Origin of the sequence: Nitrososphaera sp. (genome assembly GCA_039938515.1) — an archaeon.
GTDB lineage: Archaea > Thermoproteota > Nitrososphaeria > Nitrososphaerales > Nitrososphaeraceae > Nitrososphaera.
On the sequence record JBDUUL010000012.1, the window covers coordinates 57,672 to 107,528 of the forward strand.

General features: G+C 48.9%; 53 protein-coding genes and 3 tRNA genes (1 of these 56 cut by a window edge). 28 read left to right on the forward strand and 28 right to left on the reverse strand.

Translation table 11 applies throughout. The annotated features are described in order from the left end of the window. Positions 1–542, forward strand: partial view of an ABC transporter permease gene (locus ABI361_07365; protein ID MEO9320476.1) — the final stretch only. 874 nt of this gene lie to the left of the window's left edge; 542 of the gene's 1,416 nt are visible here — the last part of the coding sequence; its start codon lies off the left edge, out of view; it ends in the stop codon at positions 540–542. Between the two features lie 118 nt (positions 543–660). Here ABI361_07365 and ABI361_07370 read toward each other — a convergent pair whose 3' ends face one another. The 3 genes from ABI361_07370 to ABI361_07380 all read right to left on the reverse strand — a co-directional run bounded on the left by ABI361_07370 (position 661) and on the right by ABI361_07380 (position 3,332). Next, entirely contained in the window at positions 661–1,062 is a 402-nt protein-coding gene (locus ABI361_07370; GenBank protein ID MEO9320477.1) for a translation initiation factor IF-5A, read from the reverse strand. Positions 1,063–1,332: 270 nt separating this feature from the next. Continuing rightward, the gene (locus tag ABI361_07375) at positions 1,333–1,938 is read right to left on the reverse strand and encodes a hypothetical protein (GenBank protein ID MEO9320478.1); all 606 of its coding nucleotides are present in this window, start codon (positions 1,936–1,938) and stop codon (positions 1,333–1,335) included. A gap of 446 nt (positions 1,939–2,384) precedes the next feature. Then, positions 2,385–3,332, reverse strand: coding sequence for a glycosyltransferase family 2 protein (locus tag ABI361_07380; GenBank protein ID MEO9320479.1), 948 nt, complete (start codon positions 3,330–3,332; stop codon positions 2,385–2,387). A 123-nt stretch (positions 3,333–3,455) separates the two neighbouring features. Between ABI361_07380 and hemB the strand changes: the two genes are divergently transcribed. The 3 genes from hemB (at position 3,456) to ABI361_07395 (ending at position 6,148) form a co-directional block, all read left to right on the forward strand. Then, positions 3,456–4,493 carry a porphobilinogen synthase gene (gene hemB, locus ABI361_07385; GenBank protein MEO9320480.1) on the forward strand — a complete coding sequence of 346 codons (1,038 nt, stop codon included), beginning with the start codon at positions 3,456–3,458 and terminating at the stop codon, positions 4,491–4,493. Positions 4,494–4,534: 41 nt separating this feature from the next. Then, positions 4,535–4,699, forward strand: a tRNA-Tyr gene (locus ABI361_07390). A gap of 54 nt (positions 4,700–4,753) precedes the next feature. After that, positions 4,754–6,148 carry an NAD-dependent succinate-semialdehyde dehydrogenase gene (locus tag ABI361_07395; GenBank protein ID MEO9320481.1) on the forward strand — a complete coding sequence of 465 codons (1,395 nt, stop codon included), beginning with the start codon at positions 4,754–4,756 and terminating at the stop codon, positions 6,146–6,148. A 58-nt stretch (positions 6,149–6,206) separates the two neighbouring features. Here ABI361_07395 and ABI361_07400 read toward each other — a convergent pair whose 3' ends face one another. Continuing rightward, complete coding sequence (locus ABI361_07400; protein MEO9320482.1) at positions 6,207–6,788, reverse strand: hypothetical protein; 582 nt, start codon at positions 6,786–6,788, stop codon at positions 6,207–6,209. Between the two features lie 123 nt (positions 6,789–6,911). Between ABI361_07400 and ABI361_07405 the strand changes: the two genes are divergently transcribed. Beyond that, positions 6,912–7,334: a hypothetical protein gene (locus ABI361_07405; GenBank protein ID MEO9320483.1), complete on the forward strand. Its 423-nt coding sequence runs from the start codon at positions 6,912–6,914 to the stop codon at positions 7,332–7,334. On the opposite strand, the gene ABI361_07410 is transcribed toward ABI361_07405, so the two are convergent. Genes ABI361_07410 through ABI361_07430 form a run of 5 tightly spaced genes read right to left on the reverse strand, consistent with a single transcriptional unit; the run spans position 7,331 to position 13,002 of the window. Then, a complete protein-coding gene (locus ABI361_07410; protein ID MEO9320484.1) occupies positions 7,331–8,386 on the reverse strand; it encodes an alcohol dehydrogenase in 1,056 nt (351 codons plus the stop codon). The genes ABI361_07405 and ABI361_07410 overlap by 4 nt on opposite strands. Before the next feature lie 43 nt (positions 8,387–8,429). Beyond that, the gene (locus ABI361_07415) at positions 8,430–9,827 is read right to left on the reverse strand and encodes an aspartate ammonia-lyase (protein MEO9320485.1); all 1,398 of its coding nucleotides are present in this window, start codon (positions 9,825–9,827) and stop codon (positions 8,430–8,432) included. A 51-nt stretch (positions 9,828–9,878) separates the two neighbouring features. Beyond that, complete coding sequence (locus ABI361_07420) at positions 9,879–10,334, reverse strand: hypothetical protein (GenBank protein MEO9320486.1); 456 nt, start codon at positions 10,332–10,334, stop codon at positions 9,879–9,881. Between the two features lie 51 nt (positions 10,335–10,385). After that, positions 10,386–12,728: a DNA polymerase domain-containing protein gene (locus tag ABI361_07425; protein ID MEO9320487.1), complete on the reverse strand. Its 2,343-nt coding sequence runs from the start codon at positions 12,726–12,728 to the stop codon at positions 10,386–10,388. 28 nt (positions 12,729–12,756) lie between these two features. Further along, a complete protein-coding gene (locus ABI361_07430) occupies positions 12,757–13,002 on the reverse strand; it encodes a hypothetical protein (GenBank protein ID MEO9320488.1) in 246 nt (81 codons plus the stop codon). A gap of 116 nt (positions 13,003–13,118) precedes the next feature. Between ABI361_07430 and ABI361_07435 the strand changes: the two genes are divergently transcribed. After that, complete coding sequence (locus ABI361_07435) at positions 13,119–14,036, forward strand: hypothetical protein (GenBank protein MEO9320489.1); 918 nt, start codon at positions 13,119–13,121, stop codon at positions 14,034–14,036. A 66-nt stretch (positions 14,037–14,102) separates the two neighbouring features. Here the strand turns inward: ABI361_07435 and ABI361_07440 are convergent, their stop codons facing one another. Continuing rightward, positions 14,103–14,282, reverse strand: coding sequence for a DUF1059 domain-containing protein (locus tag ABI361_07440; GenBank protein ID MEO9320490.1), 180 nt, complete (start codon positions 14,280–14,282; stop codon positions 14,103–14,105). 47 nt (positions 14,283–14,329) lie between these two features. Here ABI361_07440 and ABI361_07445 point away from each other — a divergent pair, with 47 nt between their 5' ends. Then, positions 14,330–14,653: a TRAM domain-containing protein gene (locus tag ABI361_07445; protein MEO9320491.1), complete on the forward strand. Its 324-nt coding sequence runs from the start codon at positions 14,330–14,332 to the stop codon at positions 14,651–14,653. A 116-nt stretch (positions 14,654–14,769) separates the two neighbouring features. Here ABI361_07445 and ABI361_07450 read toward each other — a convergent pair whose 3' ends face one another. From ABI361_07450 to ABI361_07465, 4 genes are all read right to left on the reverse strand, one after another. Then, positions 14,770–15,996: an MBL fold metallo-hydrolase gene (locus ABI361_07450; GenBank protein MEO9320492.1), complete on the reverse strand. Its 1,227-nt coding sequence runs from the start codon at positions 15,994–15,996 to the stop codon at positions 14,770–14,772. 90 nt (positions 15,997–16,086) lie between these two features. Further along, positions 16,087–16,455 carry a VOC family protein gene (locus ABI361_07455; GenBank protein MEO9320493.1) on the reverse strand — a complete coding sequence of 123 codons (369 nt, stop codon included), beginning with the start codon at positions 16,453–16,455 and terminating at the stop codon, positions 16,087–16,089. Positions 16,456–16,562: 107 nt separating this feature from the next. After that, on the reverse strand, positions 16,563–16,790 hold the full coding sequence (locus tag ABI361_07460) for a hypothetical protein (protein MEO9320494.1): 228 nt from the start codon (positions 16,788–16,790) through the stop codon (positions 16,563–16,565). A gap of 175 nt (positions 16,791–16,965) precedes the next feature. Then, positions 16,966–17,217 carry a hypothetical protein gene (locus ABI361_07465; protein MEO9320495.1) on the reverse strand — a complete coding sequence of 84 codons (252 nt, stop codon included), beginning with the start codon at positions 17,215–17,217 and terminating at the stop codon, positions 16,966–16,968. 184 nt (positions 17,218–17,401) lie between these two features. Between ABI361_07465 and ABI361_07470 the strand changes: the two genes are divergently transcribed. Continuing rightward, positions 17,402–17,713 (forward strand): hypothetical protein, encoded by a 312-nt coding sequence (locus tag ABI361_07470; protein ID MEO9320496.1) that lies wholly within the window; start codon positions 17,402–17,404, stop codon positions 17,711–17,713. 3 nt (positions 17,714–17,716) lie between these two features. On the opposite strand, the gene ABI361_07475 is transcribed toward ABI361_07470, so the two are convergent. Next, positions 17,717–18,631: a helix-turn-helix domain-containing protein gene (locus tag ABI361_07475; protein MEO9320497.1), complete on the reverse strand. Its 915-nt coding sequence runs from the start codon at positions 18,629–18,631 to the stop codon at positions 17,717–17,719. A gap of 185 nt (positions 18,632–18,816) precedes the next feature. Between ABI361_07475 and ABI361_07480 the strand changes: the two genes are divergently transcribed. From ABI361_07480 to ABI361_07510, 7 genes are all read left to right on the forward strand, one after another. Next, the gene (locus ABI361_07480) at positions 18,817–19,515 is read left to right on the forward strand and encodes an archaellin/type IV pilin N-terminal domain-containing protein (protein MEO9320498.1); all 699 of its coding nucleotides are present in this window, start codon (positions 18,817–18,819) and stop codon (positions 19,513–19,515) included. 226 nt (positions 19,516–19,741) lie between these two features. Continuing rightward, a complete protein-coding gene (locus tag ABI361_07485; GenBank protein MEO9320499.1) occupies positions 19,742–21,091 on the forward strand; it encodes a hypothetical protein in 1,350 nt (449 codons plus the stop codon). Then, entirely contained in the window at positions 21,092–21,562 is a 471-nt protein-coding gene (locus tag ABI361_07490; protein MEO9320500.1) for a hypothetical protein, read from the forward strand. Between the two features lie 15 nt (positions 21,563–21,577). Continuing rightward, positions 21,578–22,111 carry a hypothetical protein gene (locus tag ABI361_07495; protein MEO9320501.1) on the forward strand — a complete coding sequence of 178 codons (534 nt, stop codon included), beginning with the start codon at positions 21,578–21,580 and terminating at the stop codon, positions 22,109–22,111. A gap of 1 nt (position 22,112) precedes the next feature. Beyond that, positions 22,113–22,820, forward strand: coding sequence for an ATPase domain-containing protein (locus tag ABI361_07500; protein ID MEO9320502.1), 708 nt, complete (start codon positions 22,113–22,115; stop codon positions 22,818–22,820). A gap of 155 nt (positions 22,821–22,975) precedes the next feature. Further along, the gene (locus ABI361_07505; GenBank protein MEO9320503.1) at positions 22,976–24,532 is read left to right on the forward strand and encodes a hypothetical protein; all 1,557 of its coding nucleotides are present in this window, start codon (positions 22,976–22,978) and stop codon (positions 24,530–24,532) included. 34 nt (positions 24,533–24,566) lie between these two features. Beyond that, complete coding sequence (locus ABI361_07510; GenBank protein ID MEO9320504.1) at positions 24,567–26,270, forward strand: type II/IV secretion system ATPase subunit; 1,704 nt, start codon at positions 24,567–24,569, stop codon at positions 26,268–26,270. A gap of 37 nt (positions 26,271–26,307) precedes the next feature. Here ABI361_07510 and ABI361_07515 read toward each other — a convergent pair whose 3' ends face one another. Next, complete coding sequence (locus ABI361_07515; protein MEO9320505.1) at positions 26,308–26,613, reverse strand: hypothetical protein; 306 nt, start codon at positions 26,611–26,613, stop codon at positions 26,308–26,310. 330 nt (positions 26,614–26,943) lie between these two features. On the opposite strand from ABI361_07515, the gene ABI361_07520 reads away from it, so the two are divergent. Then, a complete protein-coding gene (locus tag ABI361_07520; protein ID MEO9320506.1) occupies positions 26,944–27,270 on the forward strand; it encodes a hypothetical protein in 327 nt (108 codons plus the stop codon). Positions 27,271–27,314: 44 nt separating this feature from the next. On the opposite strand, the gene ABI361_07525 is transcribed toward ABI361_07520, so the two are convergent. The 4 genes from ABI361_07525 to ABI361_07540 form a co-directional block, all read right to left on the reverse strand. After that, positions 27,315–28,091 carry an SDR family NAD(P)-dependent oxidoreductase gene (locus ABI361_07525; protein MEO9320507.1) on the reverse strand — a complete coding sequence of 259 codons (777 nt, stop codon included), beginning with the start codon at positions 28,089–28,091 and terminating at the stop codon, positions 27,315–27,317. A gap of 102 nt (positions 28,092–28,193) precedes the next feature. Continuing rightward, a complete protein-coding gene (locus tag ABI361_07530; protein MEO9320508.1) occupies positions 28,194–29,114 on the reverse strand; it encodes a hypothetical protein in 921 nt (306 codons plus the stop codon). A gap of 178 nt (positions 29,115–29,292) precedes the next feature. Then, positions 29,293–29,817 (reverse strand): LURP-one-related family protein, encoded by a 525-nt coding sequence (locus ABI361_07535; protein MEO9320509.1) that lies wholly within the window; start codon positions 29,815–29,817, stop codon positions 29,293–29,295. Continuing rightward, the gene (locus tag ABI361_07540) at positions 29,814–31,430 is read right to left on the reverse strand and encodes a SagB/ThcOx family dehydrogenase (protein MEO9320510.1); all 1,617 of its coding nucleotides are present in this window, start codon (positions 31,428–31,430) and stop codon (positions 29,814–29,816) included. Before ABI361_07540 ends, ABI361_07535 begins: the two co-directional genes overlap by 4 nt. Before the next feature lie 221 nt (positions 31,431–31,651). Here ABI361_07540 and ABI361_07545 point away from each other — a divergent pair, with 221 nt between their 5' ends. Both ABI361_07545 and ABI361_07550 read left to right on the forward strand, forming a co-directional pair. Beyond that, positions 31,652–32,446, forward strand: a complete 795-nt coding sequence (locus ABI361_07545) for a hypothetical protein (GenBank protein ID MEO9320511.1) — start codon at positions 31,652–31,654, stop codon at positions 32,444–32,446. 81 nt (positions 32,447–32,527) lie between these two features. After that, entirely contained in the window at positions 32,528–32,896 is a 369-nt protein-coding gene (locus ABI361_07550; GenBank protein MEO9320512.1) for a TfoX/Sxy family protein, read from the forward strand. A 547-nt stretch (positions 32,897–33,443) separates the two neighbouring features. On the opposite strand, the gene ABI361_07555 is transcribed toward ABI361_07550, so the two are convergent. Continuing rightward, on the reverse strand, positions 33,444–34,949 hold the full coding sequence (locus tag ABI361_07555) for a hypothetical protein (protein MEO9320513.1): 1,506 nt from the start codon (positions 34,947–34,949) through the stop codon (positions 33,444–33,446). A gap of 1,020 nt (positions 34,950–35,969) precedes the next feature. Here ABI361_07555 and ABI361_07560 point away from each other — a divergent pair. Then, positions 35,970–36,074 (forward strand) — tRNA-Pro (locus ABI361_07560). Between the two features lie 570 nt (positions 36,075–36,644). Further along, entirely contained in the window at positions 36,645–37,874 is a 1,230-nt protein-coding gene (locus ABI361_07565; protein MEO9320514.1) for a sialidase family protein, read from the forward strand. 620 nt (positions 37,875–38,494) lie between these two features. Here ABI361_07565 and ABI361_07570 read toward each other — a convergent pair. Together ABI361_07570 and ABI361_07575 are read right to left on the reverse strand one after the other, a co-directional pair. Beyond that, on the reverse strand, positions 38,495–38,932 hold the full coding sequence (locus ABI361_07570; protein MEO9320515.1) for a hypothetical protein: 438 nt from the start codon (positions 38,930–38,932) through the stop codon (positions 38,495–38,497). Between the two features lie 137 nt (positions 38,933–39,069). Beyond that, positions 39,070–39,288 (reverse strand): hypothetical protein, encoded by a 219-nt coding sequence (locus tag ABI361_07575; GenBank protein MEO9320516.1) that lies wholly within the window; start codon positions 39,286–39,288, stop codon positions 39,070–39,072. A gap of 201 nt (positions 39,289–39,489) precedes the next feature. Here ABI361_07575 and ABI361_07580 point away from each other — a divergent pair, with 201 nt between their 5' ends. Both ABI361_07580 and ABI361_07585 read left to right on the forward strand, forming a co-directional pair. Then, positions 39,490–39,756: a winged helix-turn-helix domain-containing protein gene (locus ABI361_07580; GenBank protein ID MEO9320517.1), complete on the forward strand. Its 267-nt coding sequence runs from the start codon at positions 39,490–39,492 to the stop codon at positions 39,754–39,756. Between the two features lie 202 nt (positions 39,757–39,958). Further along, positions 39,959–40,342: a response regulator gene (locus ABI361_07585; GenBank protein ID MEO9320518.1), complete on the forward strand. Its 384-nt coding sequence runs from the start codon at positions 39,959–39,961 to the stop codon at positions 40,340–40,342. 191 nt (positions 40,343–40,533) lie between these two features. On the opposite strand, the gene ABI361_07590 is transcribed toward ABI361_07585, so the two are convergent. The 3 genes from ABI361_07590 to ABI361_07600 all read right to left on the reverse strand — a co-directional run bounded on the left by ABI361_07590 (position 40,534) and on the right by ABI361_07600 (position 41,920). Next, positions 40,534–40,791, reverse strand: coding sequence for a hypothetical protein (locus ABI361_07590; protein MEO9320519.1), 258 nt, complete (start codon positions 40,789–40,791; stop codon positions 40,534–40,536). Between the two features lie 711 nt (positions 40,792–41,502). Then, the gene (locus ABI361_07595) at positions 41,503–41,709 is read right to left on the reverse strand and encodes a hypothetical protein (GenBank protein ID MEO9320520.1); all 207 of its coding nucleotides are present in this window, start codon (positions 41,707–41,709) and stop codon (positions 41,503–41,505) included. Positions 41,710–41,764: 55 nt separating this feature from the next. Continuing rightward, positions 41,765–41,920 (reverse strand): hypothetical protein, encoded by a 156-nt coding sequence (locus ABI361_07600; protein ID MEO9320521.1) that lies wholly within the window; start codon positions 41,918–41,920, stop codon positions 41,765–41,767. An 899-nt stretch (positions 41,921–42,819) separates the two neighbouring features. Between ABI361_07600 and ABI361_07605 the strand changes: the two genes are divergently transcribed. Both ABI361_07605 and ABI361_07610 read left to right on the forward strand, forming a co-directional pair. Continuing rightward, positions 42,820–42,969 carry a hypothetical protein gene (locus ABI361_07605; GenBank protein MEO9320522.1) on the forward strand — a complete coding sequence of 50 codons (150 nt, stop codon included), beginning with the start codon at positions 42,820–42,822 and terminating at the stop codon, positions 42,967–42,969. A 103-nt stretch (positions 42,970–43,072) separates the two neighbouring features. After that, positions 43,073–43,186: transfer RNA gene (locus tag ABI361_07610), tRNA-Phe, on the forward strand. A gap of 3 nt (positions 43,187–43,189) precedes the next feature. On the opposite strand, the gene ABI361_07615 is transcribed toward ABI361_07610, so the two are convergent. Together ABI361_07615 and ABI361_07620 are read right to left on the reverse strand one after the other, a co-directional pair. Then, positions 43,190–43,564 (reverse strand): nuclear transport factor 2 family protein, encoded by a 375-nt coding sequence (locus tag ABI361_07615; protein MEO9320523.1) that lies wholly within the window; start codon positions 43,562–43,564, stop codon positions 43,190–43,192. A gap of 191 nt (positions 43,565–43,755) precedes the next feature. After that, positions 43,756–44,646, reverse strand: coding sequence for a hypothetical protein (locus tag ABI361_07620; protein ID MEO9320524.1), 891 nt, complete (start codon positions 44,644–44,646; stop codon positions 43,756–43,758). Positions 44,647–44,650: 4 nt separating this feature from the next. Between ABI361_07620 and ABI361_07625 the strand changes: the two genes are divergently transcribed. From ABI361_07625 to ABI361_07640, 4 genes are all read left to right on the forward strand, one after another. After that, positions 44,651–44,842 (forward strand): hypothetical protein, encoded by a 192-nt coding sequence (locus tag ABI361_07625; GenBank protein MEO9320525.1) that lies wholly within the window; start codon positions 44,651–44,653, stop codon positions 44,840–44,842. 506 nt (positions 44,843–45,348) lie between these two features. Next, positions 45,349–46,572: a right-handed parallel beta-helix repeat-containing protein gene (locus tag ABI361_07630; protein ID MEO9320526.1), complete on the forward strand. Its 1,224-nt coding sequence runs from the start codon at positions 45,349–45,351 to the stop codon at positions 46,570–46,572. A 2,273-nt stretch (positions 46,573–48,845) separates the two neighbouring features. Next, the gene (locus ABI361_07635) at positions 48,846–49,226 is read left to right on the forward strand and encodes a response regulator (protein MEO9320527.1); all 381 of its coding nucleotides are present in this window, start codon (positions 48,846–48,848) and stop codon (positions 49,224–49,226) included. Between the two features lie 152 nt (positions 49,227–49,378). After that, complete coding sequence (locus ABI361_07640) at positions 49,379–49,654, forward strand: hypothetical protein (GenBank protein ID MEO9320528.1); 276 nt, start codon at positions 49,379–49,381, stop codon at positions 49,652–49,654. The last annotated feature ends 203 nt before the right edge of the window (positions 49,655–49,857 follow it).

A 49,857-nucleotide genomic window follows, 5' to 3' on the forward strand; every position in this document is an offset into this window, starting at 1 on the left:
GGTATGCGGACGAGGGCATGATGCGTATGAACGATATCTTTTACTCCCTTCCAGCGCTTCCGCTCCTGATTATCCTTTCAGTCACAGTCGGAAGAAGCATCTTTCTATTTGTCGGGTTTTTCATACTGTTTGGCTGGGTTCCAATTGCGAAAATAGCCCGCAGCCTGGCACTTCAGATAACCAAGCTCCAGTACGTCGAGGCAGCAAAACTGATGGGTGAAACTGACCTGAGAATAATTAGAAGGCATGTAATACCGCAATTGATTCCGATTGCTTTTGCGACCATCGCTGTCGCCGTTCCAAGCGCGATACTCGCAGAGGCTGCCCTCAGCTTTTTGGGCCTTGGCGATCCGTCAATCCCCACTTGGGGCCGCATACTGCACGATGCAAACTCTGCGGCGGCAGTCCAGCGCGGGATCTGGTGGTGGGCCCTCATCCCAGGCTTTATGATTGCGCTAACAGGTACTGCCTTTGTGCTAATTGGAAATACTCTGAACTCGATCGTGAACCCGCGCTCGAGGCGGCAGACAAAGGTCGTATGAATTTTCGGATGCCTCAGTTCTCATAATCTTCATCACACTTGAGTTGATGATATCAGCCGGCTCTTCCTACACTTCATCAGCATCCGGCGCGACAAATATTGTGGCGCTTGTATAACCTTTAGCCCTTGACCCGGACTATCTTTATCCTGTCAAGGACCTTCCAGTACTCGACTTCTCGGCCGTTGACATCCCCTTGAAGTTTCTCCTTTATCTCATCGTCAACCGCGGTGGTTTCAAACGTGTCAAACGTTTCGAGGTCCTGAATCATAAGCACTTCGCCCTGCTTTGAAATAATCTGCCCATTGCGCTTGTCGATCAGGGGGACATCGACCTTGGTGGAGACAGGACCGACAAACGGGTGGGGCCTTCCATCGAAAACACCTACTGCAGTAATTCGTGCCTTGGCTGACCCGTGTTTTCCCGGCTTGCTGTGATCGTACGACACTATCCTGCACGGCTCGCCATCCACAATTATGTAGGAACCGATTTTGAGAGCGCCCAAGTCCATCGGCTTGCTCATAAGTTCAAAGGGCTAAAGAATAAGGAGTACTAATAACCATTTCGCCGTCTCGGCGTGGATTGTTTTCCGCAGGTTCCTAATGGTAATTGCAATAGCCGGGTCAGAATTTTTTTTCTTGAAACTCAGCAATAGGCTTCCGGAAAGGAAGCCAGCTGACTTCAACTCTAACTCTTCATCATTCCCTTCGACTTGTGTAATTCTCCAAGTATAAAGGCTCAGACGCTGATTCGGCAGCATGTCTACATAATTGACCGGTCCGGCAGGCTGGAGTTACTTGAGTTTCTCCAGGATTGAAAAGCTCACGAGGTTTGTGAGAGCGATTCCCTTCCTTGCAACCTCGCGCCGGGTGCGCTCACAGTACTTCTGGTCGGTTTGGTGGCTGCTGGCCCCCTCAACCTCTAGCATGACCAGGTTGCGTGAATAGGGGAACGTGAACCTCGGTTTTTCGGCCGAAACCAGCTGCATCTGGGCAAGGCTTGCCCTCTTGACCCTGTCCCTCCTAGCGATAATGTTCGCGAGCTCGCTTACTTCCGAGTCCGCACCCGTGTACTTTGTAAAGTAGAGAGAAACATAGTTCAAGTGTATGCCGCTACGCTCGAATAACGGAGTGTCCAAGCTGAACATGAATGAAAGCCTATCCATTTCATTTGTTGCAATGTCGTCTAGTACCCCTGACATGTCCCTGAAGGAAGCAACGATGTAATTGTTCGCCCTGTTCGGAAAGTAGGGCGTGCTCTCATCCGCAAAGGTGGCCGCAGCAAAGTATGCATCTACTATATTGTCGCTCTTTTTCCAGCCTTCGACAAGGGCGCCGGATTGCTTTCCATGAGGCGTACAGGCATAGCCCTGAATATCCGCCTGCTGTCCCGCATCCACTACAGACAATGCATAATGGTGGGTAAATATATACTGTTTGCCCGCAACGTTATCTAAAAATCAACAATAAACTTTATTTTATGTAAGATTTAGAGAATAAATTACCCACTTTTTAGAGTGATTTTGCCGGCCCGGAGAGAGGCTTGGTGTCCGCCTGGGGAAAGGGAGAGCATGCGCTCGGCGTAAAGCGGGAGCCATTGGAAATCGCTACAGCCTCTCGAACACATTCGACCGAATCGCACCGGAGCCTGTCTATTCGATCTCCAAAAATAATGCGTCTGCCCCTGTGCGGAAACCCGGCCGGGTGCTGGTTCGGTGATATCCATACGCGATGCCATTGTTGCTGACCGAATCTATGCTTGTGGCCGGGTGCTCCATCTCGCTATCCGCCCCACTTCCATCCAATTCACTCGAAAAAGGAGGTGCTCTGGCTGGAGCGTTAAGCGCTATTCCTCGAACACTGGTGCAGTATCCACAGACTTGGACGACATAGCAATATCCCAAAGTGCAGAACTTGCGGCCCCGGCGAGCTTGGCTCGGTAGTAGGGCATCAGGCTGTATCCGACCATGGCCGACACAAGACCAACGGGGTCGGCCAGCCCTGCCTTGACCGCCGCGCGTACGGCGTCAAGGGCGGTGAGATTGAGATCAAGCCTGGCCGTGTGCTCTCTTAGCTGCTGATGGCCTCTAAAGGAACGCAGAACCTGCGACGCGAAATCCCTTATTGTTGATGCGGGACTAAAGTACACGACCGCCTCGTCGTTGTACTCAAGCGCCATCCCAAGCTCGATTGCCTTGCACTGCAGGTAGAGGTCTATCGCAATCAGGTTCTCTGGAATTCGAATTCGTTCTGCCGCTTCCGTGGAAATTGCAAGCGCCCTGCCCATAACGGTGTACTTTGAGATCTCATTAGATCTTCGGACATGGCGAAGCCAGTCTGAAATAAAGGCCGATGCCCTGGCTGCAATCGAGTCCACCTGAACAGGCTCCGGCCGGGATGCACAAATGTGGACAACACGCCCGTCAGCCCGGTGCCTCTTGCCAACTCTCGATGCAAGTTGAGCCGTACAATCACGGCTCGGTATAACGTCGGCGTCGTAAAGTACCAAAGCTTCTGTTCCAGAAGTGGATTCTGCGGCAATCCTGCATGCGCCATCAAATATCTCGTTCCATGCTGCAGCAGCGCCCCTTCTCTCACAATGATGAAGGAAAATTACGTCCAAGCTCGAGACTCTGGCAAATTTCTCAACCAGATTTGGCGTATTGTCAGTCGAGTCGTCGGATATGATGACAGCCGATATGCAAGACGATTGTTTTTCAAGAGATCGCAGAAAGTGAAGTATGTTCTTCTCCTCGTTAAAGCATGGTACGCCTACGATCACAGGGGTTTGCATTACTGTCTCTTCGGTTCCGAGAAGCTACTGAATGATCGTTATTTTATGAATTTTGTGCCTCTATATCAGATTAACAAACCGGAACAACATATTCATAGTGCAAATGCTGTAGAGTTCAGGTTGATGCAGGGAGCCGCGGGGCCTCGCGCCGGTTCTGAAAGTGATTCTAGAGCGATCCTTGCATCTGCAGGTCTTATGCCGCAGCACCTCATCGCTCCGGTGTTTGTAGCCGGGGCGAAGGCAACGGCCTTTGGCGCTAATTCCATGCCCGGGGTCAAGATTTGCAGCCTCGATGAAGTTGCAAGTCATGCAGGCTCGCTGCTCGACGCCGGGATATCATCGATAATTCTGTTTGGGATCCCTTTAATGCGGACACCGACTGGGAGCAATGCAAGTCAGTCAGATGGAGTCGTACAGACAGCAATCCGGCTGATTCGCTCTTTGCTGGGTCGGTCAATCGAAATAATTACCGATGTCTGCGTTTGCCAGTACAGCGATTGCGGCCACTGCGGGCTAGAAATGCATCAACCGTCTTCAAATCCATCTGGCAATATGAGAGCCGCGCTGCGCAGGGATAACCTTCCGAGAATTGACAACGACGCCACCCTCCGGGTTCTCTCTGAAATCGCCCTTAGCCATGCAGTTGCTGGTGCCGATGTCGTGGCACCATCCTCGATGATGGACGGGCAGGTATGGGCCATACGTGAAAAATTAAGGGAAAACGGCCTGAAGACCAAGATACTGTCATACTCGGCAAAGCACGCATCATCGCTCTATGCGCCCTTCCGGTCAGCGACCTTTGCACCCAAGGCAGGCTCGCTGAGCACGGGACTCGACAAGGCCTCGTACCAGGTTTCATACGCAACTCCTCGGCAGGTGGTCCGCGAGGTCCTTACCGATATCGAGGAAGGTGCGGACATGGTCATGATAAAGCCCGCACTCTGCTATCTCGATCTAGTTGCCCGGGCTAAGGAAATCTCCAGCGTGCCTCTGGTCGTGCAAAACGTCAGCGGGGAGTACTCGATGATAATGGCGGCAGCCGACGCTGAGCTGATTGACGAAGAGGAATGGAAGGTTATTTCTATAGCATCAATGAAGCGGGCGGGAGCTGATCGGATAATTTCTTACTTTTCAGAAGATATCGTGCGGTACTTGCATTGAGGCATCACGATTATATTAGAATTGCCTAGGAGACGACATGTCCCGCGGTAGCTCAGCCTGGTAGAGCTTTCGGCTGTAGATGTCGGCTAATAAGTAGCTGACCGCGTGAGCAGCCTATCGGGCGTACACTTGCAGTTACCGAAGAGTCGCAGGCTCAAACGAAAACGGCTTATGCCTTTTTGGAGCAAATCCTGCCCGCGGGACCAATGATTCACTCAATTTTTACTATTTATTAGTATGAGGTTCTCTAGTTCTCAGCGATGTCAGCTAAAATTCAGACAATCAACCCGGCAACCGGCAAAGTCATCCAGAACTATGAAAACGCACAACCAGACGCCGTCAGCAGGATGGTAAAAGACGGGCGCGAGGCGTTTGCGAAGTGGAAAAAGCTCGACATTCTGGAAAGAGCCGAGTACATGCGAAAACTCGGCAGGGTAATGCGCAAGAACAGAGAAGATTACGGCAGGACCGTCACAGAAGAGATGGGCAAGCCGATCAAGCAGTCAATGGCTGAGATAGAAAAATGCGCCTGGGTTTGCGACTATTATGCCGAACATGCCGAGGTGTTTCTCCGAGACGAGATTATTCCTACCGAGTTTCGCAAGTCGTTTGTGTCATTTGAACCGCTCGGTGTAATCGCAAGCATCATGCCATGGAACTTTCCATTCTGGCAGGTAATGCGCTTTGCCGTCCCAGCCCTGACCGCAGGAAACGTGGGAATCCTAAAGCATTCAAGCGTGTGCCTCGGATCAGCTCTAAAGATCGCCAGTGCTTTTGCAGACGCCGGGTTTCCTGACAATGTCTTTCAGGCAGTTATCGGGGACTACAGGGCAGGCGAAGCGCTTGTGCAAGCAGACATTGACGGCGTTTCAGTGACCGGTAGCGTGGGCACCGGCCAGCGGGTTGCCGAGCTCGCGTCAAAAGATCTAAAGAAGTATGTGCTCGAGCTTGGGGGAAGTGACCCCTTCATAGTGCTAGAGGACGCTGATCTTAGCCAAACAGCATACATGGCAACGCAATCACGCCTGCTAAACACCGGCCAGAGCTGCATCTCTGCCAAGAGGTTTATCGTGCTCGAGTCAGTTGCCGACAAGTTTGCGAAGCTCTTTGTAGAAGACACAGAGGCGGAGGTGGTAGGCGACCCGCTTGACCCCAAGACCACCGTTGGCCCGCTTGTCAGGGACAGCCAGAGAAAAGCCCTCTCAGCTCAGGTTGAGGACGCTCGCCACAAGGGAGGAACAATACTAACAGGCGGCCGCCAGCTTGACGGTGACGGGTTCTTTTACCAGCCAACCATCATCTCAAACGTCAACCACGACATGGAAGTGGTGAAGGAAGAGGTGTTCGGTCCGGCTGCGCCGGTAATAGTTGTCAAGAGCGAGGAAGAAGCGGTGATGGAGGCGAATAATTCTGAGTTCGGGCTAGGGGCCAGCATCTGGACCACGAACATCGAACGTGGGGTCGAAATAGCCCGGCAAATTCAGAGCGGCCTCGTTTCGATAAACGAGATGGTCAAGTCCGACCCGCGTTTGCCGTTTGGAGGCGTCAAGAAATCCGGAATCGGCAGGGAGCTTTCAGAATATGGAATCAAAGAATTTGTAAACATAAAGTCCATTGTAGTCAAGGATATTACAAGCAAGCTGCTAGTCGAATAGCGGTCATAGCTAAACCGCTGGTCAGTCATGAGGCATTTTTTTACTGCCGCATGACAACCTAGGCAGCCTTTAACCGTCTCGCTAATTCCAGCCTGGCATCAATTACGTTGATTTGCTCTTCGAGAAGCTTATGGTATCCAGTTAGCATTCTCTCCCGCTCTGAATACGGCTCCTTTCCTATCCCTAGCATCGTGTCTTCAAAGAGCTGCACCTGGGTGTCAACGTGCTCGCCCAAATCGCGAATGTCATTGGCATCCGCGGCCGTGCCGGATTCAACTGACTCTGCTTTCAGTTCGGCTGTCTTCTGCCTGGCGACCCTCTTGGTCTTCTCTGCTACCGAACGCGCCAGATCCTTAAACGATCGTCCAGCTTCCCGCGCACTTGCAGAAACGGACTCATCGACAGGCTCGCCAGTGGATTGAACAGTATGTACTTCGAATTCTGCACTCTCGGGTCTTGAAGGCTGAGCCGAATCATCAGGAATGCTGGCACCATTTACGGACTTGGTTTCAACTACGCTAGTCCGAACAATCCTTTTTGACGGGGCCAGGTCTCTCTCGGTTTCAGGCGTCTCGACCTCTGCCGAGGTCCGCGATAGAGTCTCATCGTAGACTGAAGATTCTTCGTCTTCGGCTGACACGGACTAGCTTCCTCTACAAGCCTTATAACCAATTGCACAGAATCAAGAAAACTCCACCCAAGCGAACTTTGTTGCGGTAAAATTATGCGAGCCGGTTAATACCTGATAAGCGGCTGCACAATCATGACTACACCCCCCGCGCAAGAGGCGCTCGAAACCTACAAGAAGGTCCGCAGGAAATTCTTTGACGCCGGCGACTTCATTTTCGGGCCGGGGGTGATGAGTATGGCAGAACACTACTTTACAAATAAAACTGGCAAGAATCCGTTTTCCTTGATGTTCTCCGAGCCGGCTGCAGTCTACGAAGAATGGGTTATCCAATTCAAGGGGGACAAGACCGTCGAGGCTCTGATCGAGCGCGCGATAGGACCCGACTATGAACGCTTCATGAGCGACATGAAGCGAAACGACGCCCTGAAGGTCTGGTCTGCACTTGACCGGCTTGTCTCCTCGAAAGCGATTGCTTCTTCGAGCGAGCCTCTCCCCGTGAATCTCAGCCCGCCCGACAGACTTGGAAATAATGTAAAGGTCGGCGGAACTGCCTAGGGATTGATTACAGCCCTACCAATGATCTTGCCTGCCTTGAGTTCTTCAAGGGCCTCATTTGCCTGATCGAGCGAGAACTTTTTCGATACGACCGACTGGATTGCGCCGCTGCCTGCAAGGGCGACAAGTTCTACCAAGTCTGCAAACTTGCCTGTATATGCGCCGGTCAGAGTGAAAGCCCTGAGCGGTATCAGCGGCAGGTTGAGTTCAAGCGATCCTCCAAACAGCCCGACCATGACCAGCCGTCCTCGCTTGCGAAGCATGTTTATTGAGTTCGGAGCGGTTTTTGTGTTGTTTACAAAATCTATTACAGCCTCGGCGCCGAGACCGGAAGTTAGGTTCTTTACAGATGTCACCACGTCGCCGGCTCCTGAATTTATTAAATCATCCGCTCCCAGCCTTTTTGCTTCTGCTAGTTTCTTGTCATCAATGTCAACGACAGCAATGCGTGCGTTGGTTACCGCTTTGGCCAGCTGCACCGCCATCAGTCCCAGTCCGCCAGCCCCGACGATAACTACCATCTCGCCGGGAAGCATGTCTGCCTTTTTTATGGCGGTATAGGCGGTCAGTCCAGAACAGGCAAGCGATGCTGCAGCGTCTAGATCCATGTTCTCCTGAAGTTTCACAAGGTACTTGTGGCTTGGAACAAGGACGTCTTCGGAGTAGCCTCCGTCACGGTAAATGCCGATTGTCCGCGGCGAGTCGCAAATGTTTTCCTCCCCAATTCTGCAGGCCGGACAAGTGCCTTCTCCTATCCATGGATATACAAGGACCTTGTCGCCGCTCTTAAAGCCTGTTACAGAGTCGCCGACCTCCTTGACGGTCCCAGCGATTTCATGACCCGGAGTCAGTGGAAACTTGACTCCTCTATCCTCGACTTTCATAAAGACGCCTTGCGGCCCAGCGTAGCCTCCTTCCCAGAGGTGAAGGTCGCTGTGGCAAACACCGGCGCTCTGCACCGAAACGAGAACCTGGTCTCCCCGGGGGCTGGGTGTACCTACGTCCATTATCTCAAGTGGCTGTTTTGTCTGCAGTATTCTCGCGGACTTCATGGCTTTCGGTAAGGGAATTCTCAATATAACCTAAGCTAGTTGGTTATGTCTTGGCCGGCCTTCGCCCCAGTATGTTGTCCTTGGAAAGTGCACTTTCGAGCGCCTCGGGGGACATCAGCTTTTGCGCAAGTACCAGCTCCCGTACGCTCTTTCCTGTCTTGAGCGATTCTTTGTAAATCTCGGCGGCCTTGAGATATCCTATGCTTGAATTTAGTAACGTCACGAGAATCGGGCTCTTGTCAATGTACGACGCCAACCTGTCCAGGTTTGCCTTGAGCCCGTCTATCATGTTGGCGGCAAAAATCGGCAGGAAATTCTTGAGCATGTCAGTCGAGTCCAGAATACATTTGAGCATGCCGGGGAGCATCACGTTTAATTCAAACTGGCCGGACTGAGCCGCCATCGCGACCGAAACGTCGTTGCCTATTATGTTAAAGCACACCATGTTGAGACACTCTGCAAGCGACGGATTTACCTTGCCGGGCATAATTGACGAGCCCGCATGCACGGCCGGAATCAGGATTTCTGCCATTCCCGCGATTGGCCCTGACGCCATTAGGCGCAGATCGTTGGCCAATTTTGAAAGCTCTAGGGCCAGATTCCTGAGCGACGACGAATATGAGGCTACATCCAGTTTGCTCTGAAGCGAATAGAACATGTTCTCTGAAGGCCTAAGACTGAGACCGGAAATTTCGGAAAGCTTGGCTATGGCTATTTCGCGGTACCCTTCTGGGGCATTTGCTCCGGTGCCCACTGCCGTTCCGCCTAGCGCAACGGGTTCAAGGTTCTTCATGGCCACAAGGATGTTTTCCCGGGCTCTCCTCAGCGAGAAAGCATACTCGCCGAACTCGTCGCCCAGTGTTACGGGTATCGCATCCATAAGGTGAGTCCTCCCTATCTTGATGGCGTCGGAAAACTCGGCAGCCTTTCTTTCAAGAGAATCTATGAGTTTGTCAAGCGATGAAACGACCTGCACTGCGTTTAGCAAAATTGCAACATGCATCGCTGTGGGAAACGTGTCGTTGCTTGACTGCGACATGTTCACGTGATCGTTCGGGCTCAGGCTTTCGTAATCCCCTTTCTTCTTGCCCAAAAGTTCCAGCCCGCGGTTTGCGATGACCTCATTTGTATTCATGTTAAACGCTGTGCCCGCGCCTGAATTTATCGACTCGACTACGAACTGGTCGAGAAACTTGCCAGCAAGAATCTCGTCGCATGCCCTGACAATCGCGTTAGCTTTCTGCGCGTCCAGGGATCCGACCTGTCTGTTGGCAAGAGCTGCTGAGCGCTTTATCATGACAAACGCCTTTATCAGGTTCTGGTGTGCCGGCTGTCCTGTTACTTTGTACTGGATCATTGCACGGGCGGCAAAGGGGCCATAGTACGCGTCTGCCGGAACCTTGACATCTCCAAGCGAATCTCTATCGACGCGGAAAGACATTGCACTTATGCACACCTTTTCTGGCTGTAATAAATTGTTCGAGCGTTTGTCCTACGAGATTATCCGAACACTGGCGAGCTGTTCTATTTGGTCAATGTCTGACAGTTCAAGAGCGTCCCCTGTCTGCAATGGCAGCTGCGGCTCTTCACCTGCTTCTAATTTTTTCGTCCGCGATGGGATGCTGCTTTCCGCAATGGGTGGGATAAATCGCACAAGTATCCCGAAGGTAATTTTTCCATAGCAGTTGTTTTCCATGCATTTCTGGCGTTCGGATGCGGAAAGCTCCGTGAATGGAACCAGGCTTTTGACAATGCCAAATCCGATGAAATAATCTTGCAAGTCCGAGACGTTATCAGACAAGGCCTCCTGCCTCCTGACAAAAATCGCCTTGCTTCCGGCTGCCCAGTTTCTCCTTACTCCGATCAAGATCGTCCTCTGGAGGAATAGCTGCCTCTCAACTCTCGTCTGGGTCAGCCTTATCACGTGCCCTGCTGAAGGCGCCGTCATGTGCTTGCTCGCGCATTGTGCCCTCGATTTTAAAAAGCATTGTTCTTGCTCCTATGCCAGAGTGCAGCTGTCCAAATCGTAAATGTCGATTCCAAACGGGCCAGTGATAGAATCGCAGGTCTTCTTCAAGAGTTCTACATAGCGCTTGGCATCATAGGGTGTGCTGCCATTTGCAAATTCCACAGGCACCGCTCGTACCTCTGCACCGGCGTGGTCGCGGCCCTGCCTGCGGTTTTGCGTGATTATGTAACTCAGAGCCTCTCCTGCCCTCAGTGACCTTCCTTCCCGGACAAGTTGCATGACAGCATCGTGCTCAACGGTATTTCTCTCCGCATACCTGTCCCAGTCTTTGGATAGACGCTTTGTAAAGACGAGTTGTTCTACAGGCACATTTCCCTGCACAAGTTGCTCGGCGTACTTGGCAAAAGCTTTCTTTACTTCCGGCATCAATGCCCTGACCTCTGCAGCGCTACGGCCTCTTGAGACTATGTCAATTATTTCGGCCTGAAATCTTGCCAGAAACTCTGGAGTGTCGTGTCTTCTTGCCTCTATGCCCCGCACTTTTACGTTATGCTCTGAAAATGCTCCAAAATACCTGTTGGGCACGGGAAGCATTTCGTTTCCGCTCGAATGCACAAAAACAATCCACTTGTATTCTCCCTCGAAGTTGATTTCAAAGCCCGTGGTCTTTTCTATCGCTTCCTTTAGCCGCAGATATTCGTCTATGGTGGCGTCTGACTTGTGAAGCCATAGCGAATCTACGATTCCGTGTATGAAGCGGAACCCTCTCCCATACACAACATCCAGCGCATCTTTCAGTATCTTTCGGTCATAGGCGCATACGGCCTGGTGCGAGTCTATCCTGCCGAATTTAGCATTGTTAAATCCAAGATATCCAAAGCTTGTTACGTTTATCCATTTCAGTGCGTTCTGCCGCGCATCAAATGCCTTTTTTTCTGCTGCAAAATGATCCGCTGCGTTCTTGTTGCAGCGCCTCATCAGCGCTTTGTACTGGGATCGTTTTCTTATCACGATCTTGAGCGCCGTAGGGACGATGCCTATCATCCTGCAAATATTGCAGCCAAGCTCCGGCACCCTGTTGTGTTCGGGCGATTGCCTGCAGCATCTGCATCTGACAGTCTCCGCCGAGATGTTGCACTTGCGCATTATGTTTGGATAGAGGGAGACAAAATCAAATTCGGCGACCTTCTCGTGCACGCCTACTTCTGGATCAAAAACCATCCCGCCGCGGTCTGCCACCATTAATTCGGCAAGGCTTTTTGGATGCTCTATTATGTACGGCTTCCAAGGAACCAGCATTCCTCTCTTTGTGGCGTGGTAAAACTGCAGGCTGCTCAGGCACTTTCCTATGGATGCCCTGAAAGCCGTATGGAGCGGCATCCTGCAAATCCGCGCCAGCTCGTACAGGCCCTGCATGCCTGACTCGTTCCACACAAAGGAGTTCTCGCTATCGCAGTGAACCCTGCCAAGCAGCTTTATTGCGGAGGGCTTGAAGTAAATCCTGCCGTAACTAAAATAGGAAACGCCCTTTTTGTTCGGCCTCCGCAGCGAGGCGCCTTTCTCTCTATTCAGGGATAGGCTCATACCGTTCTGCTCTGCCCTGTAGATAAGATACGGGAGCACAAAAGAATCGCCGTCAGATGTAAAGATAAAGTCCGGATCGATCGAGCTTACTGTATCTGCAAGCCCCCGGATGACACCAGCCTCCCCGTCCGGTGTGCCTCTGACTCGCAGAGTAATCGTTGCAGCCACACGCCCGCTATTTCCGCTTGTCAGTTTTTTGATTGTGATGCAGTCCAGGGGGTCTGTAAACTTGGGAAGCTTGCCCTGTTTTTTAATCGCCACTTCAAGACGGATTGAATTGAAATTGGGGAGCCTGTAGCTTGTTTCCCAAACGCTGTCATGAACCTGCCATTTGAGTCTGGCAGTCTCGCCTTCTGCTGATTGACTGACAGTGCAGTTTGCAAGGGGGAACAGGTCGTGCTGGTAAAAATAGCACTGGGCGGGCAATAGGTCGACGTTGTACAGCCTGTATCTTCCAAAGCGGCCGAGTTTTTCGACAAGCCTTGCAAGTTTGACTGCCTGTCTTGAATCACGCAGCGCGAGTTCAAGCACTGCCGATGTCTTGTTATCGGTTATGCGTTCCCGCTTTGTTACAATCCTGTACGACTTGATCAGCCTGCAGATATCGGGATCTTGGGTTACCAGTCCAAGCCCGCTGGCATTGTCCTGGTCTGTCGCAACATAAATTGAATGGGTCCACGAGTCTTCTACTCTTGCCACGCGGCCGTCTTTCTGCTTTATCCAAAACACCATTCTGTCTCCGGCGGTGTGGGCGTCAAACAACCAGCCTGACACCGTGCCAGTTTCCAATTCTGCCGCCCTGCTTTGGATTGGCTTTTTATCCTGCAAGTTTCAGCTTCAAATCCTCGATTACCCTCTGCTGGACCAATATTAGCGACATCAAAAGCAGCTCCGCAGGAAAAGACTCCGAGCTAGCGGCCGCCGGTGCATATTCCAGGCACCTATCAAGCAGCTTCCTAAAATTCTTCAAATCCTGCACATCTAGCGAGTCAATAAACCCCGCCCAAGACAAAATCTCGTTCGTAAGCACGGCATTAGTCTTGCTGGCTGGAGTCAGGCTCATACCTTCGCTGGCGCGTTATGAGTTCACATAAAGCTTGGAACGCCCGAGGGGGAGGGGCAGCTCCGCGGGCCCGGCAGGGGTTATTACACACCTCCTGTCAAAACGCATGCTCTACAATGAGCGCTCCAAATGAACACAACGGCATCCCTCTCTTCAAATACTGTTGCTCCGGGTGCGGCCATGTCCTCAAAGAAGCCAATGATTATTTCATGCAGCTATTGTCATCGCGCTCTCGCGCCTATTCTTCTATTATGGAAGAGGAATGTCCCGAGTGCAGGCGTTCTCTTTGCAGGACGCTGGAGCTGAAACTGTCCAAGTCAATGCAGAAAATGGAAACCTTGTTTCAAACAGCGTTTGAGATGCGTGGGATGCTGTCTGACATACGGGAAATAGACGATTCACTGGTGCAAGCACAAAGCGGCGTTCTGTGCATAATTGGCAATCCAAAGCACGCAAATGCGTTATTTACACGACTGTGCGTCAAGTCGCTGATGCCTAAAATGCACGGCGGACTTGGATCGGACAGCGCACTTGTCGTCGATGCGGGTAACTGCTCTGACACATACCTTGCCGTAAATTTTGCCCGGCAGTATGGCTTTGACGTTGAAACCATGCTTCAGAGCATTGTAGTTACCCGGCCGTTTACCATACATCAACTGGCCTTTTCAATTACAAGCGAGCTGCCACGCACGGTCACAAGGCATTCTGGCACCAGCGGTAATGTCCGGCTGGCGGCTGTTTCAAACCTCTTTGCGCTATTCGAACAGGAGCCGCAAATAGATGCGTCGGAGGCAGAAAAACTCGCTGGAGAAATTATAGACTGCATAATCGAAATGGGCAACAAGATATTGGTGATTGTGACAATGCACTCCGAATCAATCTACAGTGCGTTGGCCGTCAGGAAATTTACGCGGCGAATCTATCTGTCCAAAAGAGCTGGCAGCCCGTGGCTATCTGTCAATGTCTGCAGCGCAGAGCAAAGCACCGAGTTCGCTCTTTTAGAAAGAGAACTGTTTACCGTACGGAATCGCTGAACGGCCGAAAAAAATCAAAAGATGTTACGGGCGCCAGCCAAAAAGCAGACGCACTAGAACCCCCAGCTAGGACTGGTGGATGTTGGCGCGAATCTTGCTCTTCAATGCCTCATTAATGTCCGACGGCTTCATGCCGTGATCCTCTTGCGCGTGAACCGCACAGGCCCGCAAAATATCGTCCTCGGTTATGCCCTTTGTTTCAAAGCCACAATCAAATCCCACATCCCGACACTTGAAGTTGAGCATCAGAACAATTAAGATAAGCAACTAGATAAACATGGTGGCTCGCATGCATGGGAAATAATGTCGCTAGCATTTATATTAGAAAGACGGATACGCATGACTGCGTTATGTCCTACGGTGAAAGACGTTTTGGCGGAGGCGGCAGCCGCTACGGCGGTGGTGGCTTCGGTCCAAAACCTGTTGAAGCAGGAAAAGAATACGACGTACAGATCACTGAGACGAGCCGAAAAGGTGACGGAATTGCCCGAGTCCAAGGATTCGTAATTTTTGTAAAGGATGGCAAGGTCGGACAGAATACAAAAGTAAAAGTCACTAATGTCGGTGCAAGATTCGCGACAGCTGAGATCGTACAACCATCATCAACACCACAGTAACAAAAAAGTTACGAACCCAAAAAAATGTGGCAACTCCGAGTTCCACATTCGTTTTTATTATTATCCTTCAGTCATTCAAAAATTCCGGAGATGCCTAACTCCGAACCTGGAGGTGTCTACATCCTTACGGCACAAGAGTTAGGCCCGGCTTCTAGATCCCCGGTGTTGAACTGATCGCAGGGAGATAGCTCCTTGTTAATCCTGATAATTATCCTGTAGTTGAGCGGCCTTGGTGGTATGCTTGTCGTTAGCGATTTGACAAACTCGTCCTTGCTCTTGGACAGAAAAGGCACGTTCTTTCTGACACCTCCGAGAGTCTCTGATATTGCCTTTCCGTGGCTCAACGTAACCGCCGACGGGTCAAAGTGCGCTGGCAGAATTACCGTATCTTCGGGATATCGTCCGCCAAAAATTCGCGATTGATACGTTTCGTATAGTTTGGCTGCAAATTCCTCAGTCCTGTCGCGAAGGTCAGGCCTTCCCACAGCGTCCACAAAAAGGGTGTCGCCTGTAAAAAGGCACAGGACCTTGTTATCAAAATTCAGCTCAAAACACATGCTTCCGTCTGTGTGGCCGGGACTGTGAACCGCAGCAATGTAGCAGGACCCGCTTCCGCCAGCAGGCGACAATTCCACCCGGGAGCCATCACTCAAGAGTCGGAAAGGAAGGTTTCCCGCCGGGGCATAGCCCTCAAGGGAACTGAGATGACCAGTAGCTCCTGTCTCTGAGCATAATTTGGTTAACCCCGAGACATGGTCGGCATGCATGTGCGTGTCAAGTACGTGAGTTATCTTTAGGTTCTGACTTTCCGCCAGCCCCAGAATGCCCTCGGTATTGCACGAAGGATCAATGACCACCGCCGCATTGCTATCCTTCGAAGCTACAAGATATGACATGCAGCCTTTGGAAACTCGCCTGATTTGCCACACTCTCACCGAGTCGGATCCGGAGATGGGAATCTCGGCAATATCGTAAACCTGGTTCCATGCAGCCATGCCACCTCTGACGCTCTTGACATTGTAGCCAAGGCTCGACAGGATCTGGGCCGCCATCATTGAACGATTCCCGTGAGCGCAGAGAGTAATCACTTCTTTGTCCTTTGGGATCTTGTCCCCAAGCGATTTTTGCATCGCAAACAGCTGGTCAATAGGAATCAGCGGCGTCTGAGTCTGTTTGTCGTACGACAGTCTCCATGCATCGTATTCCTCCGGCGTCCTGACGTCGAGGACAAAGACGTCATCGCCTCTGTCAAGCATTTCCTTGAGCTTGGAGGCTTCAATCTCAAGACTATTCAGGTTATTTCCAGAATCCGTCCCGCTTGATAAACCAAATCTTCTTGACATGTGCTGACTTTACCAGCTGGGCAGACCGCTTATTTAGCTATCTGGAGCCGGAACCGTCATGAGAGCGTCCGTGATTGGCTGGTTCGTGCGTTACTTTGCCTTCTTGTCCTCTTCCATTATTCCGAAAACATTACCTTCGGGATCCTGGAAGGTCGCAAACCATCCAACCTTGGGAATAGCCGACTTTGGCATCAAAATCTTGCCCCCTTTTGCCTCTATCTTTTTTGAGACCTTGTCTACAGACGACACCTCAATGGTATTCATGTTGGGCATTGCACCCTCGCCTTTCTTGGAGAGACCCCCGTTTATCCCTCGCTCCTTTTTGGGCCCTGTCTTTATCATCCAATATTCCATCGGCCCGTCCCACTTTTCGAATTCCCATCCAAAGATACCCTCGTAGAACTTGATCGCCCGCTTTGGGTCATCCGCTGATATGTCAAAGTGACTAGGTCGGTTCATCGACTAACATTGAGCCGTCTTTCTAATATCGTTATTGCTACCGACACTATCAATTTCTGATTCCGGGCTGCACTCAGGTGGACGCTCCGCAGGACTTTTCCTGTTGACTAGACTTTGTATTTCATCAGTTCACCGTAGGTTATGTTAAGCGTGACTTCGCTTCCGTCAAACCCTTCCACGCACGACTTGGGGACGTTGTATTCCCTGCTTGACCCCTGCAAAATTACGAACGTGTCGCCCGACTCTGAAATGATGTTGCCGACGTCTGCCCTGTCGCTTGATCTTACGTTCTTGTGTATCACCCTTTCCCAGTTCAGGATTACTGGTTCAGACATTTTACACCAAATTTTCATATATCTGTCCAAATATTTAACCATTTTTGGATATCAGGCAGACAGTATCAATAAATTGGAAGAACTATATCATTAATGCTTAAATTGTTGCTAAAAAGTGCCTACAGTCGCAGCCAGATAAAATTAAAGGAAAAAGATATTCGGCGTTCCAGCGCTATCAGGTCATCAGATCCAGAGCCATTCGCAGCTCGCGGATCTCCTGCTCAATAGCAGCCTTGTCTAACGGATCGCTGGCATACTTTAGCAGGCGTTCGCAGGCTTCCAGCTGCGCCATGATAAGGTCCTTCTTATCCATGCACAAGGCGTGAGACTCACTTCGGAAAGAATACGTCACCCTCTTGGTGCTGTCTCTTGATCGATAAGTCTTCGCCACGACGGGCACCTCATATTCGGCCTCGTCAATATTCATAACAATTCCTTTTGCGCAGTTCAACTATATACGCTTACGGGTGCTATAGAGATCCTAGCACTGGTTCGGGGCATGCAACCACGAGCGTGTCAGGACGCGCAGCGGCTGGACATCCTGCCAGAGAATCGCACTCGTATCGTGATACAAAATTCTATATAGATATGCCGGCTGCTCTATTTGCAGCATGGCTCGAAAAAAGGAAGTCCGCAATTTAACCGGCAGCCGGGCCGAGGACGAAAAGGCTATCCTTGAATTCCTGCGGACAAAGGGGGTTCCTTATTCTGAACCGAGGCTCATACACGAGCTATTTGGAGTAAAGGAGGAAGACGAGGAAATTCCCATATCACCAGACGAGCTTGCAAGCCTTCGCCGAATCAAGGAGATCCTGAGGCAGCTAGTGAAGGAAAAGAAAATCTTTGCCGCCAACCTGGAGGACGCAGATACAAAGGAGCAGGTTATCCATTACTCTGCCAAGGGATGGTTTGCAACCCCGTAGCTTCTAAGAAATTCTTTCAAACAGATAGAGGAGCGTCGAGACCATTACCTCGCTGTTTGTATAAATTCCGGAGATTTCCCTGCCGCCTCCAGAGTTCTTGTCAATGATAAAAAGCACCGCCTCATGGTCGATGATGATAAAGCTTGCGGGGGACGGGTCGATTATCGTTTGCAAGTGAAGGTTGGCCATTACGTCACAGTCGCCTTCGCTGTCAGCAAATGATCTATTGCTGGACGTTTTTATCCTTACCTCGCCACCTGCTCTTGAAACCGAGTCGGCCAGCTCGATGATGCCTTCGTGGTAAAACTTGGCTAGAATCCTGTCGCTGAGAAACATCGTGAGGGTCCTTGCGGGTTTTGAGAACATCTTTGACGCCCTTGCAAGAATGACGTTTTCGCCCGAGAGCACCTGGTACGTGTCCTCGGAAGCCTCCCTGGTTGCACACTTTGCAATCTGATCGAGTTTGTTCTTGCAGTCCAGTTTTCTTTCCGCCACTTCCCTCAGCGCGCTTGTCTTTGCCTGAACAAGATAGTCAATCACCTCATCGTATGGAAGAGAATAGTACTTTTGAGGCTTTGAGAAAGTCGAGTATACAATTCCTTTTGAGAGGAGCGTAGAAATGTAGTGGTACGTGTCAGTTCTCTGAATTCTGGTATGCCTCGCAATATCACTGGCGGTACTGCTGCCGTTGGACATCAGGTAGAGAAGGATTCTTGCCTCGTTGGCACTCAGATCCAGCTTTTTGAGCTCAGATACCAGCTCCCCCTCCAGTCTCAGGCGCATATCGTCCATTGAGGTGACCAAGTCAGAATCCCGTCTAAGCTGGCCGTGGCCCGCTTCCGATCCATCAGCTTCGACAGATCCCAGGCTGTTAGCCCTGTTCAATTGCTCTGTATCCGAGGTTCCTGATGGTGCCATCTGGCCTGTACTACATCCTTCCTTTAGAGTCTCAATAGTTCAACAATCGTCCGTGGGGCATTGTTACATACAGCTCAGGTGCCAGTGCCAAAAGCAGCTTCTATTTTTCGTTCTTAGACGAATCGGCGAGGGGTTTGTTATACGTACACCAGCCTATATCGACACCACAGAATACCACGGCTAAGATGGAAAATACAGTTCCATACAAGAAAGGAAATCGAAACCACAGACGCGGTGTCATAGGGATCGAGTCGGCTATAGTACTGATTGCGTTCGTTATTGTAGCTGCCGCCCTCTCATTCGTCGTCTTGAACATGGGTTTCAGCACAACACAAAAAGCCAAGACTACAATCGGTCAGGGTCTTGATACCTCAAGCAGTGCACTTGAAGTCGGCGGAACGGTAAGCGGTCACCTAAACGGTACTGCAGCAGCTCTTGACGTAATCACCATTCCACTCAAGGTGGCTTCAGGCAGTACCAGCGTCGACCTACAAAAGAACCTCACTTCAGTCAAGTATTTCACAACTAAGGTCAACTACGACAACATCTACAAGGGCACTATACAGGCAAACACATACAGTAACATCAAAGACGCCTTGGACGGTGCAGTAACTGCTAACCTCATCAACGTGAGCCCGCTCGCCTCGTCTACTCCAGGCAACCCGACGAACACTACGGCATTCGTCTATTGGACCGTCAACAACAACCAGAACACAGTCCTTGATCACACCGAAACAGCCGTCCTAGCAATCGTATTCAGGGCAGCTGACAGGCCAGCACAGCTTGACCAAATAACAGCCGAAGTAGCACCGAGCGTTGGTCCACCGATGACCGTAGAAAGAACCCTACCCACGCTGACAAACACATACCAAGACCTGACGTAAGAGGTCATTTTTTTTGAACCTCAAGCCTACTTTTTTTTTAAATTTTTCTAATCTAAAGAATTTTTCAATATTAAAGACTCGCGCCATCCTTGCGAGCGCGGGTACGGCCGCTTACTATGGGATCACTTACGTGGTGTCTCCTGATACACTGCTAAGGTTTAATCTCAATAGTCTTTTCACTCATCCGGTTCTCATTGCTCCTCCAGTCGTTGCAGGTGCCGGTGTCATGATGCCCAAGTTTATCAGAAAGCCTAACTTTGGCAAGCGCCCTGGTGAACCCGCGTCAAGCAAGGCCGCCAGTAATTCAGACAATGTGCCTACTGAACTGGTCCAGCCAAGCCCGCAGCTAGACACCTCGGCCAATAGTGCCCAGACAAATCCTGCCCTGACAGGAACTATCCAGCAGGCCATGACGGCTCCGGCCGCGGCTCCTCCTGAGGCCCCCACAAATCCTGCTCCCTCCTCTGGAGTCGAGGCGGTCCAGCAGCATGTTGACGATACAAAGGTGTCAGAGATGGTAGAGAAAAAGCTGGGACCAGTAAGTGACGAGCTGAATTCCATGAAGTCTGAATTTGCGTCGTTCAGAAAAGATATTGACGAGCTCAAAGGCGGAGTTAAGGAAATCACTTCGAGCTTTGAGAACTCGTTAGTCGAGCTCAAAGCCTTTCAGGCCGAAATGGTCAACCCGATAAATTTTATGCGCAAATATTTTGAGACGATGGACATAAAATCCCTTTCCGATCCTACAAATGTAATCAGGACTATAGACCAGGCTACTGCCGCACAGGCGGCAGGCACTTCGGAAACTGCCAGTTCTCAGTCCCTGGGAGAGAAGCACCCGCCACCAAAGAAGCAGACCAGCGAGCCCGCAGAAAAGGTTTCAGCGCCGCCAAGGACGACTCCGGATAGCACAGAATATGATAGCCAAGAAATGGACAGTTCCGAGGAGTTTCCGGAAGAGGCACATTATGCGCGGGAGCGCCGGAACTCCGATGGTTATGCCGACCAGCGTGGGCGGCGGGAAAGTCATTATGACAACCGAGAGTACGCAGATCAGCTCAATTTCGGCAGGAAGGGCATTCGTAATAACCAAGACCATAATGGAGAGAGGTTTGGCATGAGAAGATTCTCCTCAGAAGATATCCCGTTTGGCAACGGTCGTCAGCAAAGCCGAGGCATTCCTTCAACCGGCCGCAATCCAGATTTTGCACCGCACGATTTCATCAAGAGTTCGCTTGAACGCGGCCTGACTCCTGGAAAAATAATGTCGATAGTAGGAATCGTGGATGAGGTCTTGGCAACCATGGGGCCGGACGGCGTCGACCTTATTGTCGAGCAGTACCGCAACATGGGACTCCAGCCAGAAGAAGAGCGGCTAATCTACGGCGTCCTGAAAATGTTAAACGAATCAAAAATCCTGACCGACGACATTATTGCAATGCTCTACCGGTTCGGCCAGGTTCTTGGGATTAATGACGAAGAAGCCGAGTTGCAGTACACCCGGCTGATTGCCAACAGGCGAAACCGCAAGGCACTTGCAAGCAGAGGAGGCAAACTAGGAGAGAGAGCTGCCTAAATGGGAGCATTTATCATAAGCGAGGGCATTGTCCTGATTGCCTCGGTAATTATTGCCGCGGGATTTTCTGCAGTCGTACTAAACCAGATGGGCATATTCCACTCGGCTCTTTCCTCTACAAGCGCCACCGAAAGAGACATCACGCTTACCAAAGTCAAAATAATCTACGCCTCGAATTCCTCATCAACCCAGGTAAATATGTGGGTAAAAAACATCGGCTCAACGCCCATCAAGGGCCTTGACAAGGTCGACGTGTTTTTCGGCACCATCGACGATGTGGAGCGCATTCCGTACAATGCGGGGAGCAGCCCGACCTGGGTATATTCGTCGCCTGTGACCGTCTGGCAAATCAAGGACACGCTGCAAATGAACCTTACCAGCAGCTTTGCACTTCAAAAGGACACGGCATACACAATTCGCATTTCGGCACCAAATGGGGTTTCAGACGAGTATATCTTCTCGATATCTTAGAGGAGCGAGGTTCGAATGGGTCTAGGCGCTGCGCTGGCAGGCGGAATCGTAATGATGATGATAGCCATTGTTATGGGCATGGCCATCCCCGCGATACTGGGAGCAAATACCTCAATGAGCAGTGCAGTGTCGGAACGGCAGCAGCTTGACGATGCACTCTCAAAAAGTTCGGTGACGATCACCTCCCTCCGCGCTCCTGCGCTCAGTAGCACGGCCACCTTTACCCTAAACAACACCGGCTCGACAAAGCTTTGGAACTATCAGAAGTTCATTGTCATCGTGACCTATGATGCCCAGGTGGCACCACTTGTGAGCGTAAAGAAAACAGAGGAGCTTACGTATCAAGGAATTACCAATACCACCAGCCCGGGCTACTGGTCCATCAGCGGATTTAACAACGACTATGTCGACCCCCAGATCATAAATCCAAACGAGAGTGCAAACTTTACTTGCAGGCTCGACGATCCGCTATTTCCTACGGGAACGATGACGGCCGTAGTTTCAACTGACGCCGGGGCCTCAACGAGCAGATCGGGAGCGATATCCTAGCATGACGATAGTAACCGTCTCGACCGGCAACGAGGAAGTGGACAGGCAGCTCGGTGGAGGACTGCCCCTGCCCGGACTTGTTCTTATCGAAGGCGACCACGGCACCGGCAAGAGCTCAATGGCAGCGCAGTTCATGAAAGGCATTCTGGATTCTGGCAGGCGAGTGCTGTTTATCACAACGGAAAGCTCCATTCGCGAATACATCGAAAAAATGAAAATGATTACTTTTGATTTTCGAAAGTCGTTTATTCAGAACAAGCTTTCAATTCTGCCGGTAAACGTCGATGGCGTAGTTTGGGCAGAGGCCCTTTCCGCCCAGCTTTTGCCTGTGATCGGCACCTACATGAGCATCAACGTGAAAAAATACGACGTGATTGTTGTTGACTCACTTTCGGCGCTGACCATGCATGCGAGCTCGAACTACATAATGGATTTTTTCACGAAGTGCAAGAGCTTTGTGTCAAAAGGTACCGCCGTGATTCTGACAATGCATCCAAAGGCCCTGCCAGAGGCAGTCGCCCTCAGAATAAGGTCAACATGTGACGGCTACATGCGGATAACTCCGACCTCAATTGCAGGGCGAAGCGTCAAAGTGCTAGAGGTGGTAAAGCTCATTGGCTCCTCGTCGCAGGTCAGTTCGCAATTCAGCTTTGACGTCGACCAGTCGTTTGGAATAAAGATTGTGCCGCTTTCAATGGCAAACGCGTAGGCCTGGCGCGCGCTGCAATGGACCAACAAGGGCAGAGTATTGCAGGTAGCAAGAAATGCGGAGGCATCCATCCAACTCTCGCGGGCTTACTTCTGGCAGTTGTATTCCATCCTACATCACATCGCATTTCTGCATTGCATGAGGACTAAAGTGAGTTGCTCGGGCTTTCTGGCAAGAGTGAAAAGAATCCTCTAGTGGCAGCTGTCGGGGGAAAGCACGATACAAGCCGCAAGACAATCCTGCCGGGCAAAGTCGATGAAACTTTCGTCTACTTTACTCTCCTTTTGTTTGGAATTTCCACTGGCCAGATACAGCCGTCAGACCTTGTAAGGACTGCCGCATCGAGCAGACATTACGGCTTTTACGCGGCAACATTTGACCGGGTATATTTGCTTGGCGTCAGGTGGCAGTTTGGCCTTGCAAGGGCAAGCGAAACCGTGGGCCTGTCGGTAAAGTCCGAAGAATTCAAACTGTTGCTGATGAAGCTTGCGCAGGTTTTGCGGCTTGGCGAGGACCTTAGTATATTTTTCAAGCACGAGCTTGACGCCGTAATCTCGGGATTTGTCTCTGGGTATGAGCGATCCATGAAATCAATGGACCTGCTGCTTGAAATGTACTCTACCATGATGTCGACGTCATCGTTTCTTGTTTCGTCGCTGCTTCTGCTCACCATGATATCCGGAGGAGGCGGGTCGTCGTCCCAGTTTGTCGTTACGATCACGACTGCGATCCTTGCGGGGCTGGCATCGTTTATCTTTCTCGCCTATATGATATTTCCAAAGGACAAGATATCAAACATCAAATTCCTGCCCGAAGGCGCGGTCTTTAAGAAGCGGCTGTACATGGGCCTGGGCGCAGGGATTGTCGTCGGACTTGGAATGGGGGTATCCGGAATCGTACCGGTTCCCCTGGCAATTTCCGCGGCTGGCGCACCCCTGCTCCTGCCTGGCATGATGGCGAGAAAGATAGATGCCAAGGTGAGAAGAATTGACGATTATTATCCGTCGTTTGCCCGTCACCTGGGAGACGTCTATCATACAGTCGGATCTCTAGGTGCTTCGCTCAAATCGGTTCTCAGAAGCGATTTTGGCGACCTATCCAAGTACATCGAGGCAATGTCTAATCGAGTCCAGAGCAGGATAAAGATTGAGGACGCCTTTGACCTGTTTTCACAGGAAACATCAAGCTCCCTAATTGCTGCCGGCAACACTGTACTTGGAAGCGCCATGGTCAAGGGGGCCAATATGCTCGACGTCGGCGCCAAGCTCTCGGAAATATCTAGCCGGTTTCTTGAAATCCGAAGCAAGAGGCTGCAGTCGGCCAAGGCATTCGAATCCACCATACTTATCATGCACGTGCTGACGCTTGGAGTATTCAGTCTGATAAACAGGCTTTTGCAGTTTCTGCAGCAGTATTTCTCCCTTCAGAATTCGATCTCCGGCCACGGCGGCGCGGCAGGGGTACTGAGCCTGACGCCTGCAGACCCGGGCGTAATGGTAATTCTTCTCCCTGCAATGGCAATCGCCCTTTCCGCGATAAATGGTATGGCGCTTAAGGTATTCCAGGGCGGACTCTACCAGACCGTCTGGTTCACCATAGCCATCCTGATGATTGTAGGGGGCCTTGTGCTTTATGGAATAGACCAGTTCCTTTCAAACATGCTCGGAAGCGTACTTGACATCCAGCATACAATAGGTTCCGCGACAAAGTGATCAGGTAAAATGGGATACAAGGAGATTATTGCAAATGTGCGCTGAGGTTCAGAAGCCGCCTCAGGGCGGCATGGCGGCGGACATTTTGCCAGAACCGAAACTCGTGGCGGCCACAAAGAAGGCGCCATATCTCGCACAGTACGTAAATGGATACGTGAAGAAGGGCAAGCCTTATCCCAAGTATTTTGATAAAATCGACGGCAGCATGAAGAACCTAAAGGCGCTCAACCTCATCTACCCAATTAGCGACCAGAACTATATCCACCTAAACAGCCATTCCGACAGCGGCGATGGATACTGGGAATACATCATCATTGGCCCTCCGGAACCAAATCCACAGCTTGTCTCAATCCTTGAGAAGATATTTGCCAAGTACGCCGGAGAGTGGAAACCCCCCGATCAGCTTCAAGAAAAGTTTGCGATGGTAGGCGAGTTTCTTGAGAAGGTGTGCGTCAAGTCTCCCAAGCCGGTCGAGTATGACAAGTTTGACATAAAGCGAAGCGGCGACAAGGTGCCGGTATACGAGCCAGAATTTGCTTACCTGAAATACCACTTTGTCAACAAGAGAGTGGGACTTGGAATACTCGAGCCATTCCTGACGGATCCGCACCTTGAAGACATTTCCATAGTTGGTGCCGGCAACGTTTACGTCGTCCACAAGATCTTCGGTTCGTTGAGGTGCCCGATATACCTGAGCCACGACGACATCGACGACATGGTCATTGGCATGTCCGAGCAGTTTGGCAAGACCATTTCACACGCAAGGCCGCTGGTCGACGCAACCCTGCCGGAAGGCTCCAGAATCAACATTGTCTTTGGCAAGGACGTCAGCAAGCGTGGTACAAACGCGACTATCAGGCGCTTTGCTAGCATCCCGCTCTCCATCACGCAAATCATAAACTCAAGAACCATAGACGCCAGACAGGCAGCCTACATGTGGATGATGGTAGGCGAAGGCATGTCAGTTTTCATTAACGGAGAGACCGCGTCGGGTAAGACTACTACCATGATGGGGATCACGTCGTTTATCTCTCCAACCGGAAAGATCGTAACCATAGAGGACACGCCCGAAATCACCCTCCCGCACAAGAACTGGATCAGCGAAGTCACACGCGATACGGGCTCCCCGGCGTCAAGCGTCGTAATGTTCGATCTACTAAAAGCCGCATTGCGTCAGAGGCCAAACTACATCCTTGTAGGCGAGATTAGAGGAGCCGAGGCAAATATTGCCTTCCAGGCCATGCAGACCGGGCACCCAGTCATGAGTACTTTTCACGCCGCGCAGATGTCAAGTCTCATTCAGAGGCTTACAGGCGAGCCCATGAAAATTCCAAAGCCAAACGTGGAAAACCTCAACATTGCGCTTTTCCAGGCGGCGGTGCAAGGAAAAGACGGCAAGCCCATAAGGCGCGTCCTTTCAATTAATGAAATCGTAGGCTACAACGGCGCCGCAGATTCTGTCATGTTTATCCCGGTCTTTACCTGGGACCCATCAAACGATACGGTTACCTACAGAGGCAGGGGAAGCAGCAACCTGATGCTGACCAAGATTCTGCTAAAGCGCGGCCTTTCGCGAAAAGACGAAGGCCTGCTGTACGACGAGCTGGAACTTCGCATGAGGCTACTTGAGACCATGATAAAGAAAAAGATTTTCAACTATTACGATGTATACGACAGAATAGTCCAGGCAAAGGAAATGGGCTTGGAAGCATTCAAGAAGGAACTGGACTCAGTCTAGCGCCGAAATCTATTGCTTATCAAAAGAGCTCTTTTTGCTAGCAGCGCTCTACCTTGTACTTCAAGATTACAGATTCGGCTGTCCTGCCGCTGCTTTCAAGGGATCTTATCCTAAGTGCCATCTCGCTCAAAATCCCGTCAGCCCTTGCGTCTGTGTTCGGAATGCACTTATCATGTTGTGTTTTGTTTTTAGTTTGCTCACTTGGAGCCTCCAAGTTCTCAATATAGTCCAGCATCCGCAGCACCCTGACTGCAGCTAGCCTGCTCTCGGATAGGACTTTGAGACTATGCTCGAGCCTCCCATATTCGGGGTGGATGCTGTTATTGAACGGCTCTGCGTACAATCAAGGTCCGGCTTGCCGTGAAAATATTAAGACAAAGTATGTAGGGCCGGGGACAACCCGCATGGCCGGCGTCCGCGGATAATATTATTTACGTCAGTTGCAGATAAGGTTCCTTTCAGAGAACGTGAACGAAAAAACTAACCATGGGTTGTGCAGGGGCCCGGCTAATCTATCCATTCCAGCGCAGGTCTGCGGCATCAAGTGCTATAGGCATTAACTATCGGGATTTCTCTGTGAGCATTGCAAGCAGACTAGTTCTCGCTCAGCATTACGAAACTGTTGAATTTTTCGGGTCAACTGCAGCACCAGTGGAACAGGGAGCCTGAACAAGTGCCCCGCCCAAATAGAATGACAAAGACCATGGTATGTGCTGCAATATCGCCATACCTTGCCTACTGGCTCTGCCTGAAACAACCCAAGGTGGCCGCAAGGAAGCTTGCCATAGGCATAGCACTCTACGTGTCGGCGATGCTATCAGTAACCTTGGCCGGACTTTTACTCCTGCCTGGCGATGGAAAGGGCAGCGAGTCGTTAAGCTGGTATGGAAGCATTGCAGGCTTTGCTGTCGAAGAAATTTGGGATTTGTATCTGGTCCAGCAAGTGCGAAAGCAGATAAAGGACCAAGGCGAAGCGCGGATGCGACGTGTCCGGGCCTAGACCGCAAACCAGTTAACCGAAACCGCCCAGTACTTCTGGGCGAGCTATCTCATTGTTTCTCCGCCATCAACGATTATTGTCTGACCGTTTACAAACGAGGTGTAGTCGCTTGCAAGCATCAGCGCCACGCCTGCAACGTCTTCGGGTTTGCCCTCTCTTCCAAGGGGGATGCCTGACACGAGCTCCTTTTTCTGGTCGGCTGAAAGCCTGTCCCAGTTGCGCGGTGTTGCTATCGAGCCAGGCGCGATTGCGTTGCAGCGTATATTGTATTTGCCGTATTCCGCTGCGACGTGTTTGGTGATTCCAAGTATTGCGGACTTGGCAACCGTGTAGGGAGCACCTTTTGTATAACCGCCGATCGCCGGCGTTGATGAAATGTTGATTATCACGCCGCGTGACTGCTTTACCATGACTGGAAGGACTTCGCGGCAGCAGCGGTAAGTGCCTATCGCGTCAACGTTTAGCACCTGAGTTAGACTCTCATCGGAGATTGCATCAAACGCCACGTCCCAGAATTCGTCTTTGATGGGATAGCCTGCGTTGTTGACGAGTATGTCTATCCTGCCAAAACGGTCGACAGCCTGTGCGACCAAGTCTTTTACCTGGCTCGAGGACGTCACGTCAAGCGCAAAGCCCGCAGCAGGATTTTTGGACTCGGCCGTCAACTCGGCTGCGGTCCTGCGGGCTTCTGACTCTTCACGACCGGTAACGACAACGCTTGCGCCCTGTTGCGAGAAGAGGCGGGCCATGGCCTGTCCGTTGCCCCTTGTAGAACCAGTAATAATCGCGGCGCGCCCTTCAAGCATCCTGTCCGTGTTCATAAAGTACGGAAATTTGCACCAGCGAGTTATTTAAATCCGTTATAGCTTTGGCTCAACCAGCGCGCAGGTCCAGATGGGGATGCGCAGCCGCTGGAGCCGGACCTACGTGAGTGAAACCTCGCCGTTCATCATGACGAACCAATGACCATGCAAGGTATTTTCCATCCCAATGACTTTGACTGGCATCGACAAATCAGACGTTCCTCCCGCAAGCTGGGCTTTCAGCTCATCGATATTAGCAGGCACAACGTAAAGTCTTACCAGTGGGCGCAGGTGGTGGCCATGTTCGTCCTCGTGATTTGCAGTTGATGCTGCTTTTTCTGGAGGGCCGTAGCCAAAAACGAACAGCCTTGGATGGTTTGTCAGGAGATATGCGTGGCCTTTGCCGATGTCCAGCGTCTCATTACCGATGGTGAAAGTGCCACCAGTCATGTTTATCGAGATTATCCTCTCCGAGGACTTTACCACCGAAAAATTCAGGACAAGCGTGCTATTTCGCGAATCCGTCCCGGATCCGTCATGAGTAAAGCCCATTGCCTTACCGTTGGCAGTTAGCGTGAATGTCGAATTTGCAACCATCGTCAGGGCAATGGAAGTGGAATTGAGTCTCGAGTGCTTGCCGTGGCTAAACAACTCCATCCTGTACTTCAGCATTTGCTTGAAGTACTCGCCATTATGAAATCCCTTCTTTAGATGATGCCTGCCGGCAAGCGTATTATTCCAGTGTTCGTTTGTTTGATTATCGTCAGAGTTATTGGAAGTGGCATTATTGTGCTCCTCCGCGCCAGTCGAATTGGTGTTTGCATGGCGATCGTCGTTGCTTTCAGTACTGTTTTCGTGGGTAGTTGCACCGGTGTTGGAACCGTTTTCATGCCCGGATTCGTCGTTAGTGCCATTTCTGTTCGAGGCGTGATTGTCCGTGTTTGTAGTGTTTTCACTATTCTGCTGGCTCGAATTATCATGCGACTCCTCTCCAAAAGCTGGGAGCGTTAGGGTGGTGCTTGATGGAACAAGAGAAAGCAATAGTGAAAATGCTCCAAATATGATTACATTATTTATCAATTTCTTGCCGGAATTACATGAGGAATATGTCATCAGGATCCCGATTTTTTGCCCGCTGGCAGCCTATGATTCTATGCATGTAATTTCAAAAAATGACAGCCTTTCAAAAAGTCTCAGGGCCAAAAGGACGGGCAATCACTCAGTTGTTCTTCCGCTCGGTGACTTCGATGTGCTCTATGACGATTAGTGCACCAAGGGTAAGTCTGTGGTCTGCGTCACCTGTCAGTGACAGGTTAAGGGTGTCCCTTACTGATACCCAGTTCCTGTGCACCCTTGCGACCTCAGTCTTGTTGACTTCAAACCTGTAATCGTGCTCAGTAAAGTTGCCGTAAATTCGCATGTATTCCTTCCCTTCCCGCTCAACCCAGAATTCCTCGCCTACAAGCTTGACCAGCTTTTTCTTGATAGTGCCAATGCTAGAACCGGTGCTGTCATGAAAGGCAAATTCCGTTCGAAATGAAATTAATCTACCTTCGATGCGGACAAGTTCGCTTCCAGCAGAATCTCTTACCGTAAACTTGGCGGGAAGCTGAATGAAATTGCCTTCCGCCTCGCCTAATTTGTTCCCTTTCCTGTCCTCAATGTCGTAGTGTTCTCTAACCGACAGTATCTTTTTCTTCAGCACTAGCTCGTTTGTTCCAAATAGAGAGTTTGACTCTATCATGCCCGCATCAACTCGTTCCTTGTAAGGCGTGCCGCAAGCACCTTTCCAGGCACAGCAACATAATCCGGCACCCCTACGCCGACTGCAATCATTGCCGACCTGCGCTCTGCATGCGGTGAGAAAGCCTCCGTTACCGCCTCGTCGTAAAACGTCGAGCCCGAGGCTCCGAGAGCGAGCGAATACGCCGAGAGGTAAATTTTTCCTGCAGTCACTCCGGCTTCAAACTGTGCAGCCCTGTATCCGCGGTTTCCAACCGAGTCAAGAACGCCGGCTAGATCGCACATGAGAAAGAAAACCGCACTTGCGTCAGCAAAAAGGGGCTGGTTCAGGCACAGGTATCCGGACAAGCTTCTGCTCGAGGATTCATTCATGGGCTTCAGCTGCCGGACCGAATTTGCGGTCCTGTCGTAAAAGTAGGTACCTGGCCCGAGGCCGTCAACAAAGTTTGCAATAAAATACACGTCGGTCACGCTTGCAGCTCTAAATGGCATAAAGTCGAGAGGCACCCCCCTGGTAGAGGTGTATAGTACGTTTAGCAGTGCGTCGGACGAAACCGGGCGGTGAGCAAACCTTCGGGTCGAGCCCCGACGCAGGATTGTTTCTCCGATGGTGAGTGATTTTATGTCCACGGTCTGCTGGGCACCAAGTTGGGGGCCCATTTTCATGGATTGCTTCCAGGCGTTTACCTCCCCGGGCGTGGAAAGCGACGACGCATCATTAATCTGCCAGATCTCCGGATAGTCTGCTTCGGACCTTGACACCGGGAGCGATTTTGGCGCCTCTATTTGCACAGCCTCGCTCGGCTGACCAGAAGGGGCGGCCGTCATGTTGCTCAAGGCCGCGATGGGCGCAAGCGCGATCGCAGCTTCCTTTCTGTCCTGAAGAAGCAGCATCTCGTTAACCGCCTTGTCAACAAAGCCCATCGCCAGTTCTGTCGAGAAGCCTTCCGAGGCACACAGTGCAAGTAGGTTCGCAGCCATGACGCCAGAGTCCCAGAACCAGTGCCTGTATGACCTCGCCCGGTACTTCCAGGTGTTTCTCCAAGCAAGCGAAGTAAAAGCAATAGTCGCAGGGCTCGACCCTATGCGCTGATTTGCGCCGGCTGCCAAGGCAAGATTTGCCCTCCAATCACCTGCCCGTAGCAGGGTCAAGGAAAACTCGCCGGGGCAAAAGTGGTAGATGCCGGCGGCAAGCCTGTCTGCGCCCTCACCGATATCTCGGCATATCACATACATCTCTATCGGGTATAGTGCCCCGGTCGCAGAGGCCGCGCGCATGTAGTAAGTCCCAGCATCAAATTTCATGGCCCTCGTCACGCCGCCGGTGAAAAAGAGAAGCCGTGCAAGCGAACTAATGCCCAGTCTAGCCCGTGGATTTCCCGACAGGTCATCGCGGATACAGACCAGAGAATTTGATTCCGGGGAGCCGATATCGTCCGGAAGAGGTATTGATTGGATGTCAGGGTACACCTTGAACGGCCGCGGCCGGTCGTTCCAGTCCATGTAGTGGCGGGAAACCTGGCTGCTTCCCTCTGCATGCATTGTATCTTCATGGTATTCCAGTGCGAACTTGGTATTTCGGTTTAGAGTGCCGCCATCAGCATCCGAGTGCAAGATATGAGCCGGCTACCTAAAAGACGCCACAGAATTTATTTCAACCCCTTTGCAACCTGATTCCTTCATGTCAGTTGGCTGACTGTATACGATTAGACAAGCAGAAATCCATAACCTGACTCAGAGAAAAAGAGTCAAGGAAGCACAGCTGAAGGCGTTTGCTACAGGCACCAAAAAGTACTACTGAAGAGGCCGCCCTAAGGAGGAGAATTATTCTGGTTTTGACGGTCGCGGTGGTAGGTATCGGAGCAGTCGTTTCTGCAAATCCATTTGGAATTATTGACAGCTTTGTATCAACCAGCGTAACGGCTGGAATTGCCACGACGATTTCAGTGATCGTGTCGGTACGGCAGCGCGGCAGTGGACTCTTTGGAAAGACCCATGTAGCGTTATCGTTGGGGCTTGCCTGCTGGCTTGCAGGACAGGCAATATGGGGTTATGAAACATTTACCGCCGGACGCGAGCCTTCGCAATCCTCCGTTGCAGATATTCCATGGCTTGTGCTTTATGCTTTCTTTGGATACTACATTTTCAGGATGTACAGGTACTTTGGCAGGACTGTATCAAAGTATAACATTGTGCTCGTGGCAGGACTAGTGGCCGCGCTTACAACCAATACCGTGTACAATGCGTTCGTGTCATATGAGAGCAGTTTGAAGGAAGGCTCATCGGCCCGAGACGTTCCTGACGTGACCACGGCTGTTGTCAGGTCCATCTATCCATTACTTGACGCCGTCATTGTCATTCCGGCTCTGCTCCTTGTGATTACGCTGCGAAGGGGCCTCCTTACATATACTCCCTGGCTATTTTCATCGTCTGCACTCGTGCTAATGGCCGCAGCCGACATGCTTTTCACAAACATGGCGCTTCTTGACAGGATGGACCTTTCCAAATTCGCATACTCGCTGTACCACGCAGGCAACCTTGCCTTTGCCGGCGGACTGTACTGGTATAACCGCTTTGTGATTTACAACGAAAAGAGAGTAATGGAAGAGTTCCAGAAGCAGAACAGGTAGCCGGGTCACCAGCTGATAGCGCGCAGAGACTAATGATATCCCGTCAGGGTTAAGTACGGGCACTTATCTCATGTTGTCGGCTTGAAGTTTGAAAAGCTCGATCCGGTTGCCGTTGAAAAGTTCAACAGCATTGCGCCCGGTAAGGGACAGGGAGTCGAGGAGCGCAAAATGTTCGGTTATCCCTGCAGGTTCCTAAACGGCAACATGTTCCTGGCACTTCATAACAATGGCGTGATTCTCCGATTGTCCGAAGCGGACAGGGCGAATATCTCAAAACACGGGGCAAGGCCGTTTGAGCCTATGCCTGGCAGGGTGATGAAAGAGTACGTAGCGCTGCCGGAGGATATGTTCAGCAGACAGCGGCTAAAGCCCTGGATTGAAAAGTCACTAGACTACGCCAGCAGCCTTGCGCCCAAGGCAAAGAAGTCAGCAAAGCCAAGGAGAGCATAAATCCTAGATGGCGGCGGTTTTCAGGCACGTTTCGCAGTATCGCCGGAGTACAAGTATGCCTCCTATCTCAAAGTACGCCTCCAGAGAGGCAACTTTTGAACAGTCATGGCAGGCAGGCGGATTTCTGAGCGTTATTCGGCGAACTTCAAGTTGGTTGGTCAAGGCCATTGGGACTGAATCCTGTTTGCAGATATCTGCTTGAAGGAGTTCTTTTCTCCAATACAACAATCCATAAAATGTGACGGCAGCGTGTTGACCGAGCCGATTAAATCAGCAGTCTTATTGGCTATCCAGAATGACATTTTGTAACACTATGCGAAGCAAGCTTTTAGCTCTTTGACTTTCAAAATGAAATCTTGCCATCAAGAACTATAATTTTCTTAACTTTAGTGGCGTGCGGGCAGCGCATGCGCGTTGGGCATCTAAAGTTTATCCCAAAAACCGTCCCTATGACGATTGTTGAACTGCAATATTCATTTTAATTCCAAAACGTGACGAACTATCAACTAAAATACTCAAACTAAAAAACCAAGGAATTGTGAGACTGCTAGCCAGATTTCGATTCAGGAGAATCAGAATTTACGTCTGAACTCTTTGCAGCTGATCGGAGACTTGCGGCATCTCTGCTGAGTTTAGAAACGACCAACTTTTTCAATACATGTATAACTGTTGCAACTTCATGCTCCCCGTTTGATGCTCTTATTAGTTCATCAAACGCCTCTTCAAGTAATTGACTCGCCGCATCGAAATGATTAGCCGCTATTTCCTTAGCTTCTTCTTGCAGCATTTGCTTTACCATAGACGAGGGCAACATTACCTCCTGTTCTTTCTTAGATGTCTTGTCAGCACTGACGTTAACTAAATTTTGCTCTTCCTGGTGAACATTGTCATTAGTCGCTAGCTTATCAATGCTCGATGGCTCGGACTTTAACGTCGTGTTTGGGCCATCAGTCTTCTCTTCGAGCGATGCAGATTTATTGATAAGGTATCGGTGACTGGCGTTCCACTCTCGCAGTAAGTCACCGTATAGCGGAAGTCCCAAAAACTTCTGAAACATCTCCGTCTCAAACACTGTATTTGCAATTATTCGATATGCCGTTTGGGGTGGAACTCTTTCAATTATCAATTGTTTCAAGTCATTTATCTTCTCTTTCAATTGCTTAATTTCTTGAGTGCAGGTTGCTCCATCTTTTCTGTCATTGTCATTGCTTTTCGAAATGCCTTCAACTAGTTTGGTTATTGCTTCTGCTAGCTTGTCAATCTTTGATTCGAGAGTCGCAATTCTCTCTACGAGTGTTTTCTCTAATTGATTTGCATTGGTTTGACGGGAAGACTCGCTAGTTGTTTCATTGATAATTCTCTTTTCTTGTTCTGCAGGAATGCCGACTGTACGAATGTCATTTTGTGCTTGATAATATCGTTGATGGGCAGAATTCCAGATTTGGAGTCCGATTCCAACACTGGTAGCTGGGTCAATTCCACTTTCAGAAAGCATTTTATCCAGTGCACGAGCTTCTTGAAAAAATATTCTCTGTTCTCTTACGCATTTTGCAATCCACTTCCAAATGCTGGCATCCTTATCTATGGCAAGTGGCTCTAGGATTGATTCAGCCTTGGTAGATGGTTTTTCTGGCTCTTTTGCTGGTTGTTGAATTAAAGGTGGATTCTTTGGTGTTTCATTATTCTCGGCAGCACCCGAACAGCGCGCTCTCCTACCGCGCTTTTTACCGTTTGCTATTTGCTGTACCTGCTCCCATTCTTTTGGATGCTGGGCAATGTATGTGCGCTTGAGCAGTTCTGATTCTGCCATGTCCATCTGTCTGCCAACTGCAAACGAATAGAGCTCCCTGCTATTGCTTTTATTGATAAAATGCAGGCACCTGTCTCTGCCACCGTGGGTAAGGTAGTATCTCTCTTTTTGAAGCGGCCTGATTTTGAATTGGTTTGTATTAACCAGGTCCTGAATAGACGGGCTGGCTCCTACCGGGAATACACGCTTGGTCGTGTCATCGGGGGCTTTTTCAGGACGGGACAGGATAGGAATCTGGCTCATTGACTTTGAGCGAAACGGCATTCCAGTTGCTATATTTCCGAGATACAAGAGCCAGCATGTCAGGTTATTTTGACTATTGAATATAACATGTATGCTATAATCATGTTATACTAATATGAATAAAGCCAGGCTGAAGGCAAGCAGAGCCGGCCTTCTCTGTGACGCTGGATAGGCAGGCTTGAATATAACGTCTTTGAACAAATTTGATAATTAGACTCTGAACTTGCAGTCTACATCCGCCGCGAAATGCGTAGGTACCAATGGTCACAAGACTGCCGTCCTTTCCGCGGACTCGGGCGACTGAGAAGCGGTTCGTAAATCCAATAGTTGATGCGGATTACCAACACACTTGGCTCATGTGTGCCAAGGGCGGATCAAATTCTGGTATTACCGTTGTTCTCTGTGGTTTCGAGTGAGTGCTTCAAGACTTCTGGATTACTAGTACTAACAATATCATGACGAGAATGAAAGGACTCTAAACCCAACCTCATCATTGCGACAGAGGGCACGCTGAAATAATTGAATAGCCAGTCGCCCCTGAGGCCGGTGTATCAGAGTCTTACTTTTTCCACATTTTGGCATTCACACACAAGCGGTTCTAATTCCGTACTCTATCCTTCACTTCCATTCGCCCACTGTTGGGAGTCCAGCTTTCGCAACCTATTAGACACTTTACTTCTCAGGTAGGCCATCAAAAATGCTTATTGCGCTACACCTTATTCAAATCCCGAGAGGGAAATAATTACAAAATACTGATAATCGTTATTGGTCCGTCTGAGAGCTTTATTTACTCGCCGTCATGAGCAGCGACGAGAATTGAAACCTGGTTAATTGTAGCACCTGCCAGTGGGACGTATCGCTTCCTCGCCGACGAGGCGGGTCTGCGTCATGTCCAATTTGTGGCTCTTCATAACCATACCATTAAGCAAATACTAGTGGCACACCATGGACATTAGCAACAAGGCCGTCGAGATTGGATTTACAAAGGAATAAAAGCTGAAGGCAAAGCCTGTTCTGCGAGGGATCGTAGTCTAGCTTGGTCTAGGATGTCAGAGGCTTCCACTTTCGTGGCCGCCGACGAGCCTGGGGCGCTGGAGATCGTGGGTTCAAATCCCACCGATCCCACTACTTTCTTGGGGATATATACAGGGATGGCAAAAGAGCCCTAACTAATGGGCTACTAGTACGGGCTAATGGGTGTGAAAGCCAGACAGTAGTCTAGCGAAAGCATGGAGAGAGGGTGAAGACCGTGGGCATGTGAGAAGACGGGAAGTAAATGGAGCCATAAAGTGTGGAATGAGAGTGGCTAACAGGATGGAGTCGTGGATATGTGTGAAAACTGTGGTAAGGAGACCAGAGTGAAGGCGTTAAGCTGGGTGTAATAGATTGGATTGTAGGCAGGGAATTGGCGGTAGTGGTAATAATATGCAGATAGTCTCATGCTTACAGCTACACGTGTGCGGTTGTAGGCTGGTCAATCAATCTAGGGTGAACAAATTCACGTCTTTTTGAGCCGAGTCCAATCAAACGCAGCGATAACTATTCATTCTTAGCTCTGCAGATTATTAGGAGTTGCTACAGAGTCAAGCACTCTTCACGGCTACTCTGTTGGGATTGATTCTAGGTGCAGCTCTTGTAGCCGCGTTTGAAATAATGTGGGATTCTTTAGTTGCCCCTCAAGCGAATTTGCCTAGTATGCTGCCCATCACAGTACATGGTGTCACTACAAACAAGACCGGCTTTATTGATAAGGCAAATGAAACTCTATTTCTTGCCCGATTATCCAATGAAAATGCACCCTATGTTGTCAAAGCAGTTACCCCCGTAGACACCAATTTCCAATTAGTTACCTTTTCCAAAATTCTATACAATGGCAGTTACTCAAAGCCCGTAACCTTGAGCAACAGCAGCGCTAATTCATGGTATCCTATTACTACCAGCTCGGGCGATAATGTGTATGTATTTTGGGGAGCAGTCATTGAACTCCCAAATGGCGACTACTACTACCAGCTACATTATGCCGTAAGCAATGACGCAGGCAAGACCTTTGTCAAGGACATTGATTTGAGCAATACTAATGAGCCTGCTGATAGACCTGCGATTGCCGCAGTTGACAATAAGGTATTTGTGGCATGGGAGGAGAGATCCTCCGGCATCTACAAGATTCTATTGCGTTATAGCGGCGATAGCGGCAGGACCTTTAGCAGCATCATACCAATTAGCGATAGTACACTTGATTGCCGAGATCCAGCAATAGCTTATGCCCAAGGTCACCTTTTTGTTGCATGGACTGAAACGGGCAATTATACATCTGCAATAAAGTATCGAGAACTGGATTATCAAGAGCGAAATGGGACGTTTTCAATAGCACATACGGGCAACATAGGGCTACTTAGCGCAGGAAATGACGTTTCAGACAATCCACAGATAGCGATAACCAAAGACGGCAGAAACATATACTCGGCATGGAGCGCTGCAATACCGCAATACTTTGAGGGTCATCGTTTGAACCTTTTGAAACAGAAAATGCCCTCTCCGCAAATTGATTTTAGGTCAAGCAATGACGGCGGCTATACTTGGAACAGCATTAAAGGCGTAAGCACAACACCGCAACAATTCGGGGCTTTTACCCTCGGAGTAAACGGCGATGCGGTTCACGTAATATGGTACGCGTATGTGTCGATGTCGACCCCTGGACAAGCTTCATTTTATACTCACAGCCGAGATGGAGGTCAGACCTTTACTCGACCATATGCTGTCAACCCGGGTCCACTCGGAGCTTCGGAGTTGATGTTAGTATCCGGAAGTACAGTCTATATCAGCTGGGATAATGGAGTAACAGCAACCAGGGCATTTGTCGTGAGTTATGATGACGGAGATACCTTTACAAATTTGCTAAAAGATCAGACGTCTCCTCACGCTTGAGTCACTTGTTGAGCAGCACTGGTCTTGTCGATTTGGGCATAACACAAGAAACTTAATGATGCAAGCAATTACAAGCTGATGGCAGACATATGCGAAACCTTTTGCGGCTAATGAGCTGTGATAGCGCAGTCAAGATTAAACATAACCTGCCGGCATTTAGCGCCTATGTCAACACGTGAAGAACGCATCAATCAGCTTGTGTATTATCTGCGGGCAACCATGAAAAATGAACCGGGTTGCACTATCCAAAGAATTTTGACGCTGGCTGACGAATTCTTAAAAAGCAGGTGGGAAATATCGCCGGGCACCCGCAAGAAGTATCTGGATACAGTTTCGGCGATATTACGCTATGAACTTCAAGTCCACAGTGCTAAAAGTAGAGTTTGACAAAGCACATATCACAAACTAGCAGACTGTATTGGGAATAGATGCAGATGCTGTGATTTGGAGGACATGTTTATGGTCATGACAAAGACTGAAAATCGAGATTATCTTAGAGTAGCACAAAATAGATAGAGGTAGAAATCGACATTACTCTCAAGACTGTTACCAGATGGCTGTCATTACGAAGCGCAATAACCTAATTGCCGTACAAAACTGCAAAAGAAAGGTAAGGAGAATTATAGGTTCCCCAACAGTTCGCCTAGACCGCCTTCTTTTTTCGGCTGGCTATTTCCTCCAAATCCAGACAGCATGCCGCCAAGATTCATTCCCTGATTGTCGGCATAATTTGTAAATGCGGAGTGCATTGCTTCAGGGTTGTTGTTTGTATGCTCTTTCATAAACTCAACTGCCTGCTGTATGTATTGCCTTGCCTGATTGTCGTCCTGTAGGCCAGTGCTGCTTTTTATTTGCTGTACCAGCTGGTGGTCAGGGTTATTTGCAGTCTCGGTCTGTATCTGGTTAAGCGCCGTATTCATGGAGTCCTTGTTTTGGCCTCGTGAATGTAGAAAGCTGCCGATGCCGCGGTTCATCATATTCTGCATTGCATAACCCATGATTGATCCAATGACGCTTCCGGCTATCGACTGTCCCATGCCGCTTCTCTGTGAGAACATGGACGTGAGGGTGCTTATGCTCAGTAACAGTGGCTAGAATAAAAGATATTTAGCAATTGCAGAAAAATATGCTATAATGTCGATATTTTATCGCAATCCAGCAAACATTACACTGCCGATGTGCCTAGATGTGATTTTTAAAACGATTCAACTATGGGAGCCGCGGTTGTTTCAAGCGTCCACACAGTTCCGTCCGGGTACCTAAAACTAAGTTTTTCACCGAACTTTTTCCCGTTGAAATAGATTTCCTTATCTCGGATAGGAATGTGAATGGTCTTAGCCTTCGTAACCCATCTTCTCTCGATGACAAACTCCTGCCGCGTCTCCTTTTTTGAGATTGAGTAGTTCTCGCCCATTACAGGAATGTTCTTTCAGCTGGATGTGCATTGTTTTCTCCGCCATCCGATATAGTGGATATCTGTTCTGGGCATTGCGGGATTCACGCTCAATGTCATTTTTGGCTACAAGTATAACATATCGGCTAGAATCATTAGACATCATCATCGTCCAATCAAATTTCACCTGTCTTATTATGCTTGGTTGGCTATAAACAAGTGATGAAATACCGGAGCAGAACTGACATAGCAGCTCAGATTCTGCACGCTGCTAATGGCGGAGCGTCAAAGACTAAGATAATGTACAGGGCCTTTCTGTCATATGCTCAGCTTAAGGAATACCTTACACTCCTACTTGAGAATAACCTGCTTGTGCTTGAGGGAGAACAAGCAGCAAGCTATAGGACGACGGAGAAAGGCCACCGTTTTCTAAGCATATACGACAAGATAGGAGAGTATGTACACCTGGACAGCGAAGCTGCAGGGTAGTGAGGGGTCGAGACGTTGCATATTAGTTGCATAGATAGATTTCTCAAGCTAGCTTGTGATATGCTATCCAAGGTTAGCATTGCATTTGATGCATGAAATTAGGCCGTCGAGTCTGAACGCGCAACATCAATATCGCGTTACGCGTAGATACTGCAGTGAATTTGCTGCAAAGCCTTAATTGATGTGCTGGGCATGAATTTGCGTGTCTGCAGCTACTCGTCTGCTTGTAGTTGAAGACGATAAAGATATTCTTTACCTTGTCTTAAAGCATCTTGTTAAGAATGGCTTTGAGCCTGACGGCTTTTCAGACCCTATAAAGGCACTTGATGCTTTCAAAGCAAACTCTACAAAATATGCACTGGTGTTATCAGACATTAGAATGCCGGGCATGAACGGCGTTGACCTTGCAAGCCAAGTACTGACCATTAACCCGAATGTTAAAGTAATACTAATGACGGCCTATGATATTATCCCAGATGACTTGCGCAGCAAGATGCCAGTAGTCAGCGTTGAGGACATTATTCGCAAGCCATTCAGGCTTGTAGAGATTTGGAGCCGCGTAAAACAGTTGGTAAACGCAAACTAGTTTTGATGCCGAACATAAACTCAGGGGATGTCTGCGCGTTTAGGTCTGCGGGCTCTATTCACCCGGTCGCGACCGTCTCATTGTTTCACAAAGCAACCTAAGGTACCATCTATTCAGAGCCTTCAGTTCTCTTTGGTTTGACAAAACGGTAATAGCTGAACACCTATTCTGCTATCGCGTTCTCCGCAGCTTCAGCATCCGCCTTTGTCTTGTGTACTGTCTTGTCCGGATGAAGTGGTGGCGAGTAAATTGTGTATAGCTTCAGTTCTTGGTTTGATGTATTGATTATATTGTGCAGAGCCCCCAGGTATTACAACGGCTGAATCTTCCACAATAACAGACACACTGCCATCAATTATGGCCTTGCCTTGACCTTGTTCAACTCTGATGAACTGGTCGTTTTCGTGGTGTATCGCCATTCCAATGTCTTCGTTTGGTTTGAGTGACATTACTACAAGCTGGCTCTGAGGCGCGGTGTACAATACCTGCCTAAAAACTATCAGGCTTGACCGTAGGAGCGGCAATATTTGACGTGGTTTCGTTTTATGCAGATTCTGGCACATCCGGGATTACCTCAAAATCGTCATGGCCCGAATACTCTCTATGTGCCAAGAGATTGGAGCTAAAAGAGAATAACCTCCTGCATTCCTTACAACGATATGTTATCAGCAGCATAATCCTCCGTCATCTAACGCAGCCCCAAGCCCGCAATTTACTCTCAAGCTATGCGCACATTATGTATAGTATACACTTCTAGAATCATTATACCTATGTTAGTTTACTAACAGCGCTCCATCACTTTTTAATAGTGACAACGGGAAGAAAGAGAAATGTCGTCCGTCCAAGAATTTTCAGTGCAGACGGCCATAACGACCCGGAAGGAATTTGCGATATGCGAAAATTGTTTTTGGACGGTTTCACTACTGGACAGGCTCGTCTATGATTTTGATAGCTGTCCAGCATGCAAGCAAAATGCTATCTCAAAAATACCGATTGGTCAATCGGAGAAATTCGCATATTCTCATGATTCCCGACGTGGCCTTGAATGTGCTTTATGGTAGACTTTGTGCAAGTAGAAATTTATTCGATGCTCTGCGGTCGCTCATAGTTCTTGAAGTTTGTCTGGATCCGTGCATACTTGCTCTAGGGTAGGTAACGGTTCAATGGCAAGCCTTTTTCTCTAGCAATTTCCTTTCAGCTTTTATCTCGGGAGTAGACATTTCAAACATCTTTTCAACAAAACCCATCAGGTCGTTTTCGTTTTCCTTGGTCTTGGAATTGATGTACAGCCTTATCAGGACGCCTCTTTGCGAGCCTGTCAAGGCCATGTACCATCTGAGCTGCTTCGACAGACGGAGCTTTTGCAAACTATGCTTGGCAAACCTTGACAAGCACGTTTGATTTTTACAATTAACTCTATCTTTAGTAGGAATGAGCATCGAACCTGTGCTGTTTTAACTCTTTAAGGCTTTCAAAGATGGATTTGCAGATTGCGCACTGGACTTTGCTCTTTAGCACAGGATCGATATTTCTGACATAATTTCGAAACTTGAATGAGGGGGCTGTTTCGGAATCCATTGTTTTCTCGTGCTGGCGTTAACCGTATTTAAGTCCAAGCAAGAAATTCAATGGCATAATAGACTTGTACACGCCGTCCCGATGTGGTTATTTTCTACTAGATATCACCGCTTTGTCTAAATAATGCAGCATGAAAACAAGATGGATTTTTGACTCTTGGCTCGCTCGAAAAATTAGACAAGATTTACCTCTGCCGCGATTGCAATTCTGTAATGCTATTCCTGGAAGACTTGGATAATCACAAAGCGTTTACGGGCCATGATGATATCGAAATTCTGCCCTTTGAATGAGTAAAATGGTGCGAGCAGACCGGCTACGTCATATTTGTTCGGTAGTCCGGCGAGCCCGTTCGGTATTGATGGAATTGGCTTAACGCTAAGATAGGTCAGAATTTGTCATTAATTACGATGCAAGTGTCTGTTTATCTACAACAGCCCCTAATAGTCGGTTTATTATTCTACTCTCTAGGGCGCTGAGTTGACGTCAAGCATCCTCGGAATTGGAGACCATAACCGGCATTAAGCCCCTTAATTTTCTAATTTCAAAATAAGTCAGAGTACTGCATCTCTTATGCAATTATTGCAATATCTTCTGACAACATGCACTCCATGAACTGCAAAGAGAGCCTCCATGGTAGCCGTCTCGCCACAGTCATAGCAGCGGCTCGAAGGCTTTTCCGGGTCTCTAAATCTGATAAGCCTCGTTTCAACGGGTTTAACAGTCACTCTATTGGTTCCACAACTGGTCCTGTATTAAGCAAATTCAATGTCGATGTTAGACAACCGCAAAAAAGGTGTGATATTGTGAATGGCGGATAAATTGCGAGAAATGCTCAATGTAGTCTCGTAGACACGTAAAGGCTGAAAATCTTGCCATCAAAGAATAGCTAGGCTCATCCATTGTCTGACGAAAGCAATCTTGTCGAGATATACGGTCAGGAATTGGACTCGCTCAACAATTATCGCAAGTCCATCATGAAGGAGATTGCTTTGCTTGAAGCTAGAAAAGAAGGTTACCTGAGAAGGTATGAGCTCAATGAAATGCTATAGCAACTCAAGAATCAGGAAGACGAAATAAGAACAAGAGTCAGCTGGCAGAAGGAAGCCGCTGAGTGACGGAACCATTTTAGAGGGTTCTTTCAACCATTACCATGCCGCTGTAGCTCAGCCCGGGAGAGCACTCGACCTTTCTCTCTTATTATCGCTAAAGAAGGAAGGAGTGAAGCTGAAGACCGAGCTGTCGTAAGTTCAAATCTTACCGGCGGCATTTTCAAGTAACTAGAAACTCTATTCTCAATGTCCTTATCTTTCTGCCTGATTCGTTTCTGACAAAATGAAACTCAAATCTGCCTGTGACAGAATCGCCTTTCTCAAACGTAACTAATACTACAATGCTGTCTTGCTCCTTATTGTTGTTGACGAAGCGGATGTTTCTATTCATGCCAGCGTTAGCCATTACTGCAACTTTAAAGAAATGCTCGATTGCAGCCTTGCCATGCAAACCGTCTAGTTTGCTAAATGGCTCATAGATGGTGCAATCATTGACAAAGAGATTGACGAGACCTTGAACGTCCTTTTTGGTTATCAGCCTAAAGTACTCATAGACTAGCTCTTCGCTTGTGAATAATACCGTCTGCTTAACCATCGCCAATGTTATGGTACTATTCTATATCAATATCAGGAATGCACTGCATTGCACTAGATGCTTCTACGTTATCAAGCGCTAACAAGAAGAGATGTCATGGAGCAAGACTTTGAAAAACAGACAGAGCCATCGAATGGCATCAAATGTAATGTTGCTAGGGTTGATGTTTGTGGAGAGATCTTTGTTTGTTGTTATCGGCCTAATTGAGTGATAAGGCCATCCAATACTGTGGGGTCGGTCCCGTTCCACATAATCGTAACCCCATTGATCTCTTTGCTTATTGTGTTTACATTATTGACAATGTCTATGTTACTAAACAGAGATGGACTCACCTGTACGGTGACAAGTACCTTGGGATTTTCAGCAGTTGCCACTGGGATTACCGTGTTAGGAACCGACTGAAACAGCGAGTTGTCTACGACTTTCTCAAGTTGTATATCCAGGTTGTTAACTTTTGTAAAATCGACTCCGGCATACTCTTGTAGCAGAATACGCCTTGTAGGGCTTATTGCAGAGCTGTATCCTGCAGCCTTGATTATGCTCATTGCCTGATTTGTAGACGCCGCCGGATTTACAAGCTCTGACGGCGGAGTCGAGCCTGCTCCGTTTGAAAGCTCGTTGTCATAGCCGATATAGTCTAACCTTGTAGTACTGCTTTTAGCGTTAATGATTCCCTGCTGAATCACGGGTATAGAGTTTGCCTCAAGCATGTGCTTCTGCCCGGGGAACAAGCCAAGGGTTGCGAGCGAAAAGCTACTGACGATGTCAGCTGTCGTGAGGTGGTTGTTAATTACTGCCCTGGTGGCTGAATCTGACGAGATTACGACCACGTTGATTAATCGAGATGGCTGCTGAACGACCTTGATGCTTACGACGAAAGAATAGCCAGTGTTTGCACTGTTGTCCGTTGCTCTTGCGCTAAATGTATACGAGCCCAATCCTAGAGTAAAGTTGTTGGGACTCTTCCAGCTGGACCAGTCTCCCGTAGACCGGGGTACAACGGTCTGCCAATCTCCGCCGTTAAAGCTAAGTTGAACCGAACTAACACCGCTCCCGGTACCGTCAGTTGAGGTCCCCGTCACTTGGATGGCAACTGAACCTGGACTTGATGAGGTAGACAAGACAGCAAAATTAGTGCCAGTCGCAGGCGATGTAATGGCAACAACAGGAGGAAAGGTGTCAGATGCAAAAGGGGCCGGAACAGTAGCCAGAAAACTTGGCAAAATTATCATGGAAAGAACGGTCATCGCCACCATTCCAACCAGCGCTGTATGGTAAAGCATGCTATGATTGTCTTTATTTTTTCTGAAATTCTACAGGTGCAAAAGTGTTGTGCTCAGTAATCGTGTTTAATTTGAGAATAATAGGCACTTTCTTGTTGTATTATTGACAAATAATCAGCCTCTAGAGTGAGCATCAAGACCCCTAAATGATTCTGGAAAGACAAGCTTAGCTTGCAGTATCTGCTCCAATAGAGGGCTATGACATGGGCATGCATACAAGGCAGAAGATGCAGGTGTGCAAATGGAGCTAAACAGGCAGCATCTGTACAACATTTTAACAATATCCATTGCAGCGGTATTGTTGGATTTTCAGAAATGAAGCGTTCCTGAGTCTAAAACCTGTAGACTGAATTCCTTTTATACCTCCTCTCACTAACCAGCGCTGTTATGTCGCTTGCAGTAAGCTTATCCAGATTTAGTAAAGCTTTGTGCATCGCTGCTGTTTGTCTACTCTCGCTTGCGCTATTCCCTGTTTCTAATTTCTTACAAACCGCAAGTGCAATGCCTGCTATTTCATGTGGCGACATTCTTACATCTAATACGAAACTAGCCGATGATATTACGTGCACTGACGATCAGGGACTTGCCATCGGTGCTAACAACATCACGCTTGATTGCAATGGTCACGCAGTAAATAATATCACTCCATTTAACTTTGGAACTGGAATCAAGTTATCCGGAATATCAGGCGCCAAGATAAAGAATTGTAGTGTGACAGGTGAGTTCTACGGCTTTAACCTTGCAAATAGCTCAAACAACGTGCTTACCGGAAATACCGTAAATGACAGCACCTTTGGATTCTACATTGGCTATAACTCGAATTACAACAAGCTCATTAACAACAACTCTACGATAAGCAATAGCGAGAATTTCGCCCTTTATTCCAATACGCATAACACTTTAGCCGGAAACTATGCTGGCGATTATTACGGATACGACCTGCAGTTTAATTGCACTCACGAGTCACTTTTTAACAATACTGCAGTAGGCCATCCATTCTCAAACGGCATTGGATACAATATCGGCATCGGTTCTGACAATAATTTACTAAAGGGAAACACTGCAACCCTGTATGATTTCGGCTACTATCTGCTCCAAGCAAACAACAACACCCTTCAGAATAACAATGCAGTGCGTGACATCGACTTTGGATACTACCTTCAGACAAGCTCTAATAACAAGTTCGTTAGCAACGTAGGCTCGAATACCGGACCAGCATTATACTCTGGTTTTGGTGGAACAAGCTATTTTGCTCAGCCCGATTCAATCGCCAATCTCTTTGCAGCCAACCAAGCCAACAATAATACAAACGTCGGATTTTACGATCAATCTTTGGGCAAGGGCAAGAATGGAACTGCAAATAGGTATACAATTGACATGTGCAGCGGAAATTCGAACGGTGGCTCGAACCCCGGCGGGCTATGTGAGAACACCGGTGGTTTAGCCATAAATGTCAAGCTTTCGAATGTCGCTAGCGGTGTTTCGTCTCTTAACATGAATGTTACATTGATTGACGGTAGCTTGGTCCCATTAGCATGGCAAGTGAGAAATGTTCCGTCTCCTTCCAACGGTGAAAACGTGTTCTTTTCTTTCAATAATGTCCCTCCGGGTGTCACTCAGTATTTTGTCTGCGCAATGGAGTCTCCAAACACTAGCAACAACAGTTGTACCATTTACCCTCTGCCTGCCAACAACTTGGCAAAGGTGGACTATAACGTTCCTTAATCTACGGGAACTAGGAGCTGTTTGAAACAGTTTTGCAGTTTCTTGGGCGGCTTTTGTAGCTCTCAGCAATCGATTCTTCTAGACGGCGACTCTACAATTAGCAAATATGCTATTTGCCCGGCTCTTGCGTGACATCTCTCTCAGGGAACAAATTGCCGATTCTGATAATTGCAATTGTTTCTGTCTCCGCAACTATTTCGGTAGTCCTTGCCGCCCCTTTTCTATTAGCACGACCTGCTTCTGCCATGGGAGCAAATCCGTCTTCGTGTAACAACATCTATTCAACTACTATTACTTCAATGTCAATTAACAATGGTACAATGAGCTTTAATCCAATAGCAAACCCCGGAATTACTTTTGAGGCAAAGAACCATGTTGGATACACCATAACTTACACTTTACACGCTGCGAACCAAAGCCTAGCTGGGAATACCCATAACGGCAGTGCATTTATCAGCACGACAGCCCTAGGCAATTTTGTACATGACGAATGTGATTCGGGATTTGCTCCCAATTTGGACAAGACATTCACTCTAACGATGCCGTATGTCGGATATGGGCCAATCAATAGCCCATTTGCGACTGAAAGCGTTTTTTGGACACGTGGCTGGAGCCAAACTCTTGGGTTGCGTACAACGTAACCTGGTACAATTCACTGAACCAAACTACTACCGTTTCTAACACTACAGCTGGCTCTAATACAACATCAAATACCATTAGCAATGAATCTACAACCAATTCAAACTCATCAGTAATACCATCAACAGCAATTAATCAGGCAAGTTCAACTAACAATGGTTAGACTACTAGAACGCCTGCAGCTGCCGTCTCACGGGTACAGCAAGGCACAATTGCTACAAACGCCAGTGGATTTGCGACAATACTCGGTACAGCAAGTTCTGCTTATACAGGAACAGTAAGCTATACTGCTGGGAGCTCTGTTGAGCTTTGGATACTTCATCAATACGATGTGCCAAGTAGCCAAAACCTCAACACCACATTCAGCAAGCCAATGCTAGTCAATCTCAATGGCCAAACTTATGCCGTATCTGTAATCAATAATGCTGGCTCATCTGATGGTCAATCAGGCTGTACCGTATTTAGTGGAAATGGATTGATGCTGCACGCTTCTGGTCAGACAATTGCGGCATATTCGCTCAAGGTATCAGCAGATAGAGCCACTGTGGCAAACAATTTTGCAAGTGCGTTAGGCGGAGCTAGATTGCACTAAGCTGTACCTGTGATTGAAGACTAGAACAGCTATTGATACTTGACCAGAAGCCACACTGCAGAACAGTGAGCTATTGGATAAACGCGGTTTCTGGCGGGCAATAAAGAAAAGGAGGCTAGCTCCTCACTGCTGTGTTGTGTATGACTCCGTAGATTCCTGTTGTGCTGCTTGCTTCATCCTCATAGAGGCTAGTGCATGAAAAGTCAAAACAGGCGCTGTGCGATACTCCGTGACAGTATATGAAAAGGTAGCGGGCAACAATACCATTGGATCAGCACCACACATTGTTGGTCTCACTTGACATTGCGTCTGACCATCAGGAGATTATAGTTAACAAGATACTTTCAGTGATTGAAAACCACGTGCCTAGTTGGGAGTCTAGTCCGTTATCTGTCTAGATTTGCCTTCACTTCTGGGATTTTGCCTGTCTAGTCCATAGTAGCCTGCTGCGCCGAGTGGCCATATGGCTTTGACTGGCCTACCACGGACTTCAGCAGGTTTCGTTGTCCAACCCTGTTCTGCCGAACAGTAGTTAGCTTCTCTGGCTCATGGTATTTACGCCCTTGAGGACATACTTCGTGGCTGCTAATGCTATATCGCATGTCTGCCTATTGCAGCTTGCTCTCATCTAGCTGCGAGAGTAACCAAGGCGGGCATCGGTCTTATTGTCCAATCTGGCTGTTATCGAGCTTACTGCGCATTCATTAGGTCATTTCAGAGCGAAAGGCAGTTGTACCGTGGATAACTGGTAGTACCAGCGGATAAATGACCATTAGTGAGCTCAAACCTTGCCATTGCTGACCTTGGCTTTGTCGCCAAATGCCCATGCAAGCAGTGTGACCATGAGGCACGAATGGCGTGTGTTGAAACTGATTGCAATTGCTGCAACCTTGAATGCGCATACTCGCTGATAACAAGGAGAAGTTTTGAAGACGAATTGGCCTTCTGAAGCGTAAACCTTTCTTTAAAATTAAATACTAGGACAAGCTACTGAAAGGAACGCCTCGGTTACTTTGCCTTAGAGCAGCTTTGGTGATTGGGCATGGCAACAGCCGCTAGTCGGATATTGCTTGTGGAAGACGAGAAAGACATCCTATCAACCCTTAAACGAGGCCTCGAATCAGAGGGGTTTGCTGTTACGGCGTTTAACAGGCCGGAAGAGGCGCTTGCAAAGTATGACCATGCAGAGTACGACCTTGCACTTTTAGACGTTAGAATGCCGGGAATGAACGGTTTTGAGCTGGCACGGGCACTTTGGGAAAAGAATCCCGGTTTGCAAATTTGCTTTCTGACGGCCTTTGAAATCTACGCGGCTGAAGCGAGAAGGGCCCTTCCGAGCTTGAAGAACTATTGCTTTCTGACAAAGCCTATTGCCATTGAGGCACTGGCGAAGCATATTCGGACGCACTTGGCAAGGCGTTAGCCCAAGAATAATACATAATAAGTTGCCGGAAGGTTGGCCAGTCTCGAAACTAATCTGCTGATTCGATATTTACTCTGCGCGCAAACAGTTCTGACATTTCAAAATCAAACGCGGTTTGATGCAATCTGGTTCGGAGGTTAGACTCTGTTAACTTGGCGCGGGCTAGCGAAGGTCTCACAGGCATCCCAACACCCACCAAGTTAACAGCACCGATTCTTGCGATTGCTCGTACAAGGGCCAAGAACAGGACCATCAGCTATTTGATTGGCCTTGGCGAGGTCAGCGCGGAAGAAATCGAGGCAGACGTAACCGACCCCGCAAGACCTGCCCAGGAGAATAAGCCATACTGCGAAAAATGCCATGTTACCTATGCATCACTGGATAGCTACGGTAAGCACATCTCGTCTGCACATAACGGCAAAATCTAACCCTTCCTTTCATTATGAGCCAAAATACAAGGCCCCGTAGTGAACAGTCCAGGACTATGGCCTAATACTATTCCAAAGGCGTTATGACAAAATCATCGTGTCCCGTTATCGTCTTGTGCTCGTTGACTTCAGATAAAAACAGCACGACCAAGTCGCACAGTGTGCAACGGTACAATCTGTCCATTCGTTCAATAGTCGTAGAA

Coding starts and splice junctions, on each gene's coding strand:
- ABI361_07440 (MEO9320490.1), bottom strand. CDS start 14,282: ATGCTCAACTTCAAGTGTCGGGATGTGGGATTTGATTGTGGCTTTGAA.
- ABI361_07395 (MEO9320481.1), top strand. CDS start 4,754: ATGTCAGCTAAAATTCAGACAATCAACCCGGCAACCGGCAAAGTCATC.
- ABI361_07625 (MEO9320525.1), top strand. CDS start 44,651: ATGGCAACTGAACCTGGACTTGATGAGGTAGACAAGACAGCAAAATTA.
- ABI361_07535 (MEO9320509.1), bottom strand. CDS start 29,817: ATGATAGAGTCAAACTCTCTATTTGGAACAAACGAGCTAGTGCTGAAG.
- ABI361_07465 (MEO9320495.1), bottom strand. CDS start 17,217: ATGAATATTGACGAGGCCGAATATGAGGTGCCCGTCGTGGCGAAGACT.
- ABI361_07630 (MEO9320526.1), top strand. CDS start 45,349: ATGCCTGCTATTTCATGTGGCGACATTCTTACATCTAATACGAAACTA.
- ABI361_07370 (MEO9320477.1), bottom strand. CDS start 1,062: ATGAGCAAGCCGATGGACTTGGGCGCTCTCAAAATCGGTTCCTACATA.
- ABI361_07405 (MEO9320483.1), top strand. CDS start 6,912: ATGACTACACCCCCCGCGCAAGAGGCGCTCGAAACCTACAAGAAGGTC.
- ABI361_07410 (MEO9320484.1), bottom strand. CDS start 8,386: ATGAAGTCCGCGAGAATACTGCAGACAAAACAGCCACTTGAGATAATG.
- ABI361_07415 (MEO9320485.1), bottom strand. CDS start 9,827: ATGTCTTTCCGCGTCGATAGAGATTCGCTTGGAGATGTCAAGGTTCCG.
- ABI361_07490 (MEO9320500.1), top strand. CDS start 21,092: ATGGGAGCATTTATCATAAGCGAGGGCATTGTCCTGATTGCCTCGGTA.
- ABI361_07435 (MEO9320489.1), top strand. CDS start 13,119: ATGAGCGCTCCAAATGAACACAACGGCATCCCTCTCTTCAAATACTGT.
- ABI361_07565 (MEO9320514.1), top strand. CDS start 36,645: ATGCTGCCCATCACAGTACATGGTGTCACTACAAACAAGACCGGCTTT.
- ABI361_07590 (MEO9320519.1), bottom strand. CDS start 40,791: ATGTCACTCAAACCAAACGAAGACATTGGAATGGCGATACACCACGAA.
- ABI361_07445 (MEO9320491.1), top strand. CDS start 14,330: ATGGGAAATAATGTCGCTAGCATTTATATTAGAAAGACGGATACGCAT.
- ABI361_07615 (MEO9320523.1), bottom strand. CDS start 43,564: ATGGTTAAGCAGACGGTATTATTCACAAGCGAAGAGCTAGTCTATGAG.
- ABI361_07470 (MEO9320496.1), top strand. CDS start 17,402: ATGGCTCGAAAAAAGGAAGTCCGCAATTTAACCGGCAGCCGGGCCGAG.
- ABI361_07570 (MEO9320515.1), bottom strand. CDS start 38,932: ATGTTCTCACAGAGAAGCGGCATGGGACAGTCGATAGCCGGAAGCGTC.
- ABI361_07460 (MEO9320494.1), bottom strand. CDS start 16,790: ATGTCTGAACCAGTAATCCTGAACTGGGAAAGGGTGATACACAAGAAC.
- ABI361_07495 (MEO9320501.1), top strand. CDS start 21,578: ATGGGTCTAGGCGCTGCGCTGGCAGGCGGAATCGTAATGATGATGATA.
- ABI361_07600 (MEO9320521.1), bottom strand. CDS start 41,920: ATGGATTCCGAAACAGCCCCCTCATTCAAGTTTCGAAATTATGTCAGA.
- ABI361_07480 (MEO9320498.1), top strand. CDS start 18,817: ATGGAAAATACAGTTCCATACAAGAAAGGAAATCGAAACCACAGACGC.
- ABI361_07575 (MEO9320516.1), bottom strand. CDS start 39,288: ATGGGCGAGAACTACTCAATCTCAAAAAAGGAGACGCGGCAGGAGTTT.
- ABI361_07420 (MEO9320486.1), bottom strand. CDS start 10,334: ATGACGGCGCCTTCAGCAGGGCACGTGATAAGGCTGACCCAGACGAGA.
- ABI361_07430 (MEO9320488.1), bottom strand. CDS start 13,002: ATGAGCCTGACTCCAGCCAGCAAGACTAATGCCGTGCTTACGAACGAG.
- ABI361_07510 (MEO9320504.1), top strand. CDS start 24,567: ATGTGCGCTGAGGTTCAGAAGCCGCCTCAGGGCGGCATGGCGGCGGAC.
- ABI361_07500 (MEO9320502.1), top strand. CDS start 22,113: ATGACGATAGTAACCGTCTCGACCGGCAACGAGGAAGTGGACAGGCAG.
- ABI361_07635 (MEO9320527.1), top strand. CDS start 48,846: ATGGCAACAGCCGCTAGTCGGATATTGCTTGTGGAAGACGAGAAAGAC.
- ABI361_07555 (MEO9320513.1), bottom strand. CDS start 34,949: ATGAGCCAGATTCCTATCCTGTCCCGTCCTGAAAAAGCCCCCGATGAC.
- ABI361_07455 (MEO9320493.1), bottom strand. CDS start 16,455: ATGAACCGACCTAGTCACTTTGACATATCAGCGGATGACCCAAAGCGG.
- ABI361_07525 (MEO9320507.1), bottom strand. CDS start 28,091: ATGAACACGGACAGGATGCTTGAAGGGCGCGCCGCGATTATTACTGGT.
- ABI361_07485 (MEO9320499.1), top strand. CDS start 19,742: ATGATGCCCAAGTTTATCAGAAAGCCTAACTTTGGCAAGCGCCCTGGT.
- ABI361_07475 (MEO9320497.1), bottom strand. CDS start 18,631: ATGGCACCATCAGGAACCTCGGATACAGAGCAATTGAACAGGGCTAAC.
- ABI361_07580 (MEO9320517.1), top strand. CDS start 39,490: ATGAAATACCGGAGCAGAACTGACATAGCAGCTCAGATTCTGCACGCT.
- ABI361_07380 (MEO9320479.1), bottom strand. CDS start 3,332: ATGCAAACCCCTGTGATCGTAGGCGTACCATGCTTTAACGAGGAGAAG.
- hemB (MEO9320480.1), top strand. CDS start 3,456: ATGCAGGGAGCCGCGGGGCCTCGCGCCGGTTCTGAAAGTGATTCTAGA.
- ABI361_07450 (MEO9320492.1), bottom strand. CDS start 15,996: ATGTCAAGAAGATTTGGTTTATCAAGCGGGACGGATTCTGGAAATAAC.